Annotated in this window: 60 protein-coding genes (2 of these 60 running past the window's edge); 36 read left to right on the plus strand and 24 right to left on the minus strand. The window is 62.3% G+C overall.

Translation table 11 applies throughout. The features are described from left to right. On the minus strand, window positions 1-1,169 hold the 5' portion of the coding sequence (locus QMK17_RS00535; RefSeq protein ID WP_442972661.1) for an aldehyde dehydrogenase family protein. 361 nt of this gene lie to the left of the window's left edge; the window shows 1,169 of its 1,530 coding nt (coding positions 1-1,169); it begins with the start codon at window positions 1,167-1,169; the stop codon falls past the left edge of the window. A gap of 117 nt (window positions 1,170-1,286) precedes the next feature. Here QMK17_RS00535 and QMK17_RS00540 point away from each other — a divergent pair, with 117 nt between their 5' ends. After that, window positions 1,287-1,826 (plus strand): dihydrofolate reductase family protein, encoded by a 540-nt coding sequence (locus QMK17_RS00540; protein ID WP_283506393.1) that lies wholly within the window; start codon window positions 1,287-1,289, stop codon window positions 1,824-1,826. A gap of 1 nt (window position 1,827) precedes the next feature. Here the strand turns inward: QMK17_RS00540 and QMK17_RS00545 are convergent, their stop codons facing one another. Beyond that, entirely contained in the window at window positions 1,828-2,010 is a 183-nt protein-coding gene (locus QMK17_RS00545; RefSeq protein ID WP_283506394.1) for a hypothetical protein, read from the minus strand. A gap of 196 nt (window positions 2,011-2,206) precedes the next feature. On the opposite strand from QMK17_RS00545, the gene QMK17_RS00550 reads away from it, so the two are divergent. From QMK17_RS00550 to QMK17_RS00645, 20 genes are all read left to right on the plus strand, one after another. After that, window positions 2,207-2,719, plus strand: coding sequence for a maltokinase N-terminal cap-like domain-containing protein (locus QMK17_RS00550; protein ID WP_283506660.1), 513 nt, complete (start codon window positions 2,207-2,209; stop codon window positions 2,717-2,719). A gap of 68 nt (window positions 2,720-2,787) precedes the next feature. After that, complete coding sequence (locus QMK17_RS00555; protein ID WP_283506395.1) at window positions 2,788-3,171, plus strand: Rv3143 family two-component system response regulator; 384 nt, start codon at window positions 2,788-2,790, stop codon at window positions 3,169-3,171. Between the two features lie 225 nt (window positions 3,172-3,396). After that, window positions 3,397-3,756: an NADH-quinone oxidoreductase subunit A gene (locus QMK17_RS00560; protein ID WP_283506396.1), complete on the plus strand. Its 360-nt coding sequence runs from the start codon at window positions 3,397-3,399 to the stop codon at window positions 3,754-3,756. A gap of 43 nt (window positions 3,757-3,799) precedes the next feature. Further along, window positions 3,800-4,354 carry a NuoB/complex I 20 kDa subunit family protein gene (locus tag QMK17_RS00565; protein WP_283506397.1) on the plus strand — a complete coding sequence of 185 codons (555 nt, stop codon included), beginning with the start codon at window positions 3,800-3,802 and terminating at the stop codon, window positions 4,352-4,354. Next, window positions 4,351-5,004: an NADH-quinone oxidoreductase subunit C gene (locus QMK17_RS00570; protein WP_283506398.1), complete on the plus strand. Its 654-nt coding sequence runs from the start codon at window positions 4,351-4,353 to the stop codon at window positions 5,002-5,004. Before QMK17_RS00565 ends, QMK17_RS00570 begins: the two co-directional genes overlap by 4 nt. Next, window positions 5,005-6,336: an NADH dehydrogenase (quinone) subunit D gene (gene nuoD / locus QMK17_RS00575; RefSeq protein ID WP_283506399.1), complete on the plus strand. Its 1,332-nt coding sequence runs from the start codon at window positions 5,005-5,007 to the stop codon at window positions 6,334-6,336. After that, window positions 6,333-7,160: an NADH-quinone oxidoreductase subunit NuoE gene (gene nuoE, locus QMK17_RS00580; protein ID WP_283506400.1), complete on the plus strand. Its 828-nt coding sequence runs from the start codon at window positions 6,333-6,335 to the stop codon at window positions 7,158-7,160. Before nuoD ends, nuoE begins: the two co-directional genes overlap by 4 nt. 1 nt (window position 7,161) lies before the next feature. Continuing rightward, the gene (gene nuoF / locus QMK17_RS00585; RefSeq protein ID WP_283506401.1) at window positions 7,162-8,460 is read left to right on the plus strand and encodes an NADH-quinone oxidoreductase subunit NuoF; all 1,299 of its coding nucleotides are present in this window, start codon (window positions 7,162-7,164) and stop codon (window positions 8,458-8,460) included. Continuing rightward, entirely contained in the window at window positions 8,457-10,817 is a 2,361-nt protein-coding gene (locus tag QMK17_RS00590) for an NADH-quinone oxidoreductase subunit G (protein WP_283506402.1), read from the plus strand. The genes nuoF and QMK17_RS00590 overlap by 4 nt, the downstream gene beginning before the upstream one ends. Further along, window positions 10,814-12,139 carry an NADH-quinone oxidoreductase subunit NuoH gene (gene nuoH, locus QMK17_RS00595; protein ID WP_283506403.1) on the plus strand — a complete coding sequence of 442 codons (1,326 nt, stop codon included), beginning with the start codon at window positions 10,814-10,816 and terminating at the stop codon, window positions 12,137-12,139. Before QMK17_RS00590 ends, nuoH begins: the two co-directional genes overlap by 4 nt. After that, window positions 12,132-12,635: an NADH-quinone oxidoreductase subunit NuoI gene (nuoI, locus tag QMK17_RS00600; protein ID WP_283506404.1), complete on the plus strand. Its 504-nt coding sequence runs from the start codon at window positions 12,132-12,134 to the stop codon at window positions 12,633-12,635. The genes nuoH and nuoI overlap by 8 nt, the downstream gene beginning before the upstream one ends. Continuing rightward, window positions 12,632-13,351, plus strand: coding sequence for an NADH-quinone oxidoreductase subunit J (locus QMK17_RS00605; protein WP_283506405.1), 720 nt, complete (start codon window positions 12,632-12,634; stop codon window positions 13,349-13,351). Before nuoI ends, QMK17_RS00605 begins: the two co-directional genes overlap by 4 nt. After that, window positions 13,348-13,647 carry an NADH-quinone oxidoreductase subunit NuoK gene (gene nuoK / locus QMK17_RS00610; protein WP_283506406.1) on the plus strand — a complete coding sequence of 100 codons (300 nt, stop codon included), beginning with the start codon at window positions 13,348-13,350 and terminating at the stop codon, window positions 13,645-13,647. Before QMK17_RS00605 ends, nuoK begins: the two co-directional genes overlap by 4 nt. A gap of 1 nt (window position 13,648) precedes the next feature. After that, on the plus strand, window positions 13,649-15,529 hold the full coding sequence (nuoL, locus tag QMK17_RS00615) for an NADH-quinone oxidoreductase subunit L (RefSeq protein WP_283506407.1): 1,881 nt from the start codon (window positions 13,649-13,651) through the stop codon (window positions 15,527-15,529). Further along, window positions 15,523-17,055, plus strand: a complete 1,533-nt coding sequence (locus QMK17_RS00620) for an NADH-quinone oxidoreductase subunit M (protein WP_283506408.1) — start codon at window positions 15,523-15,525, stop codon at window positions 17,053-17,055. The genes nuoL and QMK17_RS00620 overlap by 7 nt, the downstream gene beginning before the upstream one ends. Then, entirely contained in the window at window positions 17,055-18,629 is a 1,575-nt protein-coding gene (gene nuoN, locus QMK17_RS00625; protein WP_283506409.1) for an NADH-quinone oxidoreductase subunit NuoN, read from the plus strand. The genes QMK17_RS00620 and nuoN overlap by 1 nt, the downstream gene beginning before the upstream one ends. Window positions 18,630-18,757: 128 nt before the next feature. Next, the gene (locus QMK17_RS00630; RefSeq protein ID WP_283506410.1) at window positions 18,758-19,765 is read left to right on the plus strand and encodes an endonuclease/exonuclease/phosphatase family protein; all 1,008 of its coding nucleotides are present in this window, start codon (window positions 18,758-18,760) and stop codon (window positions 19,763-19,765) included. A gap of 101 nt (window positions 19,766-19,866) precedes the next feature. Continuing rightward, window positions 19,867-20,049, plus strand: coding sequence for a hypothetical protein (locus QMK17_RS00635; protein ID WP_283506411.1), 183 nt, complete (start codon window positions 19,867-19,869; stop codon window positions 20,047-20,049). Then, entirely contained in the window at window positions 20,046-20,825 is a 780-nt protein-coding gene (locus tag QMK17_RS00640; protein WP_283506412.1) for a 2-phosphosulfolactate phosphatase, read from the plus strand. The genes QMK17_RS00635 and QMK17_RS00640 overlap by 4 nt, the downstream gene beginning before the upstream one ends. 117 nt (window positions 20,826-20,942) lie before the next feature. Beyond that, window positions 20,943-21,683 (plus strand): polyprenol monophosphomannose synthase, encoded by a 741-nt coding sequence (locus tag QMK17_RS00645; protein WP_283506413.1) that lies wholly within the window; start codon window positions 20,943-20,945, stop codon window positions 21,681-21,683. A 4-nt stretch (window positions 21,684-21,687) separates the two neighbouring features. Here the strand turns inward: QMK17_RS00645 and QMK17_RS00650 are convergent, their stop codons facing one another. Further along, window positions 21,688-22,167 (minus strand): hypothetical protein, encoded by a 480-nt coding sequence (locus tag QMK17_RS00650; protein ID WP_283506414.1) that lies wholly within the window; start codon window positions 22,165-22,167, stop codon window positions 21,688-21,690. Window positions 22,168-22,264: 97 nt separating this feature from the next. After that, entirely contained in the window at window positions 22,265-22,954 is a 690-nt protein-coding gene (locus QMK17_RS00655; protein WP_283506661.1) for a lysophospholipid acyltransferase family protein, read from the minus strand. 52 nt (window positions 22,955-23,006) lie between these two features. Here QMK17_RS00655 and QMK17_RS00660 point away from each other — a divergent pair, with 52 nt between their 5' ends. Then, a complete protein-coding gene (locus tag QMK17_RS00660; RefSeq protein ID WP_283506415.1) occupies window positions 23,007-23,591 on the plus strand; it encodes a TetR/AcrR family transcriptional regulator in 585 nt (194 codons plus the stop codon). Here the strand turns inward: QMK17_RS00660 and QMK17_RS00665 are convergent. The 4 genes from QMK17_RS00665 to QMK17_RS00680 all read right to left on the minus strand — a co-directional run bounded on the left by QMK17_RS00665 (window position 23,580) and on the right by QMK17_RS00680 (window position 28,923). Next, complete coding sequence (locus tag QMK17_RS00665; RefSeq protein WP_283506416.1) at window positions 23,580-24,860, minus strand: M16 family metallopeptidase; 1,281 nt, start codon at window positions 24,858-24,860, stop codon at window positions 23,580-23,582. The genes QMK17_RS00660 and QMK17_RS00665 overlap by 12 nt on opposite strands. A 73-nt stretch (window positions 24,861-24,933) precedes the next feature. Beyond that, window positions 24,934-27,201 carry a polyribonucleotide nucleotidyltransferase gene (locus QMK17_RS00670; RefSeq protein ID WP_283506417.1) on the minus strand — a complete coding sequence of 756 codons (2,268 nt, stop codon included), beginning with the start codon at window positions 27,199-27,201 and terminating at the stop codon, window positions 24,934-24,936. Between the two features lie 375 nt (window positions 27,202-27,576). Beyond that, complete coding sequence (rpsO, locus tag QMK17_RS00675; RefSeq protein ID WP_283506418.1) at window positions 27,577-27,846, minus strand: 30S ribosomal protein S15; 270 nt, start codon at window positions 27,844-27,846, stop codon at window positions 27,577-27,579. A gap of 108 nt (window positions 27,847-27,954) precedes the next feature. Further along, the gene (locus tag QMK17_RS00680; protein WP_283506419.1) at window positions 27,955-28,923 is read right to left on the minus strand and encodes a bifunctional riboflavin kinase/FAD synthetase; all 969 of its coding nucleotides are present in this window, start codon (window positions 28,921-28,923) and stop codon (window positions 27,955-27,957) included. A gap of 103 nt (window positions 28,924-29,026) precedes the next feature. Between QMK17_RS00680 and QMK17_RS00685 the strand changes: the two genes are divergently transcribed. Genes QMK17_RS00685 through QMK17_RS00700 form a run of 4 tightly spaced genes read left to right on the plus strand, consistent with a single transcriptional unit; the run spans window position 29,027 to window position 32,334 of the window. Beyond that, complete coding sequence (locus QMK17_RS00685) at window positions 29,027-29,959, plus strand: metal ABC transporter substrate-binding protein (protein WP_442972662.1); 933 nt, start codon at window positions 29,027-29,029, stop codon at window positions 29,957-29,959. Next, window positions 29,956-30,711, plus strand: a complete 756-nt coding sequence (locus tag QMK17_RS00690; RefSeq protein ID WP_283506420.1) for a metal ABC transporter ATP-binding protein — start codon at window positions 29,956-29,958, stop codon at window positions 30,709-30,711. Before QMK17_RS00685 ends, QMK17_RS00690 begins: the two co-directional genes overlap by 4 nt. 1 nt (window position 30,712) lies before the next feature. Beyond that, window positions 30,713-31,573: a metal ABC transporter permease gene (locus QMK17_RS00695; RefSeq protein ID WP_283506421.1), complete on the plus strand. Its 861-nt coding sequence runs from the start codon at window positions 30,713-30,715 to the stop codon at window positions 31,571-31,573. Between the two features lie 53 nt (window positions 31,574-31,626). Continuing rightward, complete coding sequence (locus QMK17_RS00700) at window positions 31,627-32,334, plus strand: metal-dependent transcriptional regulator (RefSeq protein ID WP_283506422.1); 708 nt, start codon at window positions 31,627-31,629, stop codon at window positions 32,332-32,334. Here QMK17_RS00700 and truB read toward each other — a convergent pair. Genes truB through QMK17_RS00715 form a run of 3 tightly spaced genes read right to left on the minus strand, consistent with a single transcriptional unit; the run spans window position 32,331 to window position 34,913 of the window. Further along, on the minus strand, window positions 32,331-33,287 hold the full coding sequence (gene truB, locus QMK17_RS00705) for a tRNA pseudouridine(55) synthase TruB (protein ID WP_283506423.1): 957 nt from the start codon (window positions 33,285-33,287) through the stop codon (window positions 32,331-32,333). The genes QMK17_RS00700 and truB overlap by 4 nt on opposite strands. A 40-nt stretch (window positions 33,288-33,327) precedes the next feature. After that, on the minus strand, window positions 33,328-33,993 hold the full coding sequence (gene npt, locus QMK17_RS00710; protein WP_283506424.1) for a 4'-phosphopantetheinyl transferase Npt: 666 nt from the start codon (window positions 33,991-33,993) through the stop codon (window positions 33,328-33,330). After that, window positions 33,990-34,913 carry a metallophosphoesterase family protein gene (locus QMK17_RS00715; protein WP_283506425.1) on the minus strand — a complete coding sequence of 308 codons (924 nt, stop codon included), beginning with the start codon at window positions 34,911-34,913 and terminating at the stop codon, window positions 33,990-33,992. The genes npt and QMK17_RS00715 overlap by 4 nt, the downstream gene beginning before the upstream one ends. A gap of 149 nt (window positions 34,914-35,062) precedes the next feature. On the opposite strand from QMK17_RS00715, the gene QMK17_RS00720 reads away from it, so the two are divergent. The 5 genes from QMK17_RS00720 to QMK17_RS00740 are packed head-to-tail and all read left to right on the plus strand — an operon-like array spanning window position 35,063 to window position 38,482. Then, complete coding sequence (locus QMK17_RS00720; RefSeq protein ID WP_283506426.1) at window positions 35,063-35,257, plus strand: hypothetical protein; 195 nt, start codon at window positions 35,063-35,065, stop codon at window positions 35,255-35,257. A 44-nt stretch (window positions 35,258-35,301) separates the two neighbouring features. Next, on the plus strand, window positions 35,302-35,700 hold the full coding sequence (locus tag QMK17_RS00725) for a TOBE domain-containing protein (RefSeq protein WP_283506427.1): 399 nt from the start codon (window positions 35,302-35,304) through the stop codon (window positions 35,698-35,700). Window positions 35,701-35,732: 32 nt separating this feature from the next. Beyond that, window positions 35,733-36,572 (plus strand): molybdate ABC transporter substrate-binding protein, encoded by an 840-nt coding sequence (modA, locus tag QMK17_RS00730; protein WP_283506428.1) that lies wholly within the window; start codon window positions 35,733-35,735, stop codon window positions 36,570-36,572. Then, window positions 36,569-37,378 carry an ABC transporter permease gene (locus tag QMK17_RS00735; protein WP_283506429.1) on the plus strand — a complete coding sequence of 270 codons (810 nt, stop codon included), beginning with the start codon at window positions 36,569-36,571 and terminating at the stop codon, window positions 37,376-37,378. Before modA ends, QMK17_RS00735 begins: the two co-directional genes overlap by 4 nt. A 30-nt stretch (window positions 37,379-37,408) precedes the next feature. Continuing rightward, on the plus strand, window positions 37,409-38,482 hold the full coding sequence (locus QMK17_RS00740; RefSeq protein WP_283506430.1) for a sulfate/molybdate ABC transporter ATP-binding protein: 1,074 nt from the start codon (window positions 37,409-37,411) through the stop codon (window positions 38,480-38,482). A 29-nt stretch (window positions 38,483-38,511) separates the two neighbouring features. On the opposite strand, the gene QMK17_RS00745 is transcribed toward QMK17_RS00740, so the two are convergent. From QMK17_RS00745 to rimP, 8 genes are all read right to left on the minus strand, one after another. Beyond that, window positions 38,512-39,861, minus strand: coding sequence for an MATE family efflux transporter (locus QMK17_RS00745; protein ID WP_283506431.1), 1,350 nt, complete (start codon window positions 39,859-39,861; stop codon window positions 38,512-38,514). Window positions 39,862-39,904: 43 nt separating this feature from the next. Next, entirely contained in the window at window positions 39,905-40,915 is a 1,011-nt protein-coding gene (locus QMK17_RS00750; protein WP_442972663.1) for a DHH family phosphoesterase, read from the minus strand. A 5-nt stretch (window positions 40,916-40,920) separates the two neighbouring features. Continuing rightward, window positions 40,921-41,388 carry a 30S ribosome-binding factor RbfA gene (rbfA, locus tag QMK17_RS00755; protein ID WP_283506432.1) on the minus strand — a complete coding sequence of 156 codons (468 nt, stop codon included), beginning with the start codon at window positions 41,386-41,388 and terminating at the stop codon, window positions 40,921-40,923. A gap of 30 nt (window positions 41,389-41,418) precedes the next feature. Beyond that, the gene (locus QMK17_RS00760) at window positions 41,419-41,709 is read right to left on the minus strand and encodes a DUF503 domain-containing protein (protein WP_283506433.1); all 291 of its coding nucleotides are present in this window, start codon (window positions 41,707-41,709) and stop codon (window positions 41,419-41,421) included. 134 nt (window positions 41,710-41,843) lie between these two features. Continuing rightward, window positions 41,844-44,774 (minus strand): translation initiation factor IF-2, encoded by a 2,931-nt coding sequence (gene infB / locus QMK17_RS00765; RefSeq protein ID WP_283506434.1) that lies wholly within the window; start codon window positions 44,772-44,774, stop codon window positions 41,844-41,846. 97 nt (window positions 44,775-44,871) lie between these two features. Then, complete coding sequence (locus tag QMK17_RS00770) at window positions 44,872-45,282, minus strand: YlxR family protein (protein ID WP_283506435.1); 411 nt, start codon at window positions 45,280-45,282, stop codon at window positions 44,872-44,874. A 44-nt stretch (window positions 45,283-45,326) separates the two neighbouring features. Further along, window positions 45,327-46,337, minus strand: coding sequence for a transcription termination factor NusA (nusA, locus tag QMK17_RS00775; RefSeq protein WP_283506436.1), 1,011 nt, complete (start codon window positions 46,335-46,337; stop codon window positions 45,327-45,329). Then, window positions 46,334-46,909, minus strand: a complete 576-nt coding sequence (rimP, locus tag QMK17_RS00780; RefSeq protein ID WP_283506437.1) for a ribosome maturation factor RimP — start codon at window positions 46,907-46,909, stop codon at window positions 46,334-46,336. The genes nusA and rimP overlap by 4 nt, the downstream gene beginning before the upstream one ends. Window positions 46,910-47,049: 140 nt before the next feature. On the opposite strand from rimP, the gene QMK17_RS00785 reads away from it, so the two are divergent. After that, entirely contained in the window at window positions 47,050-47,559 is a 510-nt protein-coding gene (locus QMK17_RS00785) for a hypothetical protein (RefSeq protein WP_283506438.1), read from the plus strand. After that, complete coding sequence (locus QMK17_RS00790; protein WP_283506439.1) at window positions 47,556-47,996, plus strand: ferritin-like domain-containing protein; 441 nt, start codon at window positions 47,556-47,558, stop codon at window positions 47,994-47,996. Before QMK17_RS00785 ends, QMK17_RS00790 begins: the two co-directional genes overlap by 4 nt. Here the strand turns inward: QMK17_RS00790 and QMK17_RS00795 are convergent. Next, entirely contained in the window at window positions 47,911-49,404 is a 1,494-nt protein-coding gene (locus QMK17_RS00795; protein ID WP_283506440.1) for a DHA2 family efflux MFS transporter permease subunit, read from the minus strand. The two genes, QMK17_RS00790 and QMK17_RS00795, sit on opposite strands and share 86 nt — an antisense overlap. Window positions 49,405-49,509: 105 nt before the next feature. Here QMK17_RS00795 and QMK17_RS00800 point away from each other — a divergent pair, with 105 nt between their 5' ends. After that, the gene (locus QMK17_RS00800; RefSeq protein ID WP_283506441.1) at window positions 49,510-50,115 is read left to right on the plus strand and encodes a TetR/AcrR family transcriptional regulator; all 606 of its coding nucleotides are present in this window, start codon (window positions 49,510-49,512) and stop codon (window positions 50,113-50,115) included. On the opposite strand, the gene QMK17_RS00805 is transcribed toward QMK17_RS00800, so the two are convergent. After that, window positions 50,112-51,833 carry an acyl-CoA dehydrogenase family protein gene (locus QMK17_RS00805; protein WP_283506442.1) on the minus strand — a complete coding sequence of 574 codons (1,722 nt, stop codon included), beginning with the start codon at window positions 51,831-51,833 and terminating at the stop codon, window positions 50,112-50,114. The genes QMK17_RS00800 and QMK17_RS00805 overlap by 4 nt on opposite strands. Window positions 51,834-51,932: 99 nt before the next feature. Further along, the gene (locus QMK17_RS00810; RefSeq protein WP_283506443.1) at window positions 51,933-53,684 is read right to left on the minus strand and encodes a proline--tRNA ligase; all 1,752 of its coding nucleotides are present in this window, start codon (window positions 53,682-53,684) and stop codon (window positions 51,933-51,935) included. Window positions 53,685-53,732: 48 nt separating this feature from the next. Between QMK17_RS00810 and yaaA the strand changes: the two genes are divergently transcribed. After that, on the plus strand, window positions 53,733-54,476 hold the full coding sequence (yaaA, locus tag QMK17_RS00815) for a peroxide stress protein YaaA (protein ID WP_283506444.1): 744 nt from the start codon (window positions 53,733-53,735) through the stop codon (window positions 54,474-54,476). Beyond that, complete coding sequence (locus QMK17_RS00820; RefSeq protein ID WP_283506445.1) at window positions 54,473-55,696, plus strand: DUF2786 domain-containing protein; 1,224 nt, start codon at window positions 54,473-54,475, stop codon at window positions 55,694-55,696. The genes yaaA and QMK17_RS00820 overlap by 4 nt, the downstream gene beginning before the upstream one ends. Window positions 55,697-55,767: 71 nt before the next feature. On the opposite strand, the gene QMK17_RS00825 is transcribed toward QMK17_RS00820, so the two are convergent. Beyond that, the gene (locus tag QMK17_RS00825) at window positions 55,768-56,547 is read right to left on the minus strand and encodes a hypothetical protein (protein ID WP_283506446.1); all 780 of its coding nucleotides are present in this window, start codon (window positions 56,545-56,547) and stop codon (window positions 55,768-55,770) included. A 308-nt stretch (window positions 56,548-56,855) separates the two neighbouring features. After that, window positions 56,856-57,671 carry the 3' portion of an MFS transporter gene (locus QMK17_RS00830; RefSeq protein ID WP_442972664.1) on the minus strand. It continues 687 nt past the right edge of the window, so only the last 816 of its 1,503 coding nucleotides appear in the window; the start codon falls outside the window, past its right edge; its stop codon occupies window positions 56,856-56,858.

A 57,671-nucleotide genomic window follows, 5' to 3' on the forward strand; every position in this document is an offset into this window, starting at 1 on the left:
TCGAAGATGGTAGGCAGGAAGTAACTGCCGTCGGCGAGCGTCGGGTCGTCCGGGCGAACGCCGCCGACGACGAGTTCCGCGCCTTCCTCGACACCCAGCGCGACGAACCCTTCGATCTTCGTCCGCTGAGCCTCGGACACGAGTGGGCCGGTTTCGCTCGTCTCCTCCAGTCCCGATCCCATCCGTATTCCACGCGCCCTGTCGGCAACCGCTTCGACGAACCGGTCGGCGATCGACTCCTCGATGATCAGCCTGGTTCCTGCCGAGCACACCTGCCCCGAGTGGAGAAATACTCCGGTGAGGACGTGATCCACCGAGTTGTCGAACGCTTGTTGATCGGCCACGGCGTCGGCGAAGACGATGTGCGGATTTTTGCCGCCCAGTTCAACGGCAACTTTGGTGACGTTGGCCGCTGCGGACGCGAGGATGACGCGACCCGTTGCCAGTCCACCGGTGAACGAGATGAAGTCGACGTCGGGGTTCGCGGTCAACGCCTCTCCCAGAACGGCACCACTGCCTTGGAGGAGGTTGATGACTCCGCTCGGCACTCCGGCTTCCTCGGCGAGTTTTGCGAATGCGATGGTGCTGAGAGGTGTGACCTCACTCGGCTTGAGCACCATCGTGCATCCGGTTGCCAACGCAGGCGCAATCTTCCACGAAATCTGCAGAAGCGGATAGTTCCAGGGCGCGATCATCACGCACACACCGATGGGTTCGTGGACGACGCGGCTGATCACTTCGGGGCGACCGACGTCGACCAATCGGTCGACGTGCACAGCGGCGAGCTCCGCGTAATAGCGAAAGACAGATGTGACGTCGTCGATGTCGATTCGACTCTCGGCCAACGTCTTTCCGGTATCGAGCGTCTCGATCCGAGCGAGTTGCTCCTTGTCGCGTTGCAGCAGATCGGCAATGGTCGACAACAGCGCGGTACGTTCTGCGACCGGCTTCGCAGACCAAGCTCCGTCGTCGAACGTTCTTCGCGCAGCGGCAACCGCCCGGCGGGCGTCGTCCGGCGTTGCCTCGTCCACCGCGACGACGACTCCTCCGGTGGCAGGATCGATGATCTCGCGGGTTCCCCCGTCCGATGCCCCCGACCACTGTCCATCGATCAGGAGCGAGGGACGGAGGTTTGCTCGTTCGATTGCTGCGTTGCCTGCTTCCGACACGGTGGCACCCTTCTCGCTTCCGACATGGAGACTTCAGATGACAACGGTAATCCCGCGATGAGTTCCTAGAACCCGACGGGTCCAAATTTGTGCAACCCAGCAATAGAAGGAGACGACATGCGCAAGGTGACAGCCGGACTGTTTCATTCGGTCGATGGAGTGGTCGAAGCGCCGAACGAATGGCAGTTCGACAGTTTCGATTCAGAAATGGGCGAAGGGCTGACAGCAATGATGGAGCGAGTGGACACGGTCATCCTCGGGCGCGTCGGTTACCAGGAGTGGTCCGGTTACTGGCCGACGACCGTGAGCGACTTCGCCGCGTTCATCAACCCGGTGCCCAAGTTTGTCGCGTCATCCACCTTGACCGGCGACCTCGCCTGGGAGAACTCGACGCTCATCGAGTCGGATGTGCACGAATTCGTGGCATCGCTGAAGCAGTCCACAGGCGGTGATATCGCAGTCTGTGCAGGGATCACCGTGGTACGAAGCCTGTTCTTCGCCGGGTTGATCGATTCCCTGACCCTCATGACGCATCCGGTCGTCGTGGGTAGGGGTCGACGGATCTTCCAAACGGGAGATCCCCTGACGAGGCTCGAACTGCAGTGCTCGCGGATGACCAGCGCAGGAAACGCAATACTGAGTTACGGAATCAAATGAATCAGGAGCAGACAGCGAGCAAGTGCGCGACGTCGGCTTCATCGAGCCCTTCGGGCGGCGGGTTCTGGAGAAGAATCTCTCGCAGCCTCCCCACGAAGCCTTGTCGACTGACACCGAACTCCGTCAACACGTCATCGCTGAGTCCGTCTCCATGCGGAAACCGGTCGCTCACGTAGTCGCGCATCGAATTCCTTCCTACTGCCGTCCGATAGGACTCCGGGGCGGTGCCGAGTCGGGGGTCTGCGGCACCGCACACCGGAGTTGAATAACTAATCAACCCGTCTGCACGATCCGTTACACCTTGATCCGAAACGAAACCGCGAACCGAGACGGAGGGCTCGGTAGCGTTCGAGGCATGGCCCCATCCACGATGCCGAAATATCGCCCAGCACCGTGCAGCGCCGCTCCCCGGAGTCGAGGAATCCCTGATCTGCGTGATGGAGCATTCGGCACTCGGCCGGCGATGGGTATACGACGGTGTGGCCGATGTTGTGTACGCGCAGGCGCTGGCGAGGACAATTTTGACCGGCGGCGTGCAGGCAGACTTGAATTACGACCATCCGGTACCGACCGAGAAGCTGAAGGTAACCACACGAGTGAGGGGAAGCGGCGACAAAGATGCTCCCGCAATCACTTCGGTTACTTTCGAGTCGGCCGGCACTGTAGCGAGAATCGAATCGGATCGCCTTCGGCTCGACGTACCTCGTCTCGTCGACCGCTCATGCACGAGCGCCGGCCGACCCGGACCTGTCCGGAACCTGGCCGGGACAGTCGACACCCGTCGTCCTCGCGCTTGCCGCTCTTCGCTGACGATTGCGGCCCGCCGGGCTGCAATGTCCCCTCCCGCCGAACGCGCCCCACGAACTATGCAAGGAGCAGGACGGTTCTGTTGACCGACAGAGGATTACCTAACATCCCGAAACCTCTACGACACTGCGGATAGCGACGTAGCATCGCCCACGTGACCGCCCCGTTGCGCATCCTCGTGTACAGCAGCAACACCAACACGCGCGCCGAGGTCACCACCGCGATCGGAAAGCATCCCGATTCAGCGCTCCCGGAGTTCGAGTACATCGAGGTTGCAAGTGAACCGATGGTGATTCATCACCTGGACACCGGCGGCATCGACCTGGCGATCCTTGACGGCGAGGCCACACCGGCCGGCGGCATGGGCGTCGCAAAGCAATTGAAGGACGAAATCGAGCACTGCCCCCCGCTCGTAGTTCTCACCGGTCGTCCGGACGACAGGTGGCTGGCGGATTGGTCAGGGGCCGAGGCTGCCGTGTCACACCCGATAGACCCATTCGTGCTCACTCGCGCGGTCACCGAGCTGCTACGAAACTGATCGAAACCCGTCGGTCACAAGCGATTCTGACTGGCCGAGGGCCCCGACGGGGGCAAGATCAACTTTATCGGCAACACACTCACGTTGCAGGCCGAAAACCATGACAAGGCGGGGCATCGCACCGGTAGGCTATGTTTCAGCTCACATTTATATATTGGCTAAGTACCTCTTGGCCGACGGAGCTCCTTCAGATGCCCACAAGGCAGGCGCGGAGAGGCGAACAGGTTGAACGAGTACATCCCTATTCTGGTCTTGGGCGCTGTCGCCGTCGTCTTCGCTCTCGTGTCAGTGGTCATCGCTGCATTCGTAGGCCCCAAGCGCTACAACCGCGCGAAGTTGGATGCCTACGAGTGCGGAATCGAACCGACCGCGCAGCCGATGGGCGCCGGCCGGTATCCGGTGAAGTTCTACCTGACGGCGATGCTGTTCATCATCTTCGACATCGAAATCGTCTTCCTCTATCCGTGGGCCGTTCATTTCGACGCTCTCGGAATCTTTGGCCTGCTCGCGATGGGAATGTTCATCGTCAGCGCCGCCGTGGCGTACGCCTACGAATGGCGTCGAGGCGGGTTGAGCTGGGACTGAGGCGCACAAGACTGTCGCCGCAAGAGAAACAGAAGGGTCTGACATGGGTCTCGAGGAGAAGCTTCCGAGCGGCTTTCTACTGAGCACAGTGGAAGGGCTCGCCGGTTACGTCCGTAAGGGCTCACTGTGGCCTGCCACGTTCGGTCTCGCATGCTGCGCAATCGAAATGATGGCTACCAGCTCCGGGCGATTCGACATCGCGCGCTTCGGAATGGAGGCCTTCCGGGCGTCACCGAGACAGGCAGACCTGATGATCGTCGCGGGGCGGGTGAGTCAAAAAATGGCGCCGGTACTCCGGCAGATCTACGACCAGATGGCGGAACCGAAATGGGTTCTCGCGATGGGTGTGTGCGCGTCCTCGGGCGGAATGTTCAACAATTACGCGATAGTTCAGGGCGTCGACCATGTCGTGCCGGTCGACATTTATCTACCAGGGTGCCCACCCCGGCCAGAAATGCTGCTCGACGCGATTCTGAAGTTGCACGAGAAAATCCAAGAGATGCCACTCGGCGTGGACCGCGAGAAAGTTGCCCGTGCCGCGGAAGAAGCCGCACTCAAGTCTCGGCCGACCATCGAGCTGAAAGGGTTGCTGCGGTGACCGCCGATCGACGGGGAATGTTCGGTGTGCACGGTTCCGGCGACACGTCGGGCTATGGCAGATTGGTCGTTCCAGTTCTCGCCCAGGGTAGTTCAGCGCGCCCGTTCGGCGGATACTTCGATGCAGTGGCGGACGATCTCGAAGGCTCGTTGCACTCGGCCGGAGTGGAATTCGACGATGCGATCGAGGCAGTCATCGTATTTCGCGGCGAGTTCACTCTGCACGTTCGGCGAGAACATCTACTTCGTGTAGCGACGACCCTGCGAAACCAGCCCGAACTTCGCTTCGAAATGTGCCTGGGGGTGAACGGGGTTCATTACCCACAGAACGAAGGACGCGAGCTCCATGCGTCGTATCCGTTGCTGTCGATCACCCACAATCGCCGTATTCGGTTGGAAGTCTCTGTGCCCGAATCGGATCCGCACATACCAAGCTTGGTCGGAATTTACCCCACGAACGACTGGCACGAGCGCGAGACCTACGACTTCTTCGGCATCCAGTTCGACGGTCATCCCTCGCTCACTCGAATTCAGATGCCCGACGATTGGGTCGGCCATCCCCAACGCAAGGACTATCCCCTCGGCGGAATACCGGTCGAGTACAAAGGCGCCAGCATTCCTCCACCCGATCGACGGCGGGAGTACAACTAGATGACCGACTTCGCGGGCAACCACATCGCAGGTAGTGAAAAGGCTTTCACCGTGTCGGGGCAGGACTGGGACGACATTGTCGCGGCGGCGGCCGAGACTTCCGCAAGTTCGGCCGAGGAACGCATCGTCGTCAACATGGGGCCGCAGCACCCCTCGACGCACGGTGTACTGAGGCTCATCCTGGAGATCGAGGCCGAGACGGTCACCGAGGCCAGGTGTGGAATCGGCTACCTACACACCGGCATCGAGAAAAATCTGGAGTTCCGTAATTGGACCCAGGGGGTCACGTTCGTCACCCGAATGGATTACCTGTCCCCGTTCTTCAACGAGACCGCGTACTGCCTCGGCGTCGAGAAGCTACTCGACATCACCGACGAGGTCCCCGAACGAGCGACCGTCGTACGGGTGATGTTGATGGAGCTCAACCGGATCTCCTCGCACCTCGTCGCATTGGCTACAGGCGGAATGGAACTCGGAGCCGTCACGGCGATGCTGTTCGGGTTCCGTGAACGCGAGTTGATACTCGATGTATTCGAGACAATCACCGGCCTCCGCATGAATCACGCCTACATCAGGCCGGGCGGGCTGGCCCAGGATCTTCCCGACGACGCTGTACCGAAGATTCGAGAACTATTGAAGGTCCTCCCTGGCAGGCTGCAGGACATGTCGAATCTGCTCGACGACAACCGAATCTGGAAGGCCCGCACCAAAGGAATCGGATATCTCGATCTCACCGGCTGTATGGCACTTGGGATCACCGGCCCGATGCTCCGATCCACGGGCCTTCCTCACGATCTCCGTGTGTCGCAGCCATATTGCGGCTACGAAGACTACGAATTCGATGTCTGCGTCGACTCCGGATGTGATGCGTACGGCCGCTACATCATTCGCGTAGCGGAGATGAAGGAGTCCCTCAAAATTGTCGAGCAAGCTCTGGATCGACTTCGACCCGGCCCGATCATGGTGGACGACAAGAAAATCGCCTGGCCTGCAGACCTCTCCGTCGGGCCCGACGGAATGGGTAACTCGACCGAGCACGTCCGCGACATCATGAACACGTCGATGGAATCGCTGATACATCACTTCAAGCTGGTCACCGAGGGGTTCAGGGTGCCGCCGGGACAGGTGTACGTGGCGGTGGAATCGCCTCGAGGTGAACTCGGCGTCCACATGGTCAGTGACGGAGGAACCCGGCCGTTCCGAGTCCACTACCGCGATCCGTCGTTCACCAATCTTCAAGCTGTCGCCGCCACCTGCGAGGGAGGGATGGTCGCCGACGTCATCGCGGCCGTTGCGAGCATCGATCCCGTCATGGGCGGAGTGGACCGGTGAGCGAGAAGGTGTACTTACAGCTCGGAACCCGCCCGATTCCGTATCCCGACGACGTGCGAGCGCGACTGGATCACGACGCTACAGCGATAGTTGCGCGGTACTCACCTCCTGACTCGCCCGATCCGGAGATGGCACGGTCGGCCCTGCTGCCCCTTCTCCATCTCGTTCAATCGGAAGATGGCTACGTCTCCCCGGCCGGGATCGAATTCTGCGCAGCGAAATTGGGACTCACGGGTGCCGAGGTCACAGCAGTCGCAACGTTCTACTCCATGTACCGCCGTGAACCGACCGGCGACTATTTGGTCGGGGTATGCACCAACACACTGTGCGCTGTGATGGGCGGGGACGCGATCCTCGAGGCACTGGAGGATCATCTCGACCCTTCGGACAACGCGGTGACATTGACTCACATCGAGTGCAACGCCGCATGCGACTACGCACCGGTCGTGATGGTGAATTGGGAGTTCTTCGACAACCAGACACCTGAATCGGCACGTTCGCTGGTCGATGCGTTGCGCTCCGATGAGGCGGTGGTTCCTACTCGTGGAGCGTCGCTGTGCACGTTCAGGGAGACGGAACGAATTCTCGCAGGCTTCCCCGACGACCGACTCGGAGCTGTCCACGCAGGCGGTACCGCAGGCGCGCCGACCCTGGCCGGATTGCGCATCGCACAGCAGTCCGGAATGAGCGCGCCGGTGGCATCGACGCCGAGCGATACCGGTTCGGCGCCGCTGGGTTCGGAGGAAGCGAACGCGGCAGCCACGACCAAGGACAAGCCTGCTCCGGCACCCGAAGAATCCGTTCCGCCCGAGAAGGGAAACTGACGTGCCATTGACGCCGGTACTGAGCAGCTATTGGGACGATCCAGAGTCCTGGACACTGGAAACCTATGAGCGCCATGGCGGTTACGTCGGTCTGCGGCGCGCATTCGAGATGGCGCCCGACGACATCATTGCGCTCGTCAAGGATGCTGGTCTACGCGGGCGAGGTGGGGCCGGCTTCCCCACTGGCATGAAGTGGAGCTTCATCCCGCAAGGCGACGGCAAGCCGCACTATCTTGTCGTCAACGCCGACGAGTCCGAGCCCGGCACGTGCAAGGATATGCCGCTACTACTCGCAACCCCTCAAGTGCTGCTGGAGGGAATCATCATCGCGGCGTACGCAATCCGCGCACACCGCGCCTACATCTATCTGCGCGGCGAAGTGGTTCCGGTCCTGAGGCGGGTGCATGCTGCCGTCGCCGACGCCTACGCTGCCGGCTACCTCGGTGCAGACATCATGGGGAGTGGGTTCGATCTGGACGTCGTTGTCCATGCGGGCGCCGGCGCATACATCTGTGGAGAAGAGACGGCGCAGCTCGATTCTCTCGAAGGCCGTCGGGGACAACCCCGCCTGCGTCCACCTTTTCCGGCTGTTGCCGGTCTCTATGCGTGCCCGACAGTGGTGAACAACGTCGAATCGATAGCCAGCGTGCCGGCCATCCTCAGGAACGGCGTCGACTGGTTTCGCTCGATGGGCAGCGAGAAATCTCCCGGTTTCACGCTCTACTCATTGTCCGGCCACGTCACAACACCCGGCCAGTACGAAGCACCACTAGGGATCACGCTGCGTGAACTCCTCGGGTACGCAGGCGGCGTTCGGGCGGGGCACTCGCTGAAATTCTGGACGCCCGGTGGCTCGTCAACGCCAATTTTCACCGACGAGCATCTCGATGTTCCGTTGGACTACGAGGGTGTCGGCGCCGCGGGGTCGATGCTCGGAACGAAGGCGCTTCAGATCTTCGACGACACCACGTGCGTCGTCCGCGCGGTCCGCCGTTGGACGGAGTTCTACGCTCACGAGTCGTGCGGCAAATGCACACCCTGTCGCGAGGGGACATACTGGCTGGTCCAGATCTACGAGCGGCTCGAAACCGGCCGCGGCACGGAAGCCGATCTCGATACCCTTCTCGATATTGCGGACAGCATTCTCGGCAAGTCCTTCTGCGCACTCGGCGACGGCGCCGTCAGCCCGATCACTTCGTCGCTGAAGCACTTTCGTGACGAGTACGTCGCGCATATCGGCGCGCCGTGCCCGTTCGACCCACATCGTTCCACCCTGATGGCGGGAGAACTCACCTCATGAACGGCGAAATCGAGACTGTCACCGTCACCATCGACGGAGCCGAAGTCCAGGTACCGTCAGGCACTCTCGTGATCAGAGCTGCCGAGATGAGCGGCATTCAGATCCCCAGGTTCTGCGATCACCCGTTGCTGGAGCCTGTTGGCGCGTGCCGCCAGTGCCTCGTCGAAGTCGAGGGTCAGCGAAAGCCAGTGGCATCGTGCACGACCACGGTGGCCGCCGGAATGGTGATTCACACCCAGGTCAGTTCACCCGCGGCGGCGAAAGCTCAGGAAGGGGTGATGGAACTCCTTCTGATCAATCACCCCCTCGACTGTCCGATCTGTGACAAGGGCGGCGAGTGCCCGCTCCAGAACCAGGCGATGTCCTCCGGTCGGTCGGAATCGCGGTTCACCGACGTCAAGCGCACCTATCCCAAGCCGATACCTCTGTCCTCGGAAGTTCTTCTGGACCGAGAGAGATGTGTGCTGTGCGCCAGATGTACCCGTTTTTCACAGCAGATAGCAGGTGACCCGTTCATCGAACTTATCGAACGCGGGGCGCTGCAACAGGTCGGCATCTACGAGAACGAACCGTTCGAGTCGTACTTCTCCGGCAACACGGTCCAGATTTGCCCCGTTGGCGCGCTCACTGGCGCTGCCTACCGATTCCGCGCGCGACCGTACGATCTGGTGTCGACACCGAGCGCCTGCGAGCACTGTGCAAGCGGATGCGCGCAACGGACCGACCACCGCCGCGGCAAGGTTCTACGCCGCCTGGCGGGAGACGATCCGGCAGTCAATGAAGAGTGGAACTGCGATAAAGGACGGTGGGCATTCACCTATGCCACCGAACGTGATCGCCTTACTGGGCCTCTCGTTCGCGGATCCGACGGCGTACTCGCACCGGCCTCGTGGTCCGAAGCGATGGCGGCTGCCGCGGCAGGACTATCCGCGGCAGGTCGCGACGTCGGTGTACTCGTCGGCGGCCGATCGACACTAGAGGATGCGTACGCGTACTCGAAGTTCGCCCGAGTCACGCTCGGCACCAACAACATCGACTTCCGGGCCCGAGCACACAGCGACGAGGAGACCGCATTCCTTGCGGCGCACGTCGCCGGTCGTGAAATGGACGTCACCTACCAACGCCTGGAGCAGGCACCCATTGTGCTCCTCGTCGGCTTCGAGCCCGAGGAAGAATCCCCCATTGTCTTCCTTCGACTCCGCAAGGCCGTGCGTATCAACAATCAGAAGGTTCATGCCATCGCGCCGTTCGCCTCTCCCGGAGTCACCAAGCTCGGCGCCACGTTGATTCAGTGCCTTCCCACAGGCGAGGCTGCCGTTCTTGACCAACTGGACAACATGGGTCCCGGCACGATTGTCCTCATCGGTGAGCGGCTGGCCGAAACACCGGGTGGCCTCTCTGCGGTGGCGCAATTCGCGGCCAGGACAGAGGCGACCGTTGCGTGGATCCCTCGCCGCGCGGGCGATCGTGGCGCACTCGACATGGGCGTACTGCCGAATCTCCTACCGGGTGGCCGTCCGGTAGGAGACAAGTCGGCTCGGACCGAATTGGCGCAGCACTGGGAAGTGTCCGAACTTCCCGACAAAACCGGCCTGTGCACATCCGCGATCCTCGAGGCCGCGCGGTCGGGCTCGGCCCTGGTTATCGGCGGTGTGGAACTTGCGGACCTGCCTGATCCGGCAGGTGCCGCCGCAGCCATCGACGTTGCGTCTTTCGTCGTCAGTCTCGAAATCAGACAGAGCAGCGTCACGGACCGCGCAGACGTCGTGTTTCCTGTTGCCCCCGTCGCAGAAAAAGCGGGCACGTTCGTGGACTGGGAAGGCAGGCCCAGATCGTTCGACTCGGCGATTTCCAGCGCACGTTCGCTGTCCGACGGCCGTGTGCTGCATGCACTTGCTGCCGAAATGGACTTCCCCATCGATCTGCCCGACGTTGCGACCGCCAGGAGCGAGATCGCTGCACTCTCGGTATGGTCGGGCAGCCGCATTGACTTCGTATCCCGGCAGCACGGTGCGATACCCACTCCCGCAGCCGGTGAGGCTCTCCTTTCGACCTGGCGCATGCTGCTGGATTCAGGACGCATGCAGGACGGTGAGCCGCACCTCGCGGGAACATCGCGTACTCCCGTGGCTCGGTTGTCGGCATCGACAGCTCACGAAATCGGCGCGGTCCAAGGCGACTGGGTGACGGTGAGTTCAGACGAGGGGAAGCTCACCCTGCCCCTGGCCATCACCCCTTTACCGGATCGTGTGGTGTGGCTTCCGCTTCGCTCACCCGGTTCGGAAGTGAACGCAGCTCTGGGCGTCGGCAACGGGAGCCTCGTTCGGATCTCGATTACCGTCGGAGCAGAGTCGTGATCGCCGGATTCGGCACCGATCCCTGGTGGCTGGTGGTCGGCAAAGCCGTTGCCGTCTTCGTCTTTCTCATCCTGACACCCCTCATCGCCATCCTCGCGGAGCGCAAAGTGATGGCTCGTATGCAGATGCGCGTCGGACCCAACCGGGTAGGGCCGGGCGGAATGCTGCAAAGCCTCGCGGACGGTGTCAAGTTGGCGCTCAAGGAAGGCATCGTCCCGAAGGGAGTCGACAAACCGATCTATCTTCTTGCGCCGGTGATCGCTGCAGTGCCTGCGTTCATGGCATTCGCGGTTATCCCCTTCGGCCCGGAAGTCTCCATCTTCGGAACCCGAACACCGTTGCAGTTGACCGATTTCCCGGTGGGGGTGCTGTACATTTTGGCAGTCACCTCCGTCGGTGTGTACGGAATCGTGCTGGCTGGTTGGGCGTCGGGATCGACGTATCCGCTTCTCGGCGGCCTTCGCTCCACTGCCCAGGTCATTTCTTACGAAATCGCGATGGGATTGTCGTTCACTGCCGTCTTCCTTTACGCCGGAACCATGTCGACGTCGGGAATTGTTGCTGCACAGTCGAATACCTGGTACATCTTCTTACTCTTTCCATCGTTTCTGATTTATGTCACGTCGATGGTCGGTGAAACCAACCGAGCACCGTTCGATCTGCCCGAGGCCGAGGGCGAATTGGTCGGCGGTTTCCACACCGAATATTCGTCGCTGAATTTCGCGATGTTCATGCTCGCCGAATACGTCAACATGGTGACGGTGTCCGCTTTGGCGACCACATTGTTCATGGGAGGGTGGCATGCTCCGTTCCCGCTCAGCCTGTGGGACGGTGCGAACTCCGGCTGGTGGCCGGTCCTGTGGTTCACCTTCAAGGTGTGGGGATTCCTGTTCGTCTTCATCTGGTTACGAGCAACTCTCCCCCGCCTGCGGTACGACCAGTTCATGAATTTGGGATGGAAAGTACTCATCCCGGTGTCACTGGTGTGGATCGTGCTGGTCGCCGCCGTTCGAGCACTTCGACTCGAAGGCTACGGTTCGTTCGCCTTCGCGCTTGTCGTGGTCAGTGTGCTTGTGGCCGTTCTCGTAGCGGCGCTGCTGTGGCGACGCAGCCACCGAAGGGCAGAACTACCCGGACGCCCGACCGAGTCGCGCCCGCACGTCGATCCCCCTCCATCCGATCCGCTGCCCTCCGATCCGCTGCCATTCGATCCTATGGCCGGTGGATTCCCGGTTCCTCCCCTGCCAGGTCAGATCCTCCCCGGACCGACCCCTCCAGGACAGACCCCTCCAAAATCCGTGAAGGAGCGCAGCGATGCCTGAATTTCTCGGCCCGATAGCAGGGTTCGGTGTCACGTTCGCCACCATGTTCAAGAAGCCGGGAACCGAGTTCTACCCCGAGAACAAGGTTCCTACAGCTGAGCGCTATCACGGTCGCCACCAACTCAATCGGTACGCCGACGGCCTGGAGAAATGCATCGGCTGCGAGCTGTGCGCGTGGGCATGCCCAGCCGACGCGATTTACGTCGAGGGCGCGGACAACACCGAAGAGGAGCGGTTCTCACCGGGCGAGCGATACGGCCAGGTGTACCAGATCAACTACCTACGGTGCATCGGGTGCGGACTCTGCATCGAAGCATGCCCGACGCGTGCACTCACCATGACCAACGAATACGAACTCGCCGACGACAACCGCGCCGATCTGATCTACGAGAAGGACCGACTGCTCGCACCGATGGAACCGGGCATGGAAGCGGCGCCGCACCCTATGGCCGAGAACACCACTGCGGCAGATTACTACCGAGGAACGGTGCAGTGACCACCTCCACCGCCGAGGCCGTACAGTTCTGGCTTCTCGGCGGGCTGTCGGTGATCGGCGCGATCGCGATGGTGTGCGCGACGAAGGCCGTCTACTCGGCGTTGTTCCTCGCGGTCACGATGATCATCTTCGCGGTCTTCTATATCGCTCAAGGAGCGGTCTTTCTCGGAGTCGTCCAGGTAGTGGTCTATACGGGCGCGGTGATGATGCTGTTCCTGTTCGTGCTGATGCTGGTGGGTGTGGACTCTGCCGACTCACTTACCGAGACCTTGAAGGGTCAGCGACCGGCTGCGGTGATCGCCGGCGTCGGCTTCGGGCTCGTCGTCATCGGCGCGATCGGCAACGCATCCGTCGAGTCCGGGCGGCCGGAATTCGTCGGACTCGACGCAGCCAATGCAGCAGGAAACGTCGAGGGGCTCGCCGAACTGATCTTTATCCGGTACCTGTGGGCGTTCGAGCTGACCGGGGCGCTACTCATCATCGCCACCATCGGCGCCATGATCCTGGCGCACCGCGAGCGCTTCGAGGAACGAAAAGGTCAACGGGCATTGTCCGAGCAGCGCTTCAGGGACGGCACACACGTCACTCCGATGCCCAGCCCTGGTGTCTATGCCAGGCACAATGCCGTCGACTGGCCTGCACGACTACCCGACGGCTCACCATCGGAGCTGTCGGTCAACCCCATGCACCGCGGCCACCGGGACGGTCAGAGATGAATCCCGAGAACTACCTCTACCTGTCGGTTCTGCTCTTCTCGATCGGCGCTGCCGGAGTTCTCCTTCGCCGCAACGCGATCGTGGTGTTCATGTGCATCGAACTGATGCTCAATGCCGCGAATCTTGCTTTCGTCACGTTCGCCAGAATGCACGGAAACCTCGATGGCCAGGTGTTCGCATTCTTCACCATGGTGGTCGCGGCCGCCGAAGTCGTTGTGGGACTGGCCATCATCATGACGATTTTCCGCACTCGCCGCTCGGCCTCGGTCGACGACGCCAACCTGCTGAAGAATTGACATGGACGCCATCTGGATTCTTCCCGCACTGCCGCTCCTCGGCGCTGTCGTACTTCTCCTACTCGGCAGGAGAAGTGATCGATGGGGCCATCTCCTCGGCACTGCCACGGCTGCGTTGTCGTTCGCTTTCGCGGTAGCTCTGTTCGTCGGGATGCTCGGGCGATCCGTCGACGAGCGAGCAGTGTCGGACACACTGTTTCGCTGGGTTCCGGTCGCAGAACTTCAGGTGGACTTCGGATTTCGACTGGACCAGCTGTCGATGTGCTTCGTCCTACTGATCACCGGCGTCGGAACGTTGATTCATCTCTACGCGGTCGGGTACATGGCCGAGGATCCTGATCGCCGGAAGTTCTTCGGGTACCTCAACCTGTTCCTCGCTGCGATGCTGCTACTGGTCACAGCCGACAATTTCCTCGGACTCTACGTCGGCTGGGAAGGTGTCGGGCTCGCCTCGTACCTGCTCATCGGGTTCTGGCAGCACAAACCGTCGGCCGCGACCGCGGCGAAGAAGGCGTTCGTCGTCAATCGTGTCGGTGACATCGGGCTCATGGTCGCGCTCATGATCATGTTCTCCTCTTTTCGCAGCGTCTCTTTTGCCGACGTGTTCGCAGGCACCGAGACTGCGACCAACGGCACGCTGACCGCACTCGGATTCGTATTACTGCTTGCGGCCTGTGGAAAATCGGCGCAGGTGCCGCTTCAGTCCTGGCTCGGTGACGCCATGGAGGGCCCGACCCCTGTGTCGGCGTTGATCCATGCCGCGACCATGGTCACCGCCGGTGTCTACTTGATCGTCCGATCCGGTCCGATCTTCGAATCCGCTCCGGCAGCCCAGACTGCGGTGGTCGTCGTCGGCGCCGTCACTCTCCTGTTCGGTGCGATCATTGGTTGCGCCAAAGACGACATCAAGAAGGCCCTGGCAGCGTCGACGATGAGCCAGATCGGCTATATGTTTCTCGCCGCAGGCCTGGGTCCCGCCGGGTACACGTTCGCGATCATGCTGCTTCTCGCACACGGATTCTTCAAGGCAGGGTTGTTCCTCGGTGCAGGCTCGGTGATGCACGGAATGAACGACGAGGTCGACATGCGAAAGTACGGAGCGCTGCGCACCGTTATGCCGATCACCTTCGTCACGTTCGGACTCGGTTACCTTGCGATCATCGGAGTTCCGCCGTTCTCCGGATTTTTCGCGAAAGACAAGATTATCGAGGTGGCATTCGCCGCGGGGGGCGTTCAGGGAGCGATCCTCGGGGCGGTGACGTTGATCGGTGCAGGCCTTACCGCGTTCTACATGACCCGAGTGATGCTGATGACGTTCTTCGGCAAGGCCCGGTGGGAGCCAGATGTGCACCCCCACGAATCCCCGTCGATCATGACTGCACCCATGATCGTTCTCGCTGTTGGATCGGTGGCGGCTGGAGCGCTGTTCACCGTCGGTGGATCGTTGACCCACTGGCTCGAACCCGTGGTCGGCGAGGCTGAGGACGCGCACGCGATTCCGGCCTGGGTCGTCACACCCCTTGCACTCACCGTGGTGGCGGTCGGAGTTGCGGTCGCCTGTCGCCGATATGCCACCAAGCCCATCCCGGCAGCCGCGCCGGTGCCGGTATCCGCTCTCACTGCTGCTGCCCGGCGCGATCTCTACGGCGACGCTGTGAACGAAGCTCTTCTGATGAGGCCGGGTGCACAGCTCACCCAGGCGGCGGAGCGATTCGACGACGTCGCCATCGCCGGGGCGACCCGGGCGGTCGCGGGCAGTGTGGCCATCCTGTCGACTCGAATCAGGAACGTCCAGACCGGCTACGTCCGGTCGTACGCGCTGACCATGCTCGCCGGCACCGCGGTTCTCGTTGCAATGATGGTGGCGGTGATGGTGTGGTGAACTCGTTTCCCTGGTTGACGACGTTGTGGCTTGTCCCCCTGGTGGGCGCCGTGGTGGCAGTCGTGATGCCACGGGCTCGTCCGACTGCCGCCAAGGCGGCGGCGCTCGCAGCGTCGCTACTCACACTCGCCGTGGCGGTGGCACTCGTCGTGCAGTTCGAGCCCGGCGGCGATTCCTTTCAGTTCGTCGAATCCCACTGGTGGATAGAGTCGTTCGGCGCCAGATACGAACTGGGGGTCGACGGCATCGCACTCGTCCTCGTCCTGCTCACCGCGGTGCTTCTTCCGCTACTGCTCATTGCGGGGTGGAACGATCCTCGGCTCGGCGAGTCCGCGCATGTCTACGTTGCCTCGATGCTGCTGGTCGAGTCGATGGTGCTGATGTCCTTCTGCGCGTTGGACATTCTTCTGTTCTATGTCTTCTTCGAGGCAATGCTGATCCCGATGTACTTCCTCATCGGTGGATTCGGCGGACCGGCACGAGCAGCGGCGGCGGTGAAGTTTCTGCTGTACAACCTCGTCGGCGGTCTGGTGATGCTCGCCGCGGTGATCGGACTGTACGTCGCCACCGCCCAGTCGAACGTATTCGACTCCGGTACCTTCGGTTTCCGTGAGATAGCCGCCGCCGCCACTGCAGGCGACCTCGGGGTGAGCCCAGGAATACTCAACGCGCTGTTTCTGGGTTTCATGTTCGCCTTCGCGGTCAAGGCGCCGTTGTGGCCGTTCCATTCCTGGCTACCTGACGCCGCAGTCGAATCGACGCCCGCAACGGCAGTGCTGATGATGGCCGTCGTGGACAAGGTCGGTACGTTTGGAATGCTTCGATATTGTCTGCAGCTGTTCCCCGAGGCGTCGAAGTATTTCGCACCGGTGATCATCACTCTCGCGGTCATCGGCATTCTCTACGGTGCAGTGCTGGCGATCGCGCAGACCGACGTCATGAGGTTGATCGCATACACCTCGATCTCGCATTTCGGTTTCATCATCCTGGGGATCTTCGCGATGACAAGCCAGGGTCAGGCAGGTTCGACTCTCTACATGGTCAATCACGGAATCTCGACCGCCGCTCTGTTCCTTGTGGCCGGATTCCTGGTCTCCCGCCGCGGCACCCGTGTCATTTCGCACTACGGCGGGGTGCAGAAGGTTGCGCCGGTTCTGGCAGGCACCTTCTTGATCGCCGGCCTCGCAACACTGTCGCTACCGGGTCTCGCACCTTTCATCAGTGAATTCTTGGTCCTCATAGGAACATTCGCGAAGTATCACGTTGCCGCCGTCGTTGCCTCGATCGCGTTGGTGCTCTCGGCCGTCTACATCCTGTGGCTCTACCAGCGGGTGATGACGGGCCCGAGCCGCACCGAGAACGAGGGGATGAAAGATTTGGTCCCCCGCGAGCTCGTGGTGATGGTGCCGTTGATCGCGCTGTTGATCCTTCTGGGTGTCTATCCCAAACCTCTGCTGGACATCGTCTCGCCTGCGGTGGAGACGACGATCACGGCCGTGGAATCGACCGGAACCGGAGGTCAGTGATGAACGACGGGATCCTTACCCCACCGGGCATCGAATATTCGCAGCTGTCACCGATGTTGGTCGTGTTCGCCGTCGCTGTGGCGGGAGTTCTGGTAGAAGCGTTCGCACCACCCGCGATGCGTTTTCGGGCTCAGCTGACATTGGCGCTCGGTGGGTCCGTCGCGGCGCTCGGATCGGTGATAGCACTCGCTGTGTCCACCACGGGCACCGTCGGTACCAGAGCCGTCATGGGCGCGGTCGCAATCGACAAGCCCACACTTTTCCTGCAGGGGACTCTGGCACTCGTCGCGATTCCCTCCCTGTTGATGGTCGGTGAACGCTCTCTCGACCGCGAAAAAGCCGATTCTTTTGCCCCACAAGCATCCACCGTTCCAGGTTCTCTGGCCGAACAGCAGGCCACCCAGGCCGGATCCGCGCAGACCGAAGTGTTTCCACTGACCATGTTCGCGCTCGGCGGGCTCCTGCTCTTCCCGGCGTCGAACGATCTTCTGACGATGTTCGTTGCACTCGAGGTTTTCTCGCTTCCACTGTATGTGCTGTGCGGTCTGGCTCGGCGACGCCGACTGCTGTCGCAGGAAGCATCGATGAAGTACTTCCTGCTGGGAGCATTCTCCTCGGCGTTCTTCTTGTTCGGAACGGCAATGTTGTATGGCTACTCGGGAACGCTGGAACTGGGAGCCATCGGTGATGCGATCGCGATCGGTGACGGCAACGACGCACTGGCTGTGCTCGGAACCGCACTCGTCGGTGTAGGCCTGCTCTTCAAAATCGGCGCCGTTCCCTTCCATTCCTGGATCCCCGACGTCTACCAGGGTGCGCCGACACCGGTCACTGCTTTCATGGCGGCAGCCACCAAGATCGCGGCGTTCGGTGCGATGCTGCGATTGTTCTATGTCGCGCTACCCGATCTGCGTGACGACTGGCGTCCTGCTCTCTGGGCAGTAGCGATCGCGACGATGTTGATCGGTGCGATCCTGGCCGTCACTCAGACCGACATCAAACGGATGCTGGCGTACTCGTCGATCACCCATGCCGGTTTCATTCTGACCGGAGTCATAGCACTGGACGGCAACGGACTGTCCGCGACGTTGTTCTACCTCTTCGTGTACGGCCTCGGCACGGTGTCGGCATTCGCGATCGTCACCGTCGTCCGCGACGCGAACGGCGAAGTCACCGATATATCGCGGTGGGCCGGAATTGGGCGAACATCACCGGCGATCGCAGTGATGTTCGCACTGCTGCTTCTCTCGTTCGCCGGAATTCCGTTGACGAGTGGGTTCATCGGAAAGTTCGCGGTGTTCCAGGCGGCTGCCGGATCCGGCGCCACTCCCCTGGTGATCGTCGGGGTATCGAGCAGCGCAGTCGCCGCCATCTTCTATGTCCGGGTGATCGTGCTGATGTTCTTCGCGGACCAAGCAAGCACTGGTGGCGACGCCGGGATTCCCACCGTCATCGCGCCGGGTTTCGCAACGTGGTCGGCCATCGGCGTCGGCGTCGTCGCGACCATTGTTTTCGGATTGTTCCCCCAGCCGCTGCTGAACCTGGCAGAGAGTGCTGCAGTCTTTCTGCGCTGACCGGACCGAGTGACGACGAAGATCAGTGTGAGGTCGCCCGACCCGGTGAAGACGGAGTCATGCTTCACCGAATCGATCCGAGCTGACGGTAGTTCCCGCGCGGATCCAGGGCCGCTAAGCTCTTTTCGATGCCGGACACACCAGATAGACCGACACACCGCTGGCGCACCGCAGCAGGCATCCTCGCCTTCCTGTGTTTCGCCGCGAGCGCACTCGGAATGTTCGCCTACTTTTCGCACACACAGAATCAGTACGTCGTGGCCCTGGCGTCCTTTGCACCGATTCTGCTCACGTCTTCGCTGGTCGGAGCAGTTGCGGCGGCGCTGGGACGTCGGTGGATCCTGCTGGCGGCATCGGTTACCGCGGCCGCAGTCGGAGTCGCACTTTTCGGACCGCTGTACGTGTCGGATACCCGCGCCGAGTCGTCCACAGCCACCTCTACGGCAGAATCATCACCGCGGACTCTCCGCGTGATGCAGTCCAACTTGATGCTCGGACTCGCCGACCCGAACGAAGTCGTCCGACTGGCCGACGCCAACGCTGTGGACGTGTTGACAGTTCAGGAGCTCACGCACGACGCCGAGAGGGCACTCGACGCCTCGGGAATCGCACAGCTACTTCCGTATCACTTCACCGAACCCACCGTGGGCGGCGGTGGCGGCGCAGGAATCTACAGCCGGTTCCCCCTGTCCGCAGAACAGCAGTTGCCGGAATTCGTCCTGTCGAACCTTGTCGTCGATCTCGACGTGGGCGCACGGGACCCGGTCCGCCTCTACACGGTGCATCCGGTACCGCCGTACCCGACTCCAGCGACACTGTGGGCTTCGGAGATGGAGTTGCTACGACACGACCTGTCGAGGTCATCGGAAACAGCGAACGTCGTCGTCAGCGGCGACTTCAACTCCACTCGCTCACACAGCCGCTTCCGGGACATCCTGAGCGATGGGTTCGTCGACGCAGCCGATACCTCGGGGAGTGGATTGCTCGCGACGTATCCGACCGACAAGCCGTATCCGGCCGTGGTCGGGATCGACCATGTACTCACCCGCGGAGCGACCGCGACGGCGCTGCGGCGCGTGACGATTCCCGGCTCCGATCATCACGGTCTCATAGCCGACCTCGAGCTGAAATCGTAGCGTCGGTCCCCGATGGATCAGCGGTGATGATCTGATCGAACAGTGTTCTGATCGCACGGCCCGCCATACCTGTCGAGAGCGCCATGGCCCATGATTGAGCAATGAGTTCGAGCGATCTCTTCGGAGGCCCCAAGCGACTGCTGACCGTAGTTGCGGTGATCGTCGTGGTTACCTTGCTGGCTGCCGTGGTGACATTGATCGTCCGACAGATTCTCGGCCCGCCCGAAGGACCGTCGCCATACGACACACCTTCGATCTCGACAAGCCAGTCTTCGCCCGAGTGACGTCGAGTTCTCCGCATCACCAGTTGCCGTACTCGATCCGATTCGACTGGGGGCTTTCCGGCGCCGAGGCGATCGCGATGGGCTCCGACGTCGCCGTCGTTGTGGATGTCCTTTCGTTCACGACCACCCTGTCCGTCGCGCTCGATGTGGGCGCGACAGTTGTGCCGTGGACCGTTCGCGACGATTCGGCCGCAACCTACGCCCGCCGCCATGACGCAGACCTCGCCGTGAGACGGAGCGAAGCAGTCGCCGGTGACGTCAGCCTCTCTCCTGCGACTCTCCGGATCGGACGTCCTCCCACCCGTTTGGTTCTTCCGTCACCCAACGGATCGACCATCTCCGCATACCTCGCCTCCGGTACATCGGTGTGCGTCGGAGCATCACTGCGCAATGCACCAGCGGTGGCGTCCTGGATTAAAGAGAATCGACCGCCGACAGATGTCGTGTCCGTTGTCGCCGCAGGCGAAAGGTGGCCCGACGACGGGCTTCGCCCGAGCATCGAGGATCTGTGGGGCGCCGGATTTGTGATTGCCGAACTCGACCGACTCTGCAGTGGGCGCACACTGTCTCCCGAAGCGCGAATGGCTCGAGATGCGTGGACGGCGGTCCGCACGCGAGTGCCTGCCGAACTCGCCGAGTCCGCATCGGGTAGAGAGCTGATTGACACCGGCTATCGCGTGGATGTCGATATCGCCGGCGAGGTGAACTCGAGTTCAACGGTTCCGGTGCTCGAATCCGGAGAGTTCACTGACGCTGCCGCGGTGCCCGGGGTGTGACTCAGGCAACACTTCGAGTGCCCGATCAGGGGCTCGAACAGCGGAAACTCTCCGTGAGGGCTCAACGAACGTGTCCGTTATTTGGTTGTTGACACCCCGATCACGGATCATACGAGCGTGAGCAATCCGAGTGTCGCCCCGAAGACGACCGTCGTCGTACCTACGTACAACGAACGCGAGAACCTCCCCAGGCTCATCGAGCTTCTTGCGGGTATCGATCTCGAGAACGTGCACGTTCTTGTCGTCGACGACAACTCGCCCGATGGCACTGGAAAGCTCGCGGACGAGTTGGCCGAGACCGGGCCGCTTCCGCTCACTGTTTTGCATCGCACCGAGAAGAACGGCCTCGGCCGTGCTTACGTGGCAGGTATCACGAAGGCCCTCGACGAGGGCGCAGACATCGTTGTCCAGATGGATGCCGACCTCTCGCACCCCGCCGACGTGATCCCCACCATGGTCAAGACGCTGACCAGCACCGACGCCGCCGTCGTGCTGGGTTCTCGATACGTCCCGGGCGGCGCTGTGGCCAGTGACTGGCCGTGGCACCGCAAAGCACTGTCGGCGTGGGCCAACTTCTACGTCAATGCCATCCTCCGGCTGAAAGTGAAGGATGCCACGGCTGGATTCAAGGCCTGGCACGCGCAGACTCTCCGCACCATCGATGTCGGCTCGGTCGAGAGCAACGGTTATGCGTTCCAGGTCGAGATGAACTATCGCACCGCGCGTCGAGGGCTGAGAATTGCCGAAGTGCCGATCAAGTTCGAGGAGCGGAACGACGGCGAATCGAAGATGAGCCTGTCGGTCCAGCTCGAGTCGGCACTCGTTCCGTGGAAGCTTCTCCTCGGCAAGAAGCACTGACCGTTCAGACCGGGCACGCCGGGGTGGTCAGCCCCGCAAGGTCGACGAAAGCACATGCGTTGTCGCGGCTGAGTTTCCACACACCGTCCTCGGCGACGAAGATCATCGTCCCTGGATTCGGCTGACCTCCGATCGACAACGTCGCGCCTGCGTTGAGGCTTCCGTCACCGAGGTCGTCGACGCTGGTGATCTCGACGGATGCCGAATTTGCCACCGCAGCCGCGACAACTTGATCGATGAGCCCTTGGTCCTCCTCTGCCCCTTGCACGAATGCTGCCTTTTCGTCGATTGGGACTGCAGGATCGAAGCCACGTCTCAACGCTTCGTTGAGCTCCGCCACCGTCGGCAGCGGCGGGTAGGCCGGGTCAGCTTCCGTGGTCACAACCGGCGGAGTCGGGGGCACCGGCTCGGTACCAGCGAAACTGCAGCTGACAACGAGGCCTACGGCGGAGGCTGCGAGCAGCATCGATATTCCGAATTTCATCAACCGAAGCTAGCAAATGGAAACTAGCTATCGTTGCCACACAAAGACTTTCACACAGTTCTCTCCGCGGACTCTCACAGTTTCCACACAATACGGATCAGGCTGCGGCCTGTGAATCTGCGGCTTTTTGTGTCGCTGCATAGGTATCGACGTATTCCTGGCCCGACAGTGTCCGCAGTGCGGCCATCACTTCGTCGGTCGCACTGCGGACCACTGCTCGATGCGCGGCCAGCTCTCGATACCGCGAAAAGTCCAGCGCGGGACCGAATCTCACGACAATCCTTGCCGGACGCCACATCCGACTGCCGACCGGATTGAATTTCTCGGTACCGAACATGACAACGGGAACGACCGGAGCGCCAGTCTCGAGCGCGACTCTCGCCATTCCGGTCTTGCCCTTGTAGAGCCGCCCGTCCGGCGAGCGAGTGCCTTCGGGATAGATTGCCCAGATCGCATTGTCTGCGATGATCTTTCGCGCCGCGTCGAGCGCGGGCTCTGCCGCCTCGCTGCCCGATCGATCGATCGGAACCTGCCCGGCACTGGTGTAGAACCAGCGAATCAGAGCACCCTTGAGGCCTCCGCCTGAGAAGTATTCACTCTTGGCAACGAATCTGACTCGCCTCGGAACCACGAGGACGAGAAAGAAAGAGTCGACAACGGTCAGATGATTGCCGGCGAGAATGATCGGGCCGGTATCGGGCAGATGTTCGGCGCCCTCGATGCGCGGACGGCCCATCAGCCTGAGGATCGGTCCGATGAGTATGTACTTGAAAATCCAGTACCACACGAGCAGCCCCTGACGTAGACGGTGTCTACGCTCATAGTAGACACTGACCTCCATGACCGCACAGGACAGCTCATCTTCACGGCTGATCGATGCAGCCGTGAATCTGCTGGAGTCCGACGGACTGTCCAGGGTTACCGTGCGAAACGTCGCGCGAGCTGCTGGAATGTCGCACGGAGCGCCTCGTCGCTACTTCCCCACCCTGCACTCCATTCACGCCGAGGTCGCTCGCCGTGGATTCGTGGACATGAGAGACCGCATAGAGGCGACCGTGGGAGGAGACGTCCGTCCTCGGTCTCGCGTGCGCGCCGCCGCGCTCGAGTATGTTCGGTTCGCCGTCGACCGGCCTGAAATGTTTGCGCTGATGTTCCGCCACGACGTACTGGAGAGTTCCGGGGCACACCTGCGGGGTACATCGTTGCCACTGTTTGCTTTCGTGACAGCGCTGATCCGACCGCTGGCGGGGCACGACTCCGATGTGCGCGCCGTGCAAATCTGGACCGCAGTCCATGGAATCGCGGCGCTGAGTTCGACAGCGGCGCTCGGCGCAATCACCGATGTCGACCCCACCGATTTGGTCGACGCGGCGATCTTCTCGATCGTGGGGACCGATCGAGAAGATGGCCGATCAGACGACTAGTGACTTCACCGAAGCCGGAAGCTGACGAGCGCTCTTGTACGGTCCGACTACCGCAGCGCCGAACGGACGACCGAGCAGAACGCGCGCGACCTCGCGCACCTCGTCCACCGAGACCTCATCGATTCTGGCAAGGGTGTCGGATACGTCGCGATGATTGCCGTAGTTGAGCTCGCTGCGACCGATCCGATTCATTCTCGAGCCGGAATCCTCGAGGCCGAGAACGAGTCCGCCGCGGAGCGAACCCTTGGCGCGGGCACACTCGTCCGCGGTGATTCCGTCGGCCGCGACATTTGCGAGAACCTCACGGATCACCGTGGTGACCTCCGCGAGGTTCTCGGGTTGGCAACCCGCGTACACCGAGAATGCTCCTGAGTCGGCGAAAGTGTCCACCGAGGAGTACACGGAGTAAGCCAGGCCCCGCTCTTCACGAATCTCCTGGAACAACCGGGAGGACAATCCGCCGCCGACCGCAGTGTTGAGAATGGACAGAGCCCACCGATGACCTTCGTGCCTGCCGAACGCGCGCACGCCGAGCGACAGGTGAGCCTGCTCGCTGTCGCGTCGAACGAATCGGAGCTCCGGCCGATTGGTCAGACGCACAGTACCTTCGCGACGAGGTACCGGCTTCACGCCCTTGGTCAGGTGCCCGGCGAACGCGCGCCGGACCAACGCAACAGTCTGTCGATGATCCACATTGCCCGCCACGGCGATCACCATGCGATCAGGTGTGTAGCGGCGAGTATGGAACGAGCGAAGTTGAGCTCGCGTCATTTCTTCGATGGACTCGACGGTGCCGATTATCGGACGCCCCACCGGGTGATCGCCGAACATTGCTTCGAGAAACAGGTCGCCGAGAAGATCCTCGGGATCGTCGTCTCGCATGGATATCTCTTCGAGCACCACTTGGCGCTCGACATCGACATCCACCGACCGACAGCGACCTCGCAGTACGACGTCACTGACGAGATCGATCGCCAATCCCAGGTCATCGTCGAGAACGTGCGCGTAGAAGCACGTGCTCTCCTTGGAAGTGAAGGCATTCAGTTCGCCGCCGACCCCGTCCATCACCTGAGCGATTTCGAGTGCGCTTCGCGTCGGCGTCGATTTGAAGAGCAGATGCTCCAGGAAATGCGCCGCTCCGGCCACGCTCGGCTGTTCGTCGCGTGACCCGACCCCGACCCACACTCCGACGGAGGCAGAACGGACACCGGGAACGAACTCCGTGACCACACGAAGACCACCGGGCAAGGTGGTGCGCTGAACGCCCACTTCCTGCCCGGTGTGATCCGAAACGCCAGAACGGTACGTCCCGAGAGGACGTACCGTTCTGCCTGGAGTGTTCTTACTCAGCGTTGGCCTCGGCAGGTGCGTCGGAGGGAGCGTCGACTACAGCAGCAGCGGCACCGTCCTCCTCGACGGGAACGAGGCTGATCTTGCCGCGGTTGTCGATGTCGGCGATCTCCACGCGGAGCTTCGAACCGATGCTCACGACGTCCTCGACCTTGTTGATGCGCTTGCCGCCACCGAGCTTCGAGATGTGAACCAAGCCGTCACGCCCCGGAAGGAGCGAGACGAACGCACCGAACGCCGTTGTCTTGACCACAGTTCCGAGGAAACGCTCGCCGACCTTCGGCAACTGTGGGTTGGCGATGGCGTTGATCATGTCGATCGCGGCCTGAGCGGACGGGCCGTCCGCTGCACCGACGTAGACGGTGCCGTCATCTTCGATCGAGATGTTGGCGCCGGTCTGCTCGGTGATGGAGTTGATCATCTTGCCCTTGGGTCCGATGACCTCACCGATTTTGTCGACCGGGACCTTGATCGCGGTGACGCGAGGCGCGTACGGACTCATCTCGTCGGGTGTGTCGATAGCCTCGGCCATCACCTCGAGAATCGTCGTACGAGCATCCTTGGCCTGCGCCAGAGCGCCGGCGAGCACCTTGGACGGAATGCCGTCGAGCTTCGTGTCGAGCTGGAGAGCTGTGACGAAGTCCTTCGTGCCTGCGACCTTGAAGTCCATGTCGCCGAAGGCATCCTCGGCACCGAGGATGTCCGTCAGTGCGACGTAACGGGTTTCGCCGTCGACCTCGTCGGACACGAGGCCCATCGCGATACCCGCGACCGGGGCACGCAGTGGCACACCGGCATTGAGCAGCGACAGAGTCGATGCGCACACAGATCCCATGGACGTGGAACCGTTGGAGCTCAGCGCCTCGGAGACCTGTCGGATGGCGTACGGGAACTCCGCCTGGCTCGGCAGAACCGGCAGGAGTGCGCGCTCGGCAAGCGCGCCGTGGCCGATCTCGCGACGCTTCGGCGAACCGACGCGGCCCGTCTCACCGGTGGAGTACGGCGGGAAGTTGTAATGATGCATGTAACGCTTGGATGTCTCGGGGCCGAGCGAGTCCACCTGCTGAGCCATCTTCACCATGTCGAGCGTCGTGACTCCGAGAATTTGAGTCTCGCCACGCTCGAACAGTGCGCTGCCGTGCGTGCGCGGGATGATCGCTACCTCGGCCGACAGCGAACGGATGTCGGTGACTCCGCGGCCGTCGATGCGGAAGTGATCGGTAAGGATGCGCTGACGAACCGACTTCTTGGTGAGCGCACGGAACGCTGCGCCGATTTCCTTCTCACGGCCGGAGAACCGGTCTGCGACCTGCTCCAGAACCTGCGCCTTGACCTCGTCGAGCTTGCTCTCGCGCTCGGCCTTGCCTGCGATCGTCAGAGCCTCGTTCAGCGGGATCTGAGCTGCCGATTCAACGGCCTCGAAGACGTCCGACTGGTACGCCGGAAACACCGGGAAGTCACCGGTCGGCTTCGATGCCTTCGATGCAAGTTCCTGCTGTGCGGTGCACAGAGCCGCGATGAACGGCTTCGATGCTTCGATGCCCTCGGCGACGACTCCCTCATTGGGTGCAGTTGCGCCACCTTCGATGAGCTCGATGACGTTCTCGGTGGCTTCTGCTTCGACCATCATGATGGCGACGTCTGCATCGGCTCCGGAACCGGAAACGATGCGGCCGGCGACGACCATGTTGAACACAGCCTTTTCGAGCTGCTCGTTGGTCGGGAACGCCACCCACTGCTTGTCGATCAGAGCAACGCGAACGCCGCCGATCGGTCCGGCGAACGGCAGGCCGGCGATCTGAGTGGACGCCGAGGCCGCGTTGATTGCAACGACGTCGTACAGGTCGGCCGGATTGAGGCTGAGAACCGTGATGACGACCTGGATCTCGTTGCGCAATCCGTCGACGAACGTCGGACGCAACGGCCGGTCGATGAGGCGGCAGGTGAGGATGGCGTCGGTGGACGGACGTCCTTCACGGCGGAAGAACGATCCGGGGATACGTCCTGCGGCGTACATGCGCTCTTCGACATCCACCGTCAAGGGAAAGAAGTCGAATCCTTCGCGGGGGTGCTTACCTGCAGTCGTTGCCGACAGCAGCATGGTGTCTTCGTCGAGGTAGGCGGCGACTGCGCCTGCGGCCTGTTGAGCAAGGCGACCGGTCTCGAAACGGATGCTGCGCTTGCCATAGGTGCCGTTGTCGATCACGGCAGTTGCCTCGTAGACGCCCTCTTCGGCTTCTACAACATTGGTTTCCGTCATTCTCTTCTTCTCGTCCTCTCGTCTTTGCCGTACCCACGCCGACGAACCGTTGGCCTCCCTGGCTATGAAGGCCAAGGATCTGGGCTGCGATTGCTCGAGCGGGGGCGGCCATCGATCGAAGCCCTACGGACATCTCGTATCCGTCAGGCCACTACCGAAGACCGACACCACTTCGCATCAGGCATGTGTACGGCGGTGTGCGAACACCCATGTGCCCGCAATTTGTTGCTTTCGTCCAACACAGCTGCTGGCATTTCAAGTCTCTGTGCCGGCGTTCAAACACAGATAGCCAACGAGGACAGTCTAAGCACTGCCTCGTTGGCTACTGCACTATTTCCATGACCGCCCATGACATTGGGCACGTCGGCGTCGTAATTAGCGACGCAGTCCCAGACGCTCGATGAGCGAACGGTAACGGGTGACATCAACCTTCGCAATGTACTTCAGCAGGCGACGACGACGTCCGACCAGCAGCAGAAGGCCACGGCGGGAGTGGTGGTCGTGCTTGTGCATCTTCAGGTGCTCGGTGAGATCGACGATACGCTTGGTGAGCATCGCGACCTGCGCCTCGGGCGAACCCGTGTCGGTCGGGTGCAAGCCGTACTCGCCGAGTACGGTCTTCTTTTCTTCGGTGGTCAATGCCACTGGTACTACTCCTGATCACTGACGTCCGCGTGAAAGGAAGTTCGAGCCGCGAAGCCCGAACCGGGTGCAGCCACCACGGACCGCAGCATGCACCGAGAATGGATCCTATCAGGAGGACTGCTGGGACAACACTGCGCGTGCGCGCTCGGAGTCGCGTCCCATCTCCTCGATCAACCCGTCGATGGAGTCGAACTTCTCCATGCCCCGGAGCCGCTCGACGAAATCCACCGCCACATGTTGACCGTAGAGATCGCCGTCACTGTCGAGAACGAATGCCTCGACAGTTCTGGTTCGACCCGAGAACGTCGGATTGGTTCCGACGGACACCGCCGCGCGATGTCGCTCGCCGGGCGTGACTGTGCCCATGATCGGGCCGGGACCGAGGACCGTGAACCACGCGGCGTAGACACCGTCGGCGGGGATCGCCGAGTACATGGGCGGGGCAACGTTGGCCGTGGGATAACCGAGTTGCCTCCCGCGACCGTCGCCGTGCACGACGACGCCCTCGACGCGATGCGGCCGTCCGAGTGCTGCCGCCGCCGCTGCGACGTCCCCCGCGTCGACGCACGACCGGATGTAGGTCGACGAGAATGTAACGGCGTGTTCGGCAAGCAGATTGACACCGTCCACGGCGAACCCGGATCGATCTCCGATTCTGCGCAGTAAATCGACATTGCCGAGAGCCTTCTTGCCGTACGTGAAGTTATCCCCCACCACGACCTCTGCCACATGCAGGCGTTCCACCAAAATCTCGTGGACATATCGCTCCGGCGTGAGCTTCATCAGTTCGGGAGTGAAAGGCATGACGCAGAACACGTCGATACCGAGTTCCTCGGCCAATTCGGCGCGCCGGGTCAGGGTCGTGAGCTGGGCGGGATGCGATCCTGGCCGAACTACCTCCATGGGGTGCGGGTCGAACGTCATGAGGACGCTCGGGACTCCGCGTTCCGCGGCGGATGTAACCGCCCGGCTGATCAACTGGGCGTGACCGCGGTGCACACCATCGAATACGCCGATCGTGAGAACACAACGACCCCAGTCGGCAGGTACATCGTCGAGACCTCGCCATCTCTGCACGAGAGAAAGCCTACGGCCCACACTTCGCTCGGTCACTTTCGGATCGGTGTGTCGCGGCGAACAGCTGTGGACAAACCAGCGAACACTCTGCCAAGATTTCGGTGTGCCGAACTTATTTCTTCGCCTAATCGCAGTGGGCATCGTGTGCGCCGCAGCGATCAGCGGGTGTGCCCGCGAGGTGGGTGACGAGGATACAGACCTCGGCGGCGACGATCGACCGCTCGTTCTCACCACGTTCACAGTGCTCGCGGACATGGCACGCAACGTCGGCGGAAACCACCTCCGAGTGGAATCGATCACCAAAGCGGGAGCCGAGATTCATGGATATGAGCCGACGCCGGGCGATCTGCGCACGGCCGAGCAAGCCGAACTGATCCTCGACAACGGCCTCGGCCTCGAGTCGTGGTTCGAGAAATTCGTCGAACGCGTACCGGCGCCGCACGTAGTCGTCAGTGATGGCGTCGAACCCGTCTACATTCGAGGCGACGCCTACGCAGGCAAAGCGAACCCGCACGCATGGATGTCGCCGCTGGTCGCCGAGACCTATGTCGACAACATCGCGCGCGCATTCGCGGAACTGGACCCAGCCAACGAATCGGCCTACAGGTCGAACTCCGAAACGTACAAGTCGAAGCTGCGCGCAGTAGGCGAGCAACTGCACATCGCTCTCGACGTACTCCCCGAGAATCAGCGCGCACTCGTGTCGTGTGAAGGCGCCTTCAGCTACCTCGCGCGCGACTTCGCCCTGCAGGAGGCTTATCTCTGGCCGGTCAACGCTGAGCAGGAAGGCACTCCGAAACAGGTGGTGAGCACCATCGACTTCGTCCGCAACAATGACGTACCCGCCGTATTCTGCGAGTCGACCGTCTCCGACAAGGCTCAACTCCAGGTCGCAGACGATACCGGAGCCAACTTCGGCGGCAAGCTTTTCGTCGACTCGCTCAGCGAGGAAAACGGGCCGGTACCGACCTATCTCGACCTGCTCACCTACGACGCCAGAACCATCACCGACGGACTACTGGGGAATCGACGATGAATGCACAGCAGCCGGCACTCGAGATCGACGGCGTCGGCGTTCGTTATCGCGATGTCACAGCCCTCGTGGACGCGAGCCTCACCTTGAACGCAGGGCGAGTCTGCGGCCTCGTCGGAATGAACGGATCAGGCAAGTCGACGCTCTTCAAAGCCGTCATGGGTGTCGTTCGGCCCGATACCGGGTCGATCAAGGTGTTCGGCGGACCTCCGGCAAAGGCTCGAAAGGACGGCACAGTCAGTTACGTCCCACAGAGCGAGACAGTGGACTGGACGTTCCCCATCAGCGTCCGCGAAGTGGTGATGATGGGCCGCTACGGCAAGCAGAACTGGATGCGCACACCGCGTGCGCGTGACCACAACGCCGTCACCGAAGCTCTTGCCAGAACCGAGCTCGCCGACTTGGCCGAACGACAGATCGGACAGCTCTCGGGAGGTCAGCGCAAGCGAGCATTCGTTGCGCGGGCGATCGCGCAGGAAGCCTCTCTGTTGCTCCTCGACGAGCCGTTCGCCGGCGTCGACAAACGCACCGAAGCGACAATCACCCGGCTGCTACGCGAACTGACCGCACACGGAGCTTCTGTTCTCGTCTCGACCCACGATCTTCATGCGCTCCCCGATCTCTGCGACGAAGCAGTCCTACTGCAGCAACGAGTTCTGATGCACGGGAGTCCGCACGAAGTCCTGCGGCCGGAGAACCTCGCGCTCGCCTTCGGACTCGATCCCCAGCACGCGCACAACCCCGAGGTGGGCTGAGATGTATCTGGTCGATTTCTTCGTGGAACCGCTGCAGTACACGTTCATGCAACGTGCCCTACTGGTCACGATCACCGCATCGATCGTCTGCGCCGTACTCAGTTGCTGGCTCGTACTGATCGGCTGGTCCCTCATGGGCGATGCGGTCTCACACGCTGTTCTTCCCGGGGTTGCGCTCTCCTACCTGCTCGGAGCGCCGTTCGCAATCGGAGCACTGCTGTTCGCGCTCGTGGCAGTCGGCGCAATCGGGCTGGTACGCAACACCACCATCGTCAAGGAAGATGCCGCGATCGGCGTGGTCTTCACCACACTTTTTGCCCTCGGTGTCGTGCTGATCTCGAAGTTCCCGAGCCAGATCGACCTCAACCACATCTTGTTCGGCAACCTCCTGGGAGTCTCACGCAGCGACATGTGGCAGGTCTTCCTGCTCGGCGGGCTCGCTCTCGTGGTGATGATCGTCAAGCGCCGCGACTTCACCCTGTTCGCCTTCGACCGCACCCAGGCCCGCGCGGTCGGGATCTCGCCCACGGTCATCTCGGGACTGATGCTCACGCTTCTGGCACTCACGACGGTCGTGGCACTGCAAGCCGTCGGCGTCATCCTCGTCGTCGCGATGCTCATCACTCCCGGTGCAACGGCCTATCTGCTCACCCATAAGTTCGGACGAATGCTCGTGCTTGCGCCCAGCATCGGCGTCGGATGCGCGATCATCGGGATCTACGTGAGCTTCTACCTCGACGTCTCATCCGGAGGCACCGTCGTCCTGGCCCAAGGAATCTCGTTCACATTCGCCTACTTGTTCAGCCCGACCCAGGGCTTGATCACGCGGGGACTGCGCAGACGCAAGGACGTCCCCGCCTGAGTGCCCGCAAGGGCAAGATGTGATTTCGGCTTGGATTGCCTAAGCTCGATGCCGTGGTGGAACGAACGGAAGTACCGAACGTGATCGACGATGTTCAGTTGTCCGCAGTTGCGCAGGACTACCTCAAGGTGATCTGGACCGCCAGCGAATGGACCGAGGATTCGGTCAGCACGAAGATGTTGTCCGAGCGCATCGGTGTCTCGGCATCGACCGTCTCCGAGGCGATACGTAAGCTGGCCGATCAAGGAATGGTCGACCACGCCCGCTACGGCGCAATCTCATTGACCGCGCGCGGTCGCCTGGCCGCGATTGCGATGGTTCGCCGTCATCGACTCATCGAGACTTACCTCGTGCAGGAACTCGGTTACGGGTGGGACGAGGTACACGACGAGGCAGAAATCCTCGAACATGCCGTATCCGACCTCATGATGAGCCGCATCGACGCCAAACTCGGCTTCCCCGAACGTGATCCGCACGGCGATCCGATCCCGTCCGTCCACGGCGACATCGACACTCCCGAAGCCACTCGTCTGAGCGACTACACCGACGGTCAAAGCGGACGCGTGGCTCGGATCTCGGATTCTGATCCCGCGATGCTCCGGTACTTCGACTCGGTGGGAATCACGTTGGACCTGTCGATCACGGTTGTCGAGCGCCGCGACTACGCAGGCACTGTGGCAATCGAACTCGGTCAGGCTGCCAGCGCAGCCATCGATCTGGGACAGCGCGCAGCAGAGGCCATCTGGATGGTCCCCGTCTAGTCCGCCTGCCCACTCTGCTCCGCCTGGCGCGCTGCGCGAAGAGTTGCAGGCCTCACCACCAGGACCGAACTCGCTCGCTTACCTTTCTCCTGTAGCAGCGCGATGGTATGACCGGAGGGATCGATCGCGGCATAGACACCGACCAAACCGATCGGGTCCAACCACCGACCCTGGCTGATCGCTTCCGCTTCGACCGCGTCGACCTGCCTGTGCGGGAACGCTGTTCGTGCGGCCTCGTCGATATCGAGGCTGACGGCAGGATCGTCGGCAAGTTGACCCAACGTCCGAGCGTGCTCGAGGGTGAACGGCCCGACCCGGGTGCGTCGGAGCACCGTCAGGTGACCGCCGACGCCGAGGGCGCCGCCGAGATCGCGTGCGAGCGCGCGAATATAGGTACCCGACGAGCAGTCGACCTCCACATCGAGATCGACGAACCCTGTTCCCGGAATGTCTCGACGCGCCAACACGTCGAAGCGGGTCACCGTGACGGCTCGGGCCGGGAGCGTGAACTCTTCTCCCGCCCGGACCAGCTTGTGCGCCCGTTGCCCGTCCACCTTGATGGCACTGACACTCGACGGAACCTGCTCGATCTCGCCAGTGAGCAGAGCCACGTTCGCAGCGATATCCTCGTCGCGCACCGCCGATGCGTCGGCGTCGGCGACCGTCTCGCCCTCGGCGTCGTCGGTCGCCGTGGTTCTGCCGAGCCTGATGGTCGCGGAGTACGCCTTCGTCGTCAGTGCGAGGAGCCCCAGCATCTTGGTTGCGCGCTCGATGCCGAGTACGAGCACTCCCGTCGCCATTGGATCGAGAGTGCCCGCATGACCGACCTTTCGGGTCTGGAGCAACTTGCGACACGATGCGACCACGTCGTGACTGGTCACGCCGGAGTCTTTGTCGACGATCAACAACCCGGCGCCGACGAGACCGGAGGACAACTTTTCACGTGCAGACACGAGATGTCATTCTGCCAGGGCACATAAAGGTAAGTTCGGGCTAGGTCACTGCAATCGCCGTGACGATCAACCCACCCGAGACCATCCATCGCCCGTCGAACGATGCCAGCGGTGGCCCGGCGAGCGTGCCACCCGGCACGAGCAGCTCCGAGTGGAAGGTGCCGGAGGGGTGGTCGCCGGTCCCGGTCCGCTCGAACGTGATGTGCGCATCCTCGAATCCGAGCCACCGGCCGGTCAGTGGTTCCCATGCCTTGTAGGTCGCTTCTTTTGCGCAGAACAACAACCGGTCCCAGTGCACGTCGGGGTCGGATGCAGTTGCCAGCCACTCACGTTCCGGTTCGAGGCTGACCGCGCCCAACACACCGTCAGGAAGCGGACCGTGCGGCTCGGCGTCGATACCCACCGAACGAACGGCCATCGCATGTCCGAGAACAGCGCCGCGATAACCGTCGCAGTGCGTGAGGGACCCGACAATGCCCTTGGGCCATTGAGGCGCTCCGGATTTGCCCCTCATGATGGGAGCCGGATCGACCCCCAGCTTCTCCATCGCGACGCGGGCACAGTGCCGCGCCGAGGTGAATTCCCTTTTACGCTTGTCCACTGCTTTGGCCACGAGCGGCGCTTCGAGTGGATGTGGCGTCAACCCGGGAGGATCCTCGAACAATTCAGCGGCGACGACGCCGCTGGGCAGGATCGACTCGATCAACGCGCGGCCCTCATCTTCTCGACTTCGGCTTCCATCGCGGCTGTAACCGTGAAGTGCCCACCGAACTTGTTGAGCGTCCCCTCGGGATACTCGGGCACGGGAAGTATCTGACGAAGCACATTCGCAGGCAATCCGCGCTTCTGCCACTCGCGGGGGTATCCGACCGACACCTCCTCGAACCGAACACCGTCGTAGTACGTCGTACGTGGAATGTGGAGATGGCCGTACACCGAGCAGATCGCGTTGTAGCGCGTGTGCCAGTCGCCGGTGAGTGTCGAACCACACCACAAGGCGAACTCGGGATAGAACAACACGTCGGTCGGCTGCCTGACCATCGGGAAGTGGTTGATCAGGACGGTGGGAATCGACAGGTCGAGTTCGTCGAGCCGTGTCCTCGTGCTGTCGATCCGCGCACGGCACCACGCATCACGCGTGGCGTAGGGCTGCGGAGACAACAGAAACTCATCGGTCGCCACGACGTTCTTGTCCCTGGCGATCTTCAGACCGTGCTCCTTGTCGATCGCGCCCCGGGGCAGAAACGAGTAGTCGTAGAGGAGAAACATGGGGACGATTGTCGCGGGACCGCCGTCACCTTCCCAGATCAGGTACGGATCCTCCGGTGTCACGACGTCGATTTCGCGACACAAATTGACCAGGTACTCGTATCGCGCCACACCGTGGATCTGCACCGGGTCTTTCGCCGTGGTCCACAATTCGTGGTTCCCCGGCACCCAGATCACCTTCGCGAACCGGCTTCTGAGCAATTCCAACGCCCACTTGATGTCGTCGGTCTTCTCGGACACGTCACCGGCGACTATCAGCCAGTCCTCAGGCGATTCCGGGTGAATGTCCTCGGTGACCGGCCGATTGCCTCGGTGGCCGACGTGGATGTCACTGACTGCCCAGAGCTTTGCTGTCACAGGCCACAGTCCTTCCGTTCGGTCTACTGATTGCACTGAAGAGAAACAACATCTCATTGTCCCCTGAGATTCCTGTACTCGACCGGCCGGACTCGAACAGCAGGGCCGGTACATCGAGCGGGCACGGCTGGGGTGCGACAATCGGAGACATGGAAAATCTATCGGCGTCCGAGAAAAACGGCCTGCGCGGCGGCCTGTTGATCACGGTGATGGCAGCATTCATCGCCGGAATTGCTTCCGAGAACTTCGTAACCGGTTTCGTGATCACCGCGGTCGTCTGCGGGGTCGCACTACTCGCCGCTACGGTCTTGGCTCGCATCGTCATTTCCCGTCGAAATCGGTAGCCATTGGGCAATGAATCCGCATTTGCTGGTTTAGAATACTTTTTATGCCGCATTCACGGATCCGAGTCAAGGACGCCGCCGCGCTCCTCGGAGTCAGCGACGACACAGTCCGCCGATGGATCGACGGCGGCGCACTTCCATCGGAGAAGGACGACTCGGGCCGCAAGGTTATCGATGGCGCCGATCTTGCCTTGTTTGCCCGCGGGCACGCATCACCGCCGCCCGATCCGACCGGAACTGAAAGTTCGGCACGAAACAGGCTTGTCGGGCTGGTCACCAAAGTCACATCGGACCTTGTGATGAGCGAGGTCGAGATGCAGTGTGGCCCGTTCACTGTCGTCTCCCTCATGAGCACCGAATCCGTGCGCACTCTCGGCCTGGAGCCTGGATCCATTGCGGTTGCTGTCGTCAAGGCAACCACCGTCATCGTCGAAGCAACCTGACCAGCCTTCCCGTAGCCACGCCCCCCGAACCCATGGAGGACACTTCTGTGAAATCAACACTGCCGGTCTCGATCGTCGCGCTCGGAGCGTCGGTCGCTCTGCTCGCCGGGTGCGGAAGCTCCGATTCTTCCGACACCACATCAGACGCATCGGCCACAGAGTCGTCGGCGCCGGGAAACACTTCGTCGTCGGAGATCACCGGCGACATCACAGTGTTCGCTGCGGCGTCGCTGAAGGCGGTGTTCACCGAGCTCGGCGACGTCTTCGAGTCCGAACATGCCGGCACCAAAGTCGAATTCAACTTCGCCGGTTCGTCGGACTTGGTCACACAGCTGACCCAGGGCGCGCCCGCCGACGTCTTCGCCTCGGCAGACACGAACAACATGATCAAAGCAGTCGACGGCGATCTCGTCGCAGGCGAGCCGGAGAACTTCGCGACGAACACACTCACAATTGTCACGGCACCGGGTAACCCGAAGAACGTGAAAACTTTCGGCGATCTCGCCAACCCTGACGTTCTGACGGTGATCTGTGCCCCGCAGGTTCCGTGCGGTAGTGCAACCAAGAAGGTAGAAGACGCGACCGGCACCACAATTTCTGCCGTCAGCGAGGAATCCGCTGTCACCGATGTCCTGGGCAAGGTCACCTCGGGCCAGGCCGATGCCGGACTCGTCTACGTCACCGACGCAGCAGGCGTCGGCGACAAGGTGACAGCGGTGGCGTTTCCCGAGGCAGGCGAAGCGGTCAACACCTACCCGATCGCCGTACTGAAGGGCAGTGACAATGCCGCTGCTGCTGCGGCATTCGAGGCGCTCGTTGCAGGCGACGCAGGCGAGAAGGTCCTCGCTGACGCTGGATTCGCAGCGCCGTGACCTCACATCGCCGCGGGAACGAGGTCCGTGCCCGGTTGCCGGTCTGGATCTTCGTCCCTGCAGCGATCGGTGCACTCTTCGTCGTCACCCCACTGCTCGCAATCCTTCTGAAGATCGATTGGCCGAACTTCCTTCCGCTCGTCACCTCCGAATCCTCGCGCACGGCGCTGATGTTGAGCTTGAAAACGGCGGCGATGAGCACGGCGGCGTGTGCCGTGATCGGCGTACCCATGGCTATGGTCCTCGCGCGCACCGACTTCCCCGGACTCTCGATACTTCGAGCGCTCGTTCTACTTCCCCTCGTACTTCCTCCGGTGGTCGGCGGAATTGCATTGCTCTACACCTTCGGCCGGCTCGGTCTGCTCGGCCGTCATCTCGAAGGATGGGGAATCTCGATCGCGTTCTCCACCACGGCGGTAGTCCTCGCGCAAACCTTCGTGTCGCTTCCATTCCTCGTCGTGAGTCTCGAGGGCGCACTGCGCAGTTCGGGGCACGAGTTCGAGGTCGTCGCCGCGACGCTCGGCGCCCGCCCGACGACCGTACTTCGGCGTGTGACGCTCCCTCTCGTCCTTCCCGGTTTGATGTCGGGTGCGGTTCTCGCGTTCGCGCGCGCCCTCGGTGAGTTCGGTGCCACACTGACATTCGCCGGCTCGCTGCAGGGTGTGACTCGGACGCTCCCGCTGGAAATCTATCTGCAGCGCGAGACCGATCCCGATGCGGCAGTCGCGTTGTCGTTGTTGCTCATCCTCGTTGCGGCTGCCATCGTCGTCGTCGCGGGTGGACGCAGAGTGGCCAGTGCCCTGTGAACGAGACAACACTGTGAACGAGTCAACACTGTGAGCGCCATCGAGTTGGCGGCGACCATCGACGCGCGCGGCGTCTCACTCGATCTCGATGTCGACGATGGCGAAGTAGTCGCCGTTCTCGGACCCAACGGCGCCGGGAAATCCACACTGCTTTCCCTCATCGCCGGATTGCTCAGACCCGACACCGGGCGGATCGTTCTCGGCGACGACATCGTGACCGATACTCGGGCCGGAACGTTCGTCCCTGCCCATGCCCGTGGAGTAGCGACACTGAACCAGAAGGCACTGCTGTTCCCCCATCTGTCTGTCGAAGCCAATGTGGCGTTCTCCCCGCGCAGCCGAGGAATCGACCGCCGTGGGTCACAAAAGATTGCCCGCACGTGGCTCGATGCGGTCGACGCGCGCGACCTCGCCGCCCGTATGCCATCGCAACTGTCGGGAGGCCAGGCACAAAGGATCGCGGTCGCACGGGCTCTCGCGGCTGATCCTCGGGTCCTGCTGCTCGACGAACCGCTCTCGGCACTCGACGTCGGTGCCGCACCCGCGGTGCGTCGGTTGCTGCGCACTGTACTGCGGGAGCAGAAGCGCACAGCAATCATCGTCACTCACGATCTGCTCGACGCGCTCGCGCTTGCCGACACCGTTGTAGTGGTGGAGGGCGGACGCATCGTCGAACGCGGGCCGACGGCCGAAGTTCTCACCGCGCCGCGCAGTGCGTTCGCGGCCAACATTGCGGGCGTCAACCTGATCGGCGGAACCGCGCACACAACCGAAACACTGCGCACCTCATGGGGACTGACCGTGCACGGTCACGGCGATACGGACAATGGCGCTGCAGTCGCAGTGTTCTCCCCCGCCGCCGTCGCCGTCCACCTCGTGCCCCCACATGCGAGTCCCCGCAACGTATTCGAAACCACGATCGCCGAGATGGACATTCACGGCGCCACTGTCCGCCTCCGCGCACCGGACAACCCCGACGGAAGTCGCGGTATTGCTGCGGACGTTACTCCGGCGGCCGTCGCCGATCTCGAGTTGGAGCCCGGCAAACGGGTCTATTTCGTCGTCAAAAGCCAGGAAGTTGCACTCCACACCGCATCGAGATGAGCTCTTCGTTCAGGAGATGCGGTTCGGCATCATTTCGGCCCTCGCTGGATATCTGCACCGGATATCGCCCAGCGGCCCGACGCCATTCGGCCGACTACAGCGATCATCCGCAGCGTCACAAAAATCGCCAAACCGACCCAGATACCCCGCAGTCCCCAGTCGAAGGCCAAAGCCGACCAGATCAGCGGAATGAACCCGACGAGGGCGCATGTAAGTGTCGCCGTACGCAGAAACGCCGCATCGCCTGCACCCAGCAGAACTCCGTCGAGCGCAAACACCACACCGGCAATAGGAACGATCATCACGAAGATCCACCAAATCGACTCCATCTGGTCGATCACGTCGGTGTCGGAGGTGAACAGGCCTGGAACCGCATGAAATCCCGCAGCAAACAACCCGGCGAGCACGACTGCGAACACCGTGGACCAGACGGTCAACCGCCAGCCGAGGCGAGTGGCCCCACGCACATCAGATCGGCCGAGGGCCGCACCCACCAACGTTTGCGCAGCGATAGCCAAAGAATCGAGCGTCAGCGACACCAGATTCCACATGTGCAGGACCACTTGGTTCGCTGCTACCGATGCTGCTCCGAAACGAGATGCGACCGCCGCCGCCGAAAGAAAGCACGCCTGGAACGCCAGACTTCGTAGGACGAGATCGCGGCCGAGTATCAACTGCACTCGCATGACAGGCCACGAGGGCCGAAGCGGTACACCCCCGCGCACCACGGCAGAGAGGAAGAACACCCCGGCGACACATTGGCCGATGACGTTCGCGAGCGCGGATCCGACCAGGCCGAGATGCGGAAAGCCTGCCAAGCCATGGACGAGCAACGGACACAGAACTGCCGAAAGCCCCAGACCGGCCAGTACGAAGCGCAATGGACGTGCGGTGTCCTGTACCCCACGCATCCATCCGTTGCCGGCGAGCGAGACCAAGATGAACGGGACGCCGAACACCGCGACCCTGAACCAAGCGACGGCTTCGGATGTGATGGATCCCCCGCCACCGATGACCGTGAGGATCGGTCCACAGAGAATCTGCATCAACGCGACGATCAGTGCACCGAGTCCGAGGGCCAGCCATGTCGCCTGAATTCCTTCGCCCACAGCGTCTTCCTCGCGTCCGGCACCGTGCAACCGGGCCGCCCTGGCCGTAGTGCCGTAGGACAGAAATGTCAGCTGCGTGCTGACCTGAGCAAGAATCAACCCGCCGACCGCCAAGCCCGCCAACGCCAGCGCACCGAGGCGTCCGACGACGGCAGCGTCGAACAGCAGATAAAGGGGTTCCGCCGCCAGCACGCCCAACGCGGGCAGTGCTAGTCCGAGAATTCGACGCGGTGTTGCGTCCGGCAAAGCGTCGGTGTCAGTCACAGGCATAAATATCGGTCTGGGCAGAAATGTCGGTCGAGGACATAAAATGTCAGCCGAGGGCAGCGATCAAAGACGCGACTACGGCGGATTTGGCTCCATGCGCGGTGAAACCAGCTGCATTGCGATGACCACCACCGCCGAGCGTCGTGGCGATGGCCGAGACGTCGACAACGTTCTTCGACCGAAGCGAGACAGCCCATTCGTCACCGACCTGCTGTTTGAGGACTGCGGCGACTTCCGCCTCCGATGTGGTCCTGACGATGTCGATGACGCTTTCGATTTCCTCTGACCGAAGCCCGGCGGAGTCCTCACGAAGAATCGCGGCGTACACGAAGCCGAGCCCACCGACTGCGTCACGAACGAGTTCGGCCGATCCGAGTACCGACCCCAGCATCGGCAGCCAACCGAAGGGGTGGTTGTCGAGCAACTTTCGAGCAATGAATGCTCCGTCGATACCGGTGGCGAGCAATCGCTCCGCGAGGAGGTGGGAACCGGGCCTGACCCAGCGGAACGAACCTGTATCGGTGACCAGGCCTGCGAACAGACAGTGAGCGACGTCGACATCGATCTCGACGTCCCACGCATCGAGCAGTCGAGTGATCACTGCAGTCGTCGACTCGGCCGCGTCGTCGACGACGTTGTACGTACCGAACCTCGTGTTGGATCGATGATGGTCGATGACCAGGCACGCGTCGGCATCGTCGATGCGTCCAGCCAGATCGCCGAGACGATCCCGGCTACCAGCGTCCACTGTCACGACGAGGTCCACCGCCGGGCGCACGTCGTCTGCTGCCGCCAGCAGTTCCAAGCCTGGCAACTCGTTCATGGATTCGGGCAGATTGTCCGGCGCGCCGAAGGACACCTGAACCGACACCCCACGACGCCGCAGCACCATCGCCAAGGCAAGTCCGCTACCGATCGTGTCGGCATCGGGATGCACGTGGCACAGCACCGTCACCGTCCGGGCAGTATCCAGCAGTGCGATTGCACCGGGGAACATGTCTTCGATCGTGAACGGCGTAGCTGCATCCGTCGGTTCGGCGCGAGGCGTCATTGTCATGTCGATCAGTCCGCGTCGGTGGACTCGGAATCCTCGACGGACTCACGCGGAGCCTTGTACGGATCCGCTTCGCCCGCGGGGCGAGCCGTGGCCGCTACCTTCGCAACTTCACTGTCGGCGTGGCGCGCACGCTCGAGCAGCTCCTCCATGTGTCGCGCCGTGTCCGGGACAGTATCGGTGACGAACACCAGAGTCGGGGTGAAGCGAACACCGGTGCCGGCGCCGACCTTCGAGCGCAGTACACCCTTGGCCTTCTCCAAACCTGCGGCGGCAGCCTGCAAATCTGGCGCAGTGTCGAGATTCTCGCCCATCACTGTGTAGAAGACCGTCGCATCGTGCAGATCAGCGGTGACCTTGCAGTCGGTGATCGTCACGAACGCCAGACGCGGATCCTTGATCTCATGATCGATCGCCGTCGCAACGATGGCGGCGATGCGCTTTGCGAGCTTACGGGCTCTCGCCTGATCCACCATGATCTTTCACGCTCCTCACGAGGTACCGAGTCAGTCCTCGGGACCGAAAATTCTTCTTCTGACTGCCAACAATTCCAGATCGTGACGCTCGGCGACGTGCCGTTCACATTCGTCCAGCTTGTCGTGAAGACCGTCTACGTCGGACCCTGCCGCAGCGATGCCGAACAACGACCGGCGAATGCGGCCGTGTTCGCCTGTCTCCGTCGCAGAAACCCCGAATCTATGCAGCTCGGAAAGAACAGGCTCGACCTTCGTCCGCTTTTCGGCAAGTGAACGCACATCGCCCAACAGCACGTCCAATTCGAGAGCACCCAAGTACACGCGGCCATCCTTCGATCGATTCGACCGAATTCCGGCCGGCGGCGATACCTTGCGGTACCGCCGCCGGCCGGTTCGATCCAGTGCAGTCTTACTCCCCTTGCTCCACTACCGAACGTACGGGTCAGGCCCGCAAACTAGTCGCGCGGCTTCTCACGAAGCTCGTACGCCTCGATGACATCTCCGACCTTGATGTCCGAGTACGTGACCGTGAGACCACACTCGTACCCCTCGCGCACCTCGACCGCATCCTCTTTCTCGCGACGAAGCGAGGAGATCGTGACGGTCTCGGCAACCACCGCGTTGTCACGCAGCAATCGTGCCTTGGCGTTGCGACGGATCGTACCGGAGGTGACGAGGCAACCTGCAATGTTTCCGACCTTGGAAGAACGGAACAGCGCGCGGATCTCGGCCTGGCCGAGTGCAACCTCTTCGTAGATCGGCTTGAGCATGCCCTTCAGGGCCTTCTCGATCTCGTCGATCGCCTGGTAGATCACCGAGTAGTACCGGATGTCGACGCCCTCGCGGTTGGCAAGCTCGGTAGCTTTGCCCTCTGCGCGAACATTGAAGCCGATAATGATCGCGTTGGATGCCGACGCCAGGTTGACGTTGGTCTCCGTGACGCCACCGACACCACGGTCGATGACGCGCAATTCGACCTCGTCGTCGATCTGGATACCGAGCAGAGCCTCTTCGAGAGCCTCGACGGTTCCTGAGTTGTCGCCTTTCAGGATCAGGTTCAGCTGTGAAGTCTCCTTCAACGCTGCATCGAGATCGTCGAGGCTGATGCGCTTACGACTCTTCGCTGCGAGCGCGTTGCGCTTGCGAGCGTTGCGACGATCGGCGATCTGTCGAGCGATCCGATCCTCGTCGACCACGAGCAGGTTGTCGCCTGCGCCTGGCACCGAGGTGAAACCGATGACCTGCACCGGACGCGATGGCAGTGCTTCGGTGACATCCTCGCCGTGCTCGTCGACCATGCGACGGACTCGTCCGTACGCATCGCCTGCGACGATCGAGTCGCCGACACGCAATGTTCCGCGGGCGATGAGCACCGTTGCCACCGGTCCGCGACCACGGTCGAGGTGCGCCTCGATAGCGACACCCTGAGCTTCCATGTCCGGGTTGGCGCGCAGATCGAGCGAAGCATCCGCGGTCAACAGCACCGCTTCGAGGAGGGCATCGATATTGGTGCCCTGCTTGGCGGAGATGTCGACGAACATGGTGTCGCCGCCGTACTCCTCGGCCACCAGACCGTATTCGGTCAGCTGCTGCCGGATCTTGTCCGGGTTCGCGCCTTCCTTGTCGATCTTGTTGACCGCGACCACGATCGGCACATCTGCTGCCTGTGCGTGGTTGATCGCTTCCACTGTCTGCGGCATGACGCCGTCGTCGGCTGCGACGACCAGGATCGCGAGGTCGGTTGCCTTTGCGCCACGAGCACGCATTGCAGTGAAGGCCTCGTGACCAGGCGTATCGATGAACGTGACGAGACGCTCGTTGCCCTCGAGCTCGGTCAGCACCTGGTAGGCACCGATGTGCTGGGTGATTCCACCGGCTTCGCCTTCACGAACCGCAGTGTTTCGAATCGAGTCCAGCAACCGGGTCTTACCGTGGTCGACGTGGCCCATGACCGTGACGACGGGGGGACGCTGTTCGAGATCGTCCTCGCCGCCTGCGTCTTCGCCGTAGGTGAGGTCGAAGCTGTTGAGCAGCTCGCGGTCCTCGTCCTCGGGGCTGACGACCTGGACGACATAGTTCATCTCGCCGCCGAGCAGTTCCAGCGTCTCGTCGTTGACCGACTGAGTCGCCGTCACCATCTCGCCGAGGTTGAACAGCGCCTGCACTAGAGCTGCCGGGTTGGCGTCGATCTTGTCCGCAAAGTCGGACAAAGAAGCGCCACGAGCGAGACGGATCGTCTCACCGTTACCGCGAGGCAACCGGACGCCGCCGACTGCGGGAGCCTGCATGCTCTCGTACTCGGCGCGTTTCGCCCGCTTCGACTTACGTCCACGCCTCGGTGCGCCGCCTGGACGACCGAATGCGCCTGCTGCTGCGCCGCGTTGACCGGGACGGCCACCGCCGCCTGGACGACCGCGGAAACCGCCTGCTGGTGCGCCACCTGCGGGAGCTCCACCGGGAGCACCCGGTGCGCCGCCGCCGCGGTAGCCGCCGCCTGCTGCGCCACCCGGACGTCCACCCGGCGCGCCGCCTGGGCGACCGCCCGGGCGGCCTGCTGCCGGCGCCGGACGTGCTGAACGCGTGGGCATCGCACCCGGGTTCGGACGAGGAGGCATCGAGCCCGGGCTCGGACGAGGTCCGCCCTGGCCGGGAGCGGGGCGAGGCCCGCCCTGGCCGGGAGCCGGACGACTTCCACCCTGAGGGGCAGCCGGACGAGCTCCACCCTGCGCCGGAGCCGGACGACCGCTACCACCTGGGCGCGGAGATCCGGGAGCCGGACGAGGCGCTGGACGCTCGGTCGGTGCCGAAGAGTATGGGTTGTTTCCCACCCGAGGAGCTTTCGGACCCGGCTTGGGTCCCGGTGCACCCGGTCGGGCCGCAGCGGTCGCTGCCGGTGCAACAGGAGCCGAATCGGGCTCTGCAGCGGGCGCCGAGGGTGTTACCGGAGCAGACTCTGCTGCCGGTGCCGATGCCGGACGAGCCGGCGCGGGCCGTGACGGCGCCGGGGTGGGCGCAGTCGGAGCCTGGGGCTCGACCGATGCTGCCGGAGCTACCGGAGCCGCGGGCGGCGCCTGCGTCTCGGGAGCTGCCGGAGCCACGGCTGCCGGAGTTACCGGACGTGGTGTGGGCTTCGGGCCGGGACGCGGCCCACCCGGCTTTGCACCCGTACTCGGCTTGGGTGCACTGCCTGCTGCGCTGCCATTGGTGGGTGTGGATTCCGACTTGTCGGATGGGAACGACTCACGCACTCGACGCGCCACTGGCGCCTCGACGGTGGACGATGCAGATTTTACGAACTCGCCTTGCTCTTTGAGCCGTGCGAGTAGTTCCTTACTGGTGACACCGAGTTCTTTTGCCAACTCGTGCACGCGGGCCTTGCCTGCCACTGCTCTCCTCACTGAGAGGTCGAGCGAGGCTTGGTGCCCGCACGACCTCGGGTTATCTCCGATGGACGTTCATCGTTGGTGCTTCACGGTGTGCTCATCAGTGCTGTTGCCTGTTCTTCTCGACGGGTACTGCTCTGTCGCCCTGGTCTTCGTGCTCCTGAGAACGCTCCTCCGATGCGACACCCTCTACGAAGGTGGCCACCGCGGAAGTGTCGACCGTTCCGTGCGCACGAAGCGCTCTGCCGAAAGCCCGGCGCCGTTCTGCGTTGTCGAGGCACTTCACGTCGAGATGCAGCCATGCACCTCGGCCGGGAAGCCGACGGTCGGTATCGGGAACGATCACGGATTCCGAAGACTCCGCGCCACCTTCCGAACGACGAACCACGACCCTCAACAGATCGGCGGCCGAAACTCGTTCCTTACACCCGACACACGTTCGCACCGGCCGACGGACTGTCGCCGAACCGGTGCTCTCATGACTCGAAGCATGGAGTTCATTCCGAACCATTTACCACTCTACCGCTGTATTGCCTCGAACTCCGCATTCCAGCCTCACGCGCTGGTCGACTCGGGTGCCGCGGCCGCGTCGCTGCGGATATCGATGCGCCAACCGGTCAGCCGCGCCGCCAATCGGGCATTCTGGCCTTCCTTGCCGATGGCCAACGACAGCTGGTAGTCGGGGACGACGACACGCGCAGCGCGAGCTGAAGCGTCGACGACCGTCACCGACACAACTTTCGAAGGCGAGAGGGCATTCCCGACGAATCGCGCGGGATCATCGTCGAAATCGATGATGTCGATCTTTTCGCCCGCGAGTTCGCTCATGACGTTGCGCACTCGCTGACCCATCGGCCCGATGCACGCGCCCTTGGCATTGAGGCCCTGGACCGTCGACTGAACGGCGATCTTCGACCGGTGGCCCGACTCGCGCGCCACCGCGATGATCTCCACCGAACCGTCAGCGATCTCGGGGACCTCGAGCGCGAACAACTTGCGCACAAGGTTCGGGTGCGTCCGCGACAGCGTTATCTGCGGGCCGCGCTGCCCACGCGTTACACCTACGACGTAACACTTGAGGCGCTCGCCGTGCTCGTAGCTTTCGCCTGGGACCTGCTCTGCAGGCGGCAACAACCCGTCCGCGCCGTTGGCATCGCTACCGATACGCACGATGACGGTGCCTTTGGCGTTCGCGCGGGTATCGCGCTGGATCACTCCGTTGACGATTTCGCCCTCGTGGGTGGAGTACTCACCGAATGACCGCTCGTGTTCGGCGTCGCGCAGCCGCTGCAGGATGACCTGGCGAGCCGTGGTCGCTGCGATGCGACCGAATCCTTCGGGGGTGTCGTCCCACTGGGAGATCGTGTTGCCGTCTTCGTCGACCTCTTTGGCCATAACCTTGACCGAACCGGATTTCCGGTCGACGTCGATCCACGCGTGCTGCTGATGGCCTTCGGTATGGCGGTATGCGGTCAGCAATGCAGTCTGGATGGTCGAGATCACGGTCTCGATGGAGACGCCTTTTTCCGCCTCGATGGCGCGCAGCGCTGCAATATCGATATTCACTTGTCGGACCCTTCTTCCGGTGTTTCCACGTTCACGATCTCGTCGGAGTCGGCCGGGGCCGGACGTCCACCCACGACCCCACCTGCCAACTCCATCTCGTCGGCTTTCGGCCGCGAGAACTCCACCTGTACAACAGCCTTGATCACTTTCGACAGTTCGACGGTCCTCGTCGCGAGGACACCTTTGGTCCGGGTGACAACGGTCACCGATTGTCCGTCGAGATGTCCGACACGTCCGTCGAACTTCTCGTCCGCCAGTTCGATTCGCACCGATCGGCCCCGAGCGCGGCGCCAATGCCGATCTTCCGTCAGCGGACGATCGATACCGGGCGTGGTGACTTCCAGAGTGTAGGGCGCGTCGCCGAAGTCCGACACGCCGTCGAAGGCTTCCGCGATATCGCGACTGAGGGCGGGAAGTGCATCGAGGTCGATGCCCTCTTCACGGTCGACCATGATCTTGACGGCGCTGTGTTTGCCGGCAGACACGACGGTGACGCCCTCGAGATCGAAACCTTTGCCGTGGACGAGATCGGACAGGAGTGCAACGACCCTCTCCTCGGTCGGAACAGGCATCGTGGTGACACTCCTCGTGAAGTTGTGGGTCGAATCAGCTCGAACTGTGAACGTACAGAATAGCGCCCTTCGGAGACGTCCGTGACCAGGTCCGGATGTGCGCGATGGGACTCGAACCTGGCACCATGAGGAATGTGCCGATGTCCTCGCTCCCCCGTTCACTCTCTCGCCGTACGGCGTTCCGGATGACTGCGAGCGTTGCTCTGGCAACAGCGGGGCTGGTGACGAGTGCCGCATGCTCGTCGAGCGACGACACCGCAGCGACGGTGGACACACTCACCATGCATCTACGTCTCGCGAAACGCGACGCAGCTGCCGCGGGTGCTCTGATCGCGGTTCTGCCCGACCTCGCCGATTCACTGATCGTCGTACAGTCCGAGCGCAGCGCACATGCAGTCGCTCTACAAACCGAGATAGACCGGGTGGCGGGTGGACCCGCCGAATCGTCCACCGCCGAATCGTCCACCGCCGCACCGGCCCCTACCGCAGTACAGTCGGCGCCTCCGCCCTTGGACGAATTGAGGACGTACTTGTCCGAATCACAGCGCGCCGCGGTGGACTCCGCACGAAACGAATCCGGATACCGAGCGGGTCTTCTCGGCTCCATCAGCGCCGCATGTGCCGTCGAGTCGGCGATGGTGCTCACATGAGCGATCTAGGCGCCGAACAGCAGGCGCTCGTGAATGCGTTGGACGCGGAATACGCCGCTGTGTTCGCCTACGGCATCGTCGGTGCGTTCTCCAATCCAGCACGGGCAGATCTCGTCGCTCAGAATGCCGCGGCACATCGGGCGCGCCGCGACGCAACCATCGATGCGTTGAAGGCCGCGAGTGTCACTGCCACACAGCCCGCTACCGCCTATTCGATTCCGTTTCCCGTAGTCGATGGCATCACCGCTGCACAGCTGGCGGCTCAGGCCGAGGTGGACACCTCCATCGCGTGGCGATCGGTGATCGAGCGCAGCGATTCCGGCCCCACCAGGGAGACCGGAATCACTGCTCTCACGGAAGCTGCACTGCGACTGGCGAACTGGCGTCAGATTCTGGGAGTCGTCCCGTCGACGATGGCGTTCCCGGGACAACCCTGACCTGGTCCCGCCCGAGGCGGCCCGGCATGAAGGCCGCCGCGACGATGCCCACGGCGACCGCCCCTGCTCCTACAAGCAACGCAGGCGCCAGAGCATTGGTGTAACCGGTGGGGGTCAACGATCCGCCCGCGCCGAGGAAAACGGCAGTCAGGACAGCGATCCCCAATGCAACGCCGATCTCCCTGATGGTGGAGTTGGTACTGCTGGCTGTGGCGTGATCGACCTCAGCCATGTCGACCAGCACGGCAGTGGCGGAGGGCGCGAAGGTGAGACCCATACCGACTCCAGCCATGACAAGAGCAGGGACCATCGAGATGTAAACGGTGTCCGGTCCCAGAATCGCCGCCATCCACACCAACGATCCGGCTTGCAGGACGAGTCCGCTCACGAGCAGCGCCCGAAGACCGAGACGAGGCGCCAGAATCCCGGCGAGAGGCGCCACCACCATCGGCGCTGCCGTCCATGGCAATGTTCGCAGACCAGCCTGGAACGGGGTGTATCCCATGACGATCTGCAGGTACTGCGACAGCAGGAACACGGCACCGAACATCCCGAGCGTGAAGGTGACGCCGATGACGTTCGCAATCGAGAAACTTCGCGATCGGAACAGCCGGAGTGGCACCACCGGGAATGCCGTTCGAGACTCTCTCAGTACGAAACCGGCGACGAGGACGGCAGAAGCGACGAACGAGAGCAGCACAGTTGTCGATGCCCACCCGTCGTCGTTTCCGTGCACCACGGCCCACACGAGCAGGAAGACACCTGCTCCGGCCAGAACAATCCCCAGCATGTCCAACGGTTGGCGTCGTCCGCGCGACTCCTTCAGCGCAACGAGCGCGAGCGGCACGGCAATCAGCGCCACCGGAACGTTGATCCAGAAGATCGCTTCCCAGGAGATGCCATCGACGACAGCCCCGCCCACAACGGGACCGAGAGCGACACCCAGGCCCGAGACGCCGCCCCAGATACCAATGGCGAGAGCACGTTTCGCAGCTGGAACTACGCCGGCAAGCAGCGTGAGCGAGAGCGGCATGATTGCCGCGGCGCCCGCACCTTGCACGGCTCGCGCCGCGATCAACAATGCGGGCGTCGAAGCCAGGGCTGACGCGATCGACGCCAGGGTGAACACGGCGATGCCGCCGAGAAACACGTTCCGCCTGCCCCATCGATCGCCGAGTGTTGCTGCGGCAAGCATGAGCGTCGCGAAGCTCAGCGTGTATGCGTTCAAGAACCATTGCAGTTGCCCGACCGACGCGCCAAGGTCGGCCTGGATGACCGCCAGCGCGCTCGTCATCACGAGGTTATCGAGCGTCGCCATGAACATCGGTAGCGATGCGGCCACGAGGCCCACCCAGATCGGGATCGTGCGGACGGTGGAGCGACGAGGCGGAACAGTATTCGTTGCCATCGAAAGCACCCTTCGTAGGATGTGCGGCCGAGCCGCAGGCCGCTTGGTAAGCATCGAATGATTACTTATGGAGTGACGCTAGTTATCAGCTGATAACCTGTCAACATGGCAGCACCGACGAAAACCACCCGCATGGACGCATCTGATCGCCGCGAACTGGTGCTGGCAGCCGCCACTCGTGCGTTTGCGCGAAGCGGATACGCCGGCACCACCACCGACGCGGTGGCAAGAGAAGCCGAGGTGTCCCAGCCGTACGTCGTTCGTATGTTCGGCACCAAGATCGAACTGTTCACACTCGTCTTCCAGCGTTCCATCGACGGAATCATGGAGGCATTCGACGCGGTGCTCGCCGGCAACCATCCGTCCGACGACGTGTGGGCGGAGCTCGGCGCGGCGTATACCGAACTGGTCGCAGACCGCGACCTATTGCTGGTCATGATGCACGGATTCACCGCAGGACGGACGCCGGAAATCGGCGCGCAGAGCAGAGCGGGGATGGCCGCGATCTACGCGCAAATCGTCGATGGCACGGGCTGCACGCCCGACGACGCTCGGCAATTCATCGCACACGGCATGTTGCTCAATTGTCTGCTCGCGATGCAGGCGCCGGAGTTCGCCGAGAAGGGCTCCCCTCTCGGCGAACTGGCGGACTGCGCTTTCGGACCCGGCCTGGCGTTACTGAAAGCTCGAGACTCGAGGAACCAGGACTAGGCCTTCATCTCGTAGACACCGTCGTAAGAAAGAACTTCGTTCCACACTGCATCGAACCTCGAACGATCGACGACCGGTTTGCGGATCGCACCGAGGGCCCACGCCTGCTGCGCCTCGGTCGACGACGGCTTGCCGTGCAACGCAACGGCATAACCCGAAAAGTCCCGGATCTGAAAGTCGAAGATCTGGTCGAGAACCTCGTTCGAGACGGAGTCCGCGCCCTCGAGAATCAGGTGGCCGTACACGACGAGTGAAAACAGGTGACCGACGTTGAGCAGGAAGTCGAGGTCTTTTTGCTGGCCTTCGTCGGGTGCCGAATCGGTCAGGAACTGCTTGAACGCCAGCACCTGTTCGTGGAAGCGGCCGACGTTCGGTACATGCGAGTACTTCTCGTACGTCGGTGCCCAGTCGTGGAACCGAACCTTTCCTGCCCCGCGTGCCGGGCCCTGAGCGAAGAAGAACGCGTCGTCGACCGCGTCGGTGCGTGTACCCACCTCCGGGTACTCGGTGGGCGCGAACATGTATGCAGGCATGAACTTCAACATCAGTGCGACGTTGACGTGCACTGTTCCTTCGAGTTTCGGCAATGTTCCGATCAGCTGCGCTGCTTCGCGGAAGTATGCGTCCTTCTCGTATCCCTTTGCTGCGATGACGTCGTGCAGAACACGCACTGTTGTCTCGCCTTCGGAGGTGACCTTAGCCTTGGTCATCGGATTGAACAGCAGGTAGCGGCGATCCTCCAGGCTTGCACTACGGAAGTAGTCCTTCGCCCTGGAGCTGAAGAGCTTCATCGCGATCAAGCGGGCGTACGCATCGACGAAACTCGCTCTCACATGCGGAAATTCGGTGACCCTGTTTCCGTAGAGGATTCGATTGTGCGCGTGTGTGATCGCCTCGTGGAAGGCATGTTCGGTGATGCCGATCGATCCGGTGCAGAGGTTGAACTTCCCGACGTTCACCGTGTTGAGTGCCGCGGAGAATGCGTCGGCGCCCGTATGCAGAATGTCCTCGGAGCGGACGGGGTAGTTCTCGAGCACGAACGTACTGACGAACATCTGTCCGTGAACCACGTTGTCCCGCAACGAGTAATTGGCATGCCCACTGTCGGCCACGAAGAACACGTACGCGTCGGGGCCTTCGATGTCGGTCCGCCTGCCGAAGACGGACACCATTCCGGCGACGTTTCCGTTCCCGATGTAGTACTTCTCCCCCGACGCGGTGAATTCGATTTCGTCTTGTGGCGACGGTTCCAGGAGGAGGTCGGTGGAGTAGACGTCGGCGCCGTGTGCTCGCTCGGACAATCCGAAGGCCATGACGCCGCCCTCATCGAGCACCCTTGCCGCTCGCCTCTTCGCAGACTCGTTCTCGCTCATCCAGATCGGCCCGAGTCCGAGCACTGTTACCTGCCAGGCGTACCAGTACGACAGACCGTAGAAGCCGAGGATCTCACTGAGTACAGCATTACGAGATGCGTCCCAACGCTTGTTCGGATCGCCGTCGGCGTATTCGGCCGGTGTACAGAACGTCGCGAACAATTTCTCCTTCGCAATGAAGTCCAGGAAGTCTGCCGTCCACACGGCCCCGAGGTCGTCGGCGAGCAAACGTACTTTGCCGCGATCCTCGAACCAATCGATCAGCGCCGTCAACTGCCGGGCGGTCTCGTCGTCGAAGGTTGACGTGTCGAGTTTCGTGGGATCGAACAAAGCAAGGTTGGTCACTCCGGTACCTCTCCTAGTCGGACGAGCAAGCTCGGGCACTCCGCAAGCTCCGCTCTCGCACCCAAAGCTACCAGCGAGTAACCGACCAGAACAGGGAAATCAGACGGCCGTTCGGACTGCCTTCACGATCTCTGCGGCAGCAGTATCCTTGTCCAGCTCACGGCTCTCGCCTGTGAATCGGTCACGAAGTTCGACCTTGCCGTCCGCCCAGCCGCGTCCCACGACGACGACGAGTGGCATGCCGAGCAGCTCGGAGTCTTTGAACTTCACCCCCGGAGACGCCTTGCGGTCGTCCAACAACACCTCGAGACCTTGAATGTCGAGTGCCGATGCGATCGCCTCGGCGCCCTCTCTCGCGGCCTCGTCTTTGTTGGCGATGACCAGATGAACGTCGAACGGCGCGATCTCGGCAGGCCAGCGCAGGCCCTTGTCGTCATGCATCTGCTCGGCGACGACGGCGACCATGCGGGAGATTCCGACGCCGTACGAACCCTGCACCAGACGGACCGGTTTGCCGTTCTCGCCGAGAACGTCGACGGCGAAGGCATCGGTGTACTTGCTTCCGAGCTGGAAGATGTGTCCGATCTCGATGCCACGGGCGGTGACGAGGTTTCCACGTCCGTCGGGAGACGGATCACCGTCGCGCACCTCGGCCGCCTCGATGGTGCCGTCGGGGATGAAATCACGGCCGGCGACGAGGTCGACAACGTGCTTGCCCTCGACATCGGCGCCGGTGATCCATGAGGTGCCGTTCACGACCCTCGGGTCGACGAGGTAACGCACGTCATTGGCGAGGAGCGCACGTGGGCCGATGTATCCACGAACCAAGAACGGGTTCGCCTCGAAATCGGCGTCACCAAGAAGCTCGAACTCGGCCGGCTCCAGCGCCGCTTCGAGACGCTTTTCGTCGACCGCGCGGTCGCCGGGCAGGCCGACGGCGAGCAGTTCCCACTCGCCACCGGGCAGGCGAGTCTTGAGAAGGATGTTCTTCAGAGTGTCGGCACCGGTGATCGCGCGACCCAGGTCGGCCGAGTTGGCCCAGTCGACCAGTGTCGCGATGGTCGGGGTGTCGCCGGTTTCGTAGTCCACGGCTGGAGGCTGTCCCTCGATGGGGCGCGACTCCGGCGCTGCGGTCGTCACGGCTTCCACGTTTGCGGCGTAGCCCGACTCGATGCACCGCACGTAGGTGTCCTCGCCGATGGCGCTCTCGGCCAGGAACTCCTCGGACGCGCTGCCACCCATTGCGCCGGATGTAGCTGCGACAATCACGTACTTCACGCCGAGGCGAGCGAAGATGCGCTGGTAGGCCTCACGGTGGGCGTGGTACGACGCCTTCAGCCCGTCCTCGTCGAGGTCGAAGGAGTACGAGTCCTTCATGACGAATTCACGCCCGCGCAGGATGCCTGCACGGGGACGCTCCTCGTCCCGGTACTTCGTCTGAATCTGGTACAAGGTCACGGGCAGGTCCTTGTAGGAGTTGTATTCGCCCTTGACCGTCAACGCGAACAGTTCTTCGTGTGTCGGCCCGAGCAACATGTCGTTGCCCTTTCGGTCCTGCAGCCGAAAGAGCGCAGGGCCATATTCGGTCCAGCGGTTGGTGGTCTCGTACGGTTCGCGAGGCAGCAGTGCAGGCAGCGAAATCTCCTGTGCGCCGATCGCATTCATCTCTTCTCGTACGACGCGTTCGATCTCTCGGAGCACCCGAAGTCCGAGTGGCAGCCACGAGTAGACACCAGGCGCGATACGACGGACGTAACCGGCACGCACCAACAGCTTGTGGCTGTCGACTTCGGCGTCAGCGGGGTCGTCGCGAAGGGTACGGAGGAACAACTGCGAAAGACGGGTGATCACGGGGTACGAGAGTAGTCGGTGCTCCGCAGGTAGGTAACGTTGCTCCCCGTGCTGATTCTGCTGCCTCCGTCCGAAACGAAGTCCGACGGCGGCGACGGCTCCCCTCTCGATCTCGACGTTCTGTCGCTGCCGCGGCTCAATCCACTCCGCCAGAAGCTTGCCGACGCACTCGTCGAGCTGTCCAACGACATACCTGCATCCAGCGCAGCCCTCGGGCTCGGGCCGACCCAGGCCGACGAGATCGAACGCAACGCCGCGCTCTGGGTTTCTCCCACCGCCCCGGCGCTGAGCCGCTACACCGGCGTCCTCTACGACGCACTCGATGCTCGCACGTTCACCAAAGCAGGCCGCGCGCGCGCAGCAGCTCGACTGTGGATCGGGTCGGCGTTGTTCGGGGCGCTGAGGGCATACGACCCGATTCCGTCCTACCGACTCTCAGGTGGATCGAAGATTCCAGGCTTCGGCACCCTGCGTACGCATTGGAAACCCGAGCTCGCGGACGCCGTGGAAGCCGAGGCAGACGGGCTCGTCGTCGACCTCCGATCGGGGACGTATCAGCAACTGGGCCCCGTGCCCGGCGCGATCACCGCAACAGTTCTGACGGAGAAGCCCGACGGCACGAGGTCCGTCGTGAGCCATTTCAACAAGCACCACAAGGGCGTGCTTGCGCGTGCCCTCACGCTGACGACGGCCGAGCCGAAGGACGTACGTGGTCTTGCCCGCGTTGCCTCCAAGGCCGGCCTCCATGTCGAGGTCGCATCGGCAACCGAACTGATCGTGCTCACCGAATGAACCCGGTACCAGGATTGCTTCGGCAAGGAGCAGACGCGTCCTACGGCAAGGGTAGGGCTCTGCGCACCGTGGACAGCATCGCCGATCAGCTGATCGCCCTCGAAGACCACGATGCTTCGGCGCTGGCTTCGTTGGCACTGACCAATATGATCGCGACGATGTACGAGGCAGGTTGGCAGCCTTTCGACCTCCTTCATATCGTGCGGCGCCAACAAACGGTGGCGGTGTCCTCGCTCGCCGCTGCCGTATTGCTTCATCAGTCCGATCTCGACGACGCGCTCGATCGCGCTCCCGACCACTGGGTCGATCAACTGTCCGAGATCTGCGCCGCGTACCCCAAGGCTGCATCCCGGGTAGAGCCGTCGCCCAGCTTTCTCGCTGCACTGTTGAAGGCGAGCGGCAAGACCGATTACATTGCGGCCAACGACCAATGGATAGCAGTACTCGCATTGCTGGGGCAGTGGCAGTCTCTGCCACGGTGGCCCAAAGTCGGGCCGTTCCCGTCTCAGTGGCCGAAGCAGCGGGCTCCGCGAACACAAGCCCCGGTCGGCGGAAACAACTCTCCGAATGCGAAGGCATTGGGGCGAATTCGAGGACTGCTCGCCAAAGCCGATGCCACCGATTTCGAGGAAGAAGCCGAGACTCTCACGGCCAAAGCGCAGGAGTTGATGACTCGGTACTCCATCGATTCGCTACTACTGACCGAGGGAAACGTCGATGTGATCAGCAGGCGTCTGCACGTGGACAATCCCCACGGCCCGCCCAAAGCTCAACTACTGCACGGGGTAAGCACCGTCAACCGAGTCAAGACCATCTGGGATCCCGAGTTCGCGATCGCGACCCTCGTCGGTTCGCCCGTCGATGTGGAACAAACTGAAATCTTGTTCACATCGTTATTGATTCAGGCGACGCGTTCGCTGTCGCACTCCCCCAAAGCCAAGCGGCGCAAAGGTTCTGCATCTGCGGCATTCGGCAAAGCCTTCCTCTATGCGTACGCGGTGAGGATCGGCGAGAGACTGACCGAGGTCGATGCGCACGCGGTCGAGGAGGCGTCGGAACATTCCGGCAACCTTCTTCCCATGTTGGCAGCCCAGACAATTGCGGTCGACCAGGAATTCGATCGGCTCTTCCCCCGGGTCAGGACGATGCGCGGCCCAAGGCTCGACGCCGAAGGCTGGGAGTCAGGGCATGCGGCGGCCGACGAGGCAACTCTGCGTTAGCTCCGCATCGGCCGACAGACTATTCGGTTGCCGTCCTGTACAGGACGGCATCGGAATATTTCGTCGGCAACTCATCGCCTGCGTTCCACCCTCTGGCATGCGCGGTCGAATTTGGCCCGGACGCTGCCAAAATTCCACAGATCTTTCCACGTCCACCTGATGACCTCGAGACCCCGATCGCGCATGTCATCCTCCCTCATCTTCTCTTTGACATTCGATTCTCCGCTCGCATACTTGCCCAACCCGTCGAATTCGCCGACGAGCTTCCACCGCTTCCAGTAGAAGTCCACCCGTGCAAGGAAACGGCCCTGGACCTCGAGCACCTGTTGCAGAATCGGATCCGGAAATCCGAACTCTGCCATTCGCAGTCTGCTCAGCGACTCTCCCGGGCTCTCGCTCAGACCGTTCATGCTGGAGATCGCCCGGCGCGCTGCACCTATCCCGGCAGCGCGTGTGGAGGACTGCACTGCGGCCCGCAACTGGTCCATCGACACCTTCTTGGATCTCAACGCCGAATCCCCAATCACCACCGCGTGATCGAGATCCATAATCCGCGAGCAGTCAATCACGGTGCGATCGATGGTGGTCATGCGCAATCCCTCGGATGTGGTGACGAACTTGTCCGACAACGCGGTCGTGTGCACGTGCATCCTCGGGGTAGTTCGGCGGTGTCCGTTCAGTACGGTCATATGCACCCGCTCCAGGCTCGTATCCCACAAGTCGAGTCCGTGTAGAACGGCAGCAGAGATATGGCTTGCAACAGCATTGTCGGCGTTCGCGCGGAGAGTGGCGATCGTCGCGAGCCGGTGCTTGCGCTCGGCATCGAGAGATATGAACAAGTCGTGCTTCACGTAATTTCCAGGAGTGATGCGATGCAATTCGCCTCGCGTACAAAGTCGTTGCAGATCGGTGTTGGAATAGCCGGCCGCCAGAGCAGACGAGCGAGCAATCAATCCATGTGAATCAGGGTGCATATGCAGATACTGCACCGAAGAACGAGCCGAAATCCGCCCTGAGCCAATCTGTGGATAACCCTTGCGTTGTGGATAAATAGCGAGACGGTCGTACCATTTGGAGCGCGCCGACAGATTGTTCAGATGCCGACCTGTACAGGTCGGCATCTGAACAAATCATCGGCAAGCAAACCGAGCACCCACATTCACGCCGACTGCGCGTCCTCCTGCGCAGCTTGAGCCTGCGCCACCTGCCGCGGAGTGAAGCGGATGAAGAATGCCGAGATGCCGGCAATGCCCGCCAGGATCGCGCAGCAGAACAACGCGAACATATAACCGGAACTGAGCGCGTCGAGCTGAACGTCATTCATCAGGGTGGCGGGACCTGTGGTTCCGCCCAGGGACAGCGTGCGTGAGGTGACGAGCGCGCCGACGATGGCCAGCGCCACCGGCCCGCCGAGCGTTTGGGCGACCAACGCGATGGCCGTCAACGGTCCGATCTCGGTCGCAGGCACGCCGGCGATCGCGCACAGCGGCAATGGGATGGATGCCATACCGACACCGAATCCGATGCCGATCACCGGGAAGAAGATGCCAGGGAAGTACGACGAATCCGCGTCCATCGTCGTGACCGCCACCAGCAGCCACCCGAACATGATCACCGCACCCGTCATGACGAGCCACCGGGGTTGGATCCGGACCACCAATTGCGAGGTGATGAATGCTGCAGCGCCGAGCCCGAACGCGAACGGCACGAATGCCAGGCCCGCGGACAGCGGGCTGTACCCGAGGATGTCCTGCACGAACAAGGCCACGAAGGCCGCAAGACAGAACATGACTCCGCCGGCGAAGAAGATCGCGACGAAGGTGGCGACGCGGTTCTTGTCGGCGAACAAGGAGAACGGCAGCAGCGGATTGTCGGCGCGGCGCTCGACGACCAAGAACAGTCCGAGCAACACCAGACCGCCGATCAGCGACCCGACGACAACAGGACTGAGCCAACCCAGTTCGGTTCCCTCGCT

This window comes from Rhodococcus sp. G-MC3 (assembly GCF_030063335.1).
Classification (GTDB): Bacteria; Actinomycetota; Actinomycetes; order Mycobacteriales; family Mycobacteriaceae; genus Rhodococcoides.

Coding starts and splice junctions, on each gene's coding strand:
- QMK17_RS00540 (WP_283506393.1), top strand. CDS start 1,287: ATGCGCAAGGTGACAGCCGGACTGTTTCATTCGGTCGATGGAGTGGTC.
- QMK17_RS00545 (WP_283506394.1), bottom strand. CDS start 2,010: ATGCGCGACTACGTGAGCGACCGGTTTCCGCATGGAGACGGACTCAGC.
- QMK17_RS00565 (WP_283506397.1), top strand. CDS start 3,800: ATGGGTCTCGAGGAGAAGCTTCCGAGCGGCTTTCTACTGAGCACAGTG.
- nuoD (WP_283506399.1), top strand. CDS start 5,005: ATGACCGACTTCGCGGGCAACCACATCGCAGGTAGTGAAAAGGCTTTC.
- QMK17_RS00590 (WP_283506402.1), top strand. CDS start 8,457: ATGAACGGCGAAATCGAGACTGTCACCGTCACCATCGACGGAGCCGAA.
- nuoI (WP_283506404.1), top strand. CDS start 12,132: ATGCCTGAATTTCTCGGCCCGATAGCAGGGTTCGGTGTCACGTTCGCC.
- nuoK (WP_283506406.1), top strand. CDS start 13,348: ATGAATCCCGAGAACTACCTCTACCTGTCGGTTCTGCTCTTCTCGATC.
- nuoL (WP_283506407.1), top strand. CDS start 13,649: ATGGACGCCATCTGGATTCTTCCCGCACTGCCGCTCCTCGGCGCTGTC.
- nuoN (WP_283506409.1), top strand. CDS start 17,055: ATGAACGACGGGATCCTTACCCCACCGGGCATCGAATATTCGCAGCTG.
- QMK17_RS00630 (WP_283506410.1), top strand. CDS start 18,758: ATGCCGGACACACCAGATAGACCGACACACCGCTGGCGCACCGCAGCA.
- QMK17_RS00635 (WP_283506411.1), top strand. CDS start 19,867: ATGAGTTCGAGCGATCTCTTCGGAGGCCCCAAGCGACTGCTGACCGTA.
- QMK17_RS00650 (WP_283506414.1), bottom strand. CDS start 22,167: ATGAAATTCGGAATATCGATGCTGCTCGCAGCCTCCGCCGTAGGCCTC.
- QMK17_RS00660 (WP_283506415.1), top strand. CDS start 23,007: ATGACCGCACAGGACAGCTCATCTTCACGGCTGATCGATGCAGCCGTG.
- QMK17_RS00670 (WP_283506417.1), bottom strand. CDS start 27,201: ATGACGGAAACCAATGTTGTAGAAGCCGAAGAGGGCGTCTACGAGGCA.
- QMK17_RS00690 (WP_283506420.1), top strand. CDS start 29,956: ATGAATGCACAGCAGCCGGCACTCGAGATCGACGGCGTCGGCGTTCGT.
- QMK17_RS00695 (WP_283506421.1), top strand. CDS start 30,713: ATGTATCTGGTCGATTTCTTCGTGGAACCGCTGCAGTACACGTTCATG.
- QMK17_RS00720 (WP_283506426.1), top strand. CDS start 35,063: ATGGAAAATCTATCGGCGTCCGAGAAAAACGGCCTGCGCGGCGGCCTG.
- QMK17_RS00725 (WP_283506427.1), top strand. CDS start 35,302: ATGCCGCATTCACGGATCCGAGTCAAGGACGCCGCCGCGCTCCTCGGA.
- modA (WP_283506428.1), top strand. CDS start 35,733: ATGGAGGACACTTCTGTGAAATCAACACTGCCGGTCTCGATCGTCGCG.
- QMK17_RS00745 (WP_283506431.1), bottom strand. CDS start 39,861: ATGCCTGTGACTGACACCGACGCTTTGCCGGACGCAACACCGCGTCGA.
- QMK17_RS00750 (WP_442972663.1), bottom strand. CDS start 40,915: ATGACAATGACGCCTCGCGCCGAACCGACGGATGCAGCTACGCCGTTC.
- rbfA (WP_283506432.1), bottom strand. CDS start 41,388: ATGGTGGATCAGGCGAGAGCCCGTAAGCTCGCAAAGCGCATCGCCGCC.
- QMK17_RS00770 (WP_283506435.1), bottom strand. CDS start 45,282: ATGGTTCGGAATGAACTCCATGCTTCGAGTCATGAGAGCACCGGTTCG.
- rimP (WP_283506437.1), bottom strand. CDS start 46,909: ATGCCTGTTCCGACCGAGGAGAGGGTCGTTGCACTCCTGTCCGATCTC.
- QMK17_RS00785 (WP_283506438.1), top strand. CDS start 47,050: ATGTCCTCGCTCCCCCGTTCACTCTCTCGCCGTACGGCGTTCCGGATG.
- QMK17_RS00790 (WP_283506439.1), top strand. CDS start 47,556: ATGAGCGATCTAGGCGCCGAACAGCAGGCGCTCGTGAATGCGTTGGAC.
- QMK17_RS00795 (WP_283506440.1), bottom strand. CDS start 49,404: ATGGCAACGAATACTGTTCCGCCTCGTCGCTCCACCGTCCGCACGATC.
- QMK17_RS00800 (WP_283506441.1), top strand. CDS start 49,510: ATGGCAGCACCGACGAAAACCACCCGCATGGACGCATCTGATCGCCGC.
- QMK17_RS00820 (WP_283506445.1), top strand. CDS start 54,473: ATGAACCCGGTACCAGGATTGCTTCGGCAAGGAGCAGACGCGTCCTAC.